Annotated in this window: 52 protein-coding genes and 2 pseudogenes (2 of these 54 running past the window's edge); 30 read left to right on the top strand and 24 right to left on the bottom strand. The window is 67.4% G+C overall.

The window, feature by feature from the left end; genetic code table 11:
* The 6 genes from MYA_RS22325 to MYA_RS22300 all read left to right on the top strand — a co-directional run.
* Positions 1 to 299: the end of a CaiB/BaiF CoA transferase family protein gene (locus MYA_RS22325; protein ID WP_011881870.1), read on the top strand. Its footprint begins 946 nt before the window's first position; 299 of the gene's 1245 nt are visible here — the last part of the coding sequence; its start codon lies off the left edge, out of view; its stop codon occupies positions 297 to 299.
* A gap of 124 nt (positions 300 to 423) precedes the next feature.
* Positions 424 to 2214, top strand: a complete 1791-nt coding sequence (locus MYA_RS22320; RefSeq protein ID WP_011881871.1) for an acyl-CoA dehydrogenase — start codon at positions 424 to 426, stop codon at positions 2212 to 2214.
* A gap of 13 nt (positions 2215 to 2227) precedes the next feature.
* Positions 2228 to 3925, top strand: a complete 1698-nt coding sequence (locus MYA_RS22315; protein ID WP_014725166.1) for an electron transfer flavoprotein-ubiquinone oxidoreductase — start codon at positions 2228 to 2230, stop codon at positions 3923 to 3925.
* A gap of 189 nt (positions 3926 to 4114) precedes the next feature.
* Positions 4115 to 4864 carry an electron transfer flavoprotein subunit beta/FixA family protein gene (locus tag MYA_RS22310; protein WP_041494177.1) on the top strand — a complete coding sequence of 250 codons (750 nt, stop codon included), beginning with the start codon at positions 4115 to 4117 and terminating at the stop codon, positions 4862 to 4864.
* Between the two features lie 16 nt (positions 4865 to 4880).
* Positions 4881 to 5816 carry an electron transfer flavoprotein subunit alpha/FixB family protein gene (locus MYA_RS22305; protein ID WP_014725165.1) on the top strand — a complete coding sequence of 312 codons (936 nt, stop codon included), beginning with the start codon at positions 4881 to 4883 and terminating at the stop codon, positions 5814 to 5816.
* A 59-nt stretch (positions 5817 to 5875) separates the two neighbouring features.
* Complete coding sequence (locus MYA_RS22300) at positions 5876 to 7018, top strand: AraC family transcriptional regulator (RefSeq protein WP_014725164.1); 1143 nt, start codon at positions 5876 to 5878, stop codon at positions 7016 to 7018.
* A 16-nt stretch (positions 7019 to 7034) separates the two neighbouring features.
* Here the strand turns inward: MYA_RS22300 and MYA_RS22295 are convergent, their stop codons facing one another.
* The 4 genes from MYA_RS22295 to MYA_RS22280 all read right to left on the bottom strand — a co-directional run bounded on the left by MYA_RS22295 (position 7035) and on the right by MYA_RS22280 (position 11185).
* On the bottom strand, positions 7035 to 7973 hold the full coding sequence (locus MYA_RS22295; protein WP_014725163.1) for a LysR family transcriptional regulator: 939 nt from the start codon (positions 7971 to 7973) through the stop codon (positions 7035 to 7037).
* 162 nt (positions 7974 to 8135) lie between these two features.
* Positions 8136 to 9035 carry a LysR family transcriptional regulator gene (locus tag MYA_RS22290; protein WP_014725162.1) on the bottom strand — a complete coding sequence of 300 codons (900 nt, stop codon included), beginning with the start codon at positions 9033 to 9035 and terminating at the stop codon, positions 8136 to 8138.
* Positions 9036 to 9172: 137 nt separating this feature from the next.
* Positions 9173 to 9967 carry an acetoacetate decarboxylase gene (locus tag MYA_RS22285; protein WP_011881878.1) on the bottom strand — a complete coding sequence of 265 codons (795 nt, stop codon included), beginning with the start codon at positions 9965 to 9967 and terminating at the stop codon, positions 9173 to 9175.
* Between the two features lie 333 nt (positions 9968 to 10300).
* Entirely contained in the window at positions 10301 to 11185 is an 885-nt protein-coding gene (locus MYA_RS22280) for a LysR substrate-binding domain-containing protein (RefSeq protein ID WP_011881879.1), read from the bottom strand.
* 243 nt (positions 11186 to 11428) lie between these two features.
* Between MYA_RS22280 and MYA_RS22275 the strand changes: the two genes are divergently transcribed.
* From MYA_RS22275 to MYA_RS22240, 8 genes are all read left to right on the top strand, one after another.
* Complete coding sequence (locus MYA_RS22275; RefSeq protein WP_011881880.1) at positions 11429 to 12373, top strand: 3-hydroxyacyl-CoA dehydrogenase NAD-binding domain-containing protein; 945 nt, start codon at positions 11429 to 11431, stop codon at positions 12371 to 12373.
* 395 nt (positions 12374 to 12768) lie between these two features.
* The gene (locus MYA_RS22270; protein WP_050991236.1) at positions 12769 to 13782 is read left to right on the top strand and encodes an MBL fold metallo-hydrolase; all 1014 of its coding nucleotides are present in this window, start codon (positions 12769 to 12771) and stop codon (positions 13780 to 13782) included.
* Between the two features lie 51 nt (positions 13783 to 13833).
* Positions 13834 to 14715: an alpha/beta fold hydrolase gene (locus MYA_RS22265; RefSeq protein ID WP_014725158.1), complete on the top strand. Its 882-nt coding sequence runs from the start codon at positions 13834 to 13836 to the stop codon at positions 14713 to 14715.
* 103 nt (positions 14716 to 14818) lie between these two features.
* Positions 14819 to 15640 carry an alpha/beta fold hydrolase gene (locus MYA_RS22260; protein WP_014725157.1) on the top strand — a complete coding sequence of 274 codons (822 nt, stop codon included), beginning with the start codon at positions 14819 to 14821 and terminating at the stop codon, positions 15638 to 15640.
* 601 nt (positions 15641 to 16241) lie between these two features.
* Positions 16242 to 17006: a Crp/Fnr family transcriptional regulator gene (locus MYA_RS22255; protein ID WP_011881884.1), complete on the top strand. Its 765-nt coding sequence runs from the start codon at positions 16242 to 16244 to the stop codon at positions 17004 to 17006.
* A gap of 166 nt (positions 17007 to 17172) precedes the next feature.
* A complete protein-coding gene (locus MYA_RS22250) occupies positions 17173 to 19572 on the top strand; it encodes a putative bifunctional diguanylate cyclase/phosphodiesterase (RefSeq protein WP_041494176.1) in 2400 nt (799 codons plus the stop codon).
* A 17-nt stretch (positions 19573 to 19589) separates the two neighbouring features.
* Positions 19590 to 20327 carry a TenA family transcriptional regulator gene (locus tag MYA_RS22245; RefSeq protein ID WP_011881886.1) on the top strand — a complete coding sequence of 246 codons (738 nt, stop codon included), beginning with the start codon at positions 19590 to 19592 and terminating at the stop codon, positions 20325 to 20327.
* 97 nt (positions 20328 to 20424) lie between these two features.
* The gene (locus MYA_RS22240; RefSeq protein WP_011881887.1) at positions 20425 to 21162 is read left to right on the top strand and encodes a winged helix-turn-helix domain-containing protein; all 738 of its coding nucleotides are present in this window, start codon (positions 20425 to 20427) and stop codon (positions 21160 to 21162) included.
* Between the two features lie 58 nt (positions 21163 to 21220).
* Here the strand turns inward: MYA_RS22240 and MYA_RS22235 are convergent, their stop codons facing one another.
* The 3 genes from MYA_RS22235 to MYA_RS22230 all read right to left on the bottom strand — a co-directional run bounded on the left by MYA_RS22235 (position 21221) and on the right by MYA_RS22230 (position 25129).
* Positions 21221 to 23170: a hypothetical protein gene (locus MYA_RS22235; RefSeq protein ID WP_041494175.1), complete on the bottom strand. Its 1950-nt coding sequence runs from the start codon at positions 23168 to 23170 to the stop codon at positions 21221 to 21223.
* 571 nt (positions 23171 to 23741) lie between these two features.
* Positions 23742 to 23903 (bottom strand): hypothetical protein, encoded by a 162-nt coding sequence (locus tag MYA_RS31980; protein ID WP_011881889.1) that lies wholly within the window; start codon positions 23901 to 23903, stop codon positions 23742 to 23744.
* A gap of 59 nt (positions 23904 to 23962) precedes the next feature.
* Entirely contained in the window at positions 23963 to 25129 is a 1167-nt protein-coding gene (locus MYA_RS22230) for a DUF4382 domain-containing protein (RefSeq protein ID WP_014725153.1), read from the bottom strand.
* A gap of 361 nt (positions 25130 to 25490) precedes the next feature.
* On the opposite strand from MYA_RS22230, the gene MYA_RS22225 reads away from it, so the two are divergent.
* A complete protein-coding gene (locus tag MYA_RS22225) occupies positions 25491 to 25703 on the top strand; it encodes a hypothetical protein (RefSeq protein WP_014725152.1) in 213 nt (70 codons plus the stop codon).
* Positions 25704 to 25713: 10 nt separating this feature from the next.
* On the opposite strand, the gene MYA_RS22220 is transcribed toward MYA_RS22225, so the two are convergent.
* The 4 genes from MYA_RS22220 to MYA_RS22205 all read right to left on the bottom strand — a co-directional run bounded on the left by MYA_RS22220 (position 25714) and on the right by MYA_RS22205 (position 29125).
* Positions 25714 to 26016, bottom strand: coding sequence for a hypothetical protein (locus MYA_RS22220; protein ID WP_011881892.1), 303 nt, complete (start codon positions 26014 to 26016; stop codon positions 25714 to 25716).
* Positions 26017 to 26102: 86 nt separating this feature from the next.
* Positions 26103 to 26522 carry an NUDIX hydrolase gene (locus tag MYA_RS22215; protein ID WP_011881893.1) on the bottom strand — a complete coding sequence of 140 codons (420 nt, stop codon included), beginning with the start codon at positions 26520 to 26522 and terminating at the stop codon, positions 26103 to 26105.
* A 97-nt stretch (positions 26523 to 26619) separates the two neighbouring features.
* Positions 26620 to 28008: a nucleobase:cation symporter-2 family protein gene (locus tag MYA_RS22210; RefSeq protein WP_014725150.1), complete on the bottom strand. Its 1389-nt coding sequence runs from the start codon at positions 28006 to 28008 to the stop codon at positions 26620 to 26622.
* Positions 28009 to 28174: 166 nt separating this feature from the next.
* Positions 28175 to 29125, bottom strand: a complete 951-nt coding sequence (locus MYA_RS22205; RefSeq protein WP_041494174.1) for a LysR family transcriptional regulator — start codon at positions 29123 to 29125, stop codon at positions 28175 to 28177.
* A 132-nt stretch (positions 29126 to 29257) separates the two neighbouring features.
* Here MYA_RS22205 and MYA_RS22200 point away from each other — a divergent pair, with 132 nt between their 5' ends.
* The 4 genes from MYA_RS22200 (at position 29258) to MYA_RS22185 (ending at position 32195) form a co-directional block, all read left to right on the top strand.
* Positions 29258 to 29974 carry an SDR family oxidoreductase gene (locus MYA_RS22200; RefSeq protein ID WP_041494173.1) on the top strand — a complete coding sequence of 239 codons (717 nt, stop codon included), beginning with the start codon at positions 29258 to 29260 and terminating at the stop codon, positions 29972 to 29974.
* 108 nt (positions 29975 to 30082) lie between these two features.
* Positions 30083 to 30418, top strand: a complete 336-nt coding sequence (locus tag MYA_RS22195; RefSeq protein WP_014725146.1) for a putative quinol monooxygenase — start codon at positions 30083 to 30085, stop codon at positions 30416 to 30418.
* Positions 30415 to 31572 carry an iron-containing alcohol dehydrogenase gene (locus MYA_RS22190; protein WP_014725145.1) on the top strand — a complete coding sequence of 386 codons (1158 nt, stop codon included), beginning with the start codon at positions 30415 to 30417 and terminating at the stop codon, positions 31570 to 31572. Before MYA_RS22195 ends, MYA_RS22190 begins: the two co-directional genes overlap by 4 nt.
* A gap of 35 nt (positions 31573 to 31607) precedes the next feature.
* Positions 31608 to 32195: a putative glycolipid-binding domain-containing protein gene (locus MYA_RS22185; protein ID WP_034193872.1), complete on the top strand. Its 588-nt coding sequence runs from the start codon at positions 31608 to 31610 to the stop codon at positions 32193 to 32195.
* A gap of 18 nt (positions 32196 to 32213) precedes the next feature.
* On the opposite strand, the gene MYA_RS22180 is transcribed toward MYA_RS22185, so the two are convergent.
* Positions 32214 to 33215 carry a sulfonate ABC transporter substrate-binding protein gene (locus tag MYA_RS22180; RefSeq protein WP_014725143.1) on the bottom strand — a complete coding sequence of 334 codons (1002 nt, stop codon included), beginning with the start codon at positions 33213 to 33215 and terminating at the stop codon, positions 32214 to 32216.
* Between the two features lie 194 nt (positions 33216 to 33409).
* Entirely contained in the window at positions 33410 to 33817 is a 408-nt protein-coding gene (locus MYA_RS22175) for a DUF427 domain-containing protein (protein WP_014725142.1), read from the bottom strand.
* A 634-nt stretch (positions 33818 to 34451) separates the two neighbouring features.
* Here MYA_RS22175 and MYA_RS30200 point away from each other — a divergent pair.
* Positions 34452 to 34631, top strand: a complete 180-nt coding sequence (locus tag MYA_RS30200) for a Flp family type IVb pilin (protein ID WP_059990935.1) — start codon at positions 34452 to 34454, stop codon at positions 34629 to 34631.
* 236 nt (positions 34632 to 34867) lie between these two features.
* On the opposite strand, the pseudogene MYA_RS22170 reads toward MYA_RS30200, so the two are convergent.
* Positions 34868 to 35755 (bottom strand): annotated as a pseudogene (locus tag MYA_RS22170) (glycosyltransferase family 87 protein); the annotation flags it as partial.
* Positions 35756 to 35792: 37 nt separating this feature from the next.
* Positions 35793 to 36789 (bottom strand): annotated as a pseudogene (locus MYA_RS22165) (glycosyltransferase family 2 protein).
* A gap of 256 nt (positions 36790 to 37045) precedes the next feature.
* On the opposite strand from MYA_RS22165, the gene MYA_RS22160 reads away from it, so the two are divergent.
* Positions 37046 to 37420: a phage protein NinX family protein gene (locus tag MYA_RS22160; protein ID WP_014725140.1), complete on the top strand. Its 375-nt coding sequence runs from the start codon at positions 37046 to 37048 to the stop codon at positions 37418 to 37420.
* Positions 37421 to 37436: 16 nt separating this feature from the next.
* Here the strand turns inward: MYA_RS22160 and MYA_RS22155 are convergent, their stop codons facing one another.
* Positions 37437 to 38426, bottom strand: coding sequence for an ABC transporter substrate-binding protein (locus MYA_RS22155; protein WP_014725139.1), 990 nt, complete (start codon positions 38424 to 38426; stop codon positions 37437 to 37439).
* A gap of 151 nt (positions 38427 to 38577) precedes the next feature.
* Complete coding sequence (locus MYA_RS22150) at positions 38578 to 39456, bottom strand: LysR family transcriptional regulator (protein ID WP_014725138.1); 879 nt, start codon at positions 39454 to 39456, stop codon at positions 38578 to 38580.
* Positions 39457 to 39556: 100 nt separating this feature from the next.
* On the opposite strand from MYA_RS22150, the gene MYA_RS22145 reads away from it, so the two are divergent.
* On the top strand, positions 39557 to 41131 hold the full coding sequence (locus MYA_RS22145) for an MFS transporter (RefSeq protein WP_041494172.1): 1575 nt from the start codon (positions 39557 to 39559) through the stop codon (positions 41129 to 41131).
* Between the two features lie 389 nt (positions 41132 to 41520).
* Here MYA_RS22145 and MYA_RS22140 read toward each other — a convergent pair whose 3' ends face one another.
* The gene (locus MYA_RS22140) at positions 41521 to 42699 is read right to left on the bottom strand and encodes a LysR family transcriptional regulator (protein ID WP_014725135.1); all 1179 of its coding nucleotides are present in this window, start codon (positions 42697 to 42699) and stop codon (positions 41521 to 41523) included.
* Here MYA_RS22140 and MYA_RS32250 point away from each other — a divergent pair.
* The 3 genes from MYA_RS32250 to MYA_RS22130 all read left to right on the top strand — a co-directional run bounded on the left by MYA_RS32250 (position 42686) and on the right by MYA_RS22130 (position 44346).
* Entirely contained in the window at positions 42686 to 43183 is a 498-nt protein-coding gene (locus tag MYA_RS32250; protein WP_226111601.1) for a hypothetical protein, read from the top strand. The genes MYA_RS22140 and MYA_RS32250 overlap by 14 nt on opposite strands.
* Positions 43184 to 43243: 60 nt before the next feature.
* Positions 43244 to 43534, top strand: a complete 291-nt coding sequence (locus MYA_RS31850; RefSeq protein WP_050781904.1) for a hypothetical protein — start codon at positions 43244 to 43246, stop codon at positions 43532 to 43534.
* Positions 43535 to 43785: 251 nt separating this feature from the next.
* Complete coding sequence (locus MYA_RS22130) at positions 43786 to 44346, top strand: DUF3005 domain-containing protein (RefSeq protein WP_014725132.1); 561 nt, start codon at positions 43786 to 43788, stop codon at positions 44344 to 44346.
* 51 nt (positions 44347 to 44397) lie between these two features.
* On the opposite strand, the gene MYA_RS22125 is transcribed toward MYA_RS22130, so the two are convergent.
* Entirely contained in the window at positions 44398 to 45162 is a 765-nt protein-coding gene (locus MYA_RS22125) for a DUF4397 domain-containing protein (protein WP_011881909.1), read from the bottom strand.
* Between the two features lie 86 nt (positions 45163 to 45248).
* On the opposite strand from MYA_RS22125, the gene MYA_RS31405 reads away from it, so the two are divergent.
* Both MYA_RS31405 and MYA_RS22120 read left to right on the top strand, forming a co-directional pair.
* Positions 45249 to 45578, top strand: a complete 330-nt coding sequence (locus MYA_RS31405; protein WP_126220799.1) for a hypothetical protein — start codon at positions 45249 to 45251, stop codon at positions 45576 to 45578.
* A 447-nt stretch (positions 45579 to 46025) separates the two neighbouring features.
* Positions 46026 to 46358 (top strand): hypothetical protein, encoded by a 333-nt coding sequence (locus MYA_RS22120; RefSeq protein WP_034193802.1) that lies wholly within the window; start codon positions 46026 to 46028, stop codon positions 46356 to 46358.
* A 106-nt stretch (positions 46359 to 46464) separates the two neighbouring features.
* On the opposite strand, the gene mmsB is transcribed toward MYA_RS22120, so the two are convergent.
* From mmsB to MYA_RS22105, 3 genes are all read right to left on the bottom strand, one after another.
* Positions 46465 to 47355 (bottom strand): 3-hydroxyisobutyrate dehydrogenase, encoded by an 891-nt coding sequence (mmsB, locus tag MYA_RS22115; protein WP_011881913.1) that lies wholly within the window; start codon positions 47353 to 47355, stop codon positions 46465 to 46467.
* Between the two features lie 14 nt (positions 47356 to 47369).
* The gene (locus tag MYA_RS22110; protein ID WP_014725129.1) at positions 47370 to 48896 is read right to left on the bottom strand and encodes a CoA-acylating methylmalonate-semialdehyde dehydrogenase; all 1527 of its coding nucleotides are present in this window, start codon (positions 48894 to 48896) and stop codon (positions 47370 to 47372) included.
* Positions 48897 to 49023: 127 nt separating this feature from the next.
* Positions 49024 to 50349, bottom strand: coding sequence for an MFS transporter (locus MYA_RS22105; protein ID WP_011881915.1), 1326 nt, complete (start codon positions 50347 to 50349; stop codon positions 49024 to 49026).
* 164 nt (positions 50350 to 50513) lie between these two features.
* Here MYA_RS22105 and MYA_RS22100 point away from each other — a divergent pair, with 164 nt between their 5' ends.
* Positions 50514 to 51473, top strand: coding sequence for a LysR family transcriptional regulator (locus MYA_RS22100; protein ID WP_014725127.1), 960 nt, complete (start codon positions 50514 to 50516; stop codon positions 51471 to 51473).
* A 335-nt stretch (positions 51474 to 51808) separates the two neighbouring features.
* Positions 51809 to 54058 carry a putative bifunctional diguanylate cyclase/phosphodiesterase gene (locus tag MYA_RS22095; RefSeq protein ID WP_041494171.1) on the top strand — a complete coding sequence of 750 codons (2250 nt, stop codon included), beginning with the start codon at positions 51809 to 51811 and terminating at the stop codon, positions 54056 to 54058.
* On the opposite strand, the gene MYA_RS22090 is transcribed toward MYA_RS22095, so the two are convergent.
* The gene (locus MYA_RS22090) at positions 54048 to 55163 is read right to left on the bottom strand and encodes a diguanylate cyclase domain-containing protein (protein ID WP_014725125.1); all 1116 of its coding nucleotides are present in this window, start codon (positions 55161 to 55163) and stop codon (positions 54048 to 54050) included. The genes MYA_RS22095 and MYA_RS22090 overlap by 11 nt on opposite strands.
* Positions 55164 to 55445: 282 nt before the next feature.
* Complete coding sequence (locus MYA_RS22085; RefSeq protein WP_006399758.1) at positions 55446 to 55670, bottom strand: hypothetical protein; 225 nt, start codon at positions 55668 to 55670, stop codon at positions 55446 to 55448.
* Positions 55671 to 56040: 370 nt separating this feature from the next.
* Between MYA_RS22085 and MYA_RS22080 the strand changes: the two genes are divergently transcribed.
* A protein-coding gene (locus MYA_RS22080) for a DUF969 domain-containing protein (protein WP_011881919.1) crosses the window boundary here: on the top strand, positions 56041 to 56286 show its 5' end (the start). It continues 444 nt past the right edge of the window; 246 of the gene's 690 nt are visible here — the first part of the coding sequence; its start codon is at positions 56041 to 56043; the stop codon falls past the right edge of the window.

Raw genomic sequence — 56286 nt, 5'->3', positions numbered from 1 at the left:
ACGAGGCGCGGGTCATTTACGGTGTCGTGCAAGTCGCCGACGAAGTCGTCAAGGACGAGCAGATGTACGCGAACGAGGTGTTCGTCCCGCTGGGCGAAGCCGGCGAGAAGACGACCTATACGGTCAATAGCCCGATGCAGATCTCTGGTGTCGACAAGGTGAAGCCGCGCCGCGCGCCGGATCTCGGCGAGCACAGCCGGGACGTGCTCGCAACGCTGGGCTACGACGCGAACGAGATCGAGCGGCTGATCAACGACAAGGTCGTCGCGCAACTGGATCAGGCCGCGCAATCGAAGTGATGCCGCATGCGGCACGGCGGTAGACGCTCGACGCACAGGCGTCCGGCGTCACTGTCGTGGTCGCTTCAAGTCGGGCCAATCGATGGCTCGGCAAGATGTAGATCTAACTGAATGGAGAAGTACGATGAGTTTTGTCGCACCGGTAAAAGATATTCTGTTCGTGGTCAACGAACTCGCCCAACTCGATCGAATCAGCGCACTCCCGGGGTGTGAGGACGCCACGGCCGAGACTGCACAGGCGGTTATCGAAGAGGCAGCGAAGTTCAGCAACGAGGTCGTCGCGCCGCTGAACGTGCTCGGCGACAAGCATGGCAATACGTGGAAGGACGGTGTGGTGAACGCGTGTCCCGGTTTCTCGGACGCCTTCAAGTTGTTCGCCGCCGGCGGCTGGCAGGGCGTCAAGCATCCGGTCGATTACGAAGGACAGGGGCTGCCCAAACTGATCGCGACGCCCTGCGCCGAAATGCTGAACGCGGCGAGCGTAGCGTTCGCGTTGTGCCCGATGCTCACCGACGGTGCGATCGAAGCGCTGCTCACGGCGGGCAGCGACGAACAGAAGGCGCGTTACGTGCCGAAGATGATCTCCGGCGAATGGACCGGCACGATGAACCTGACCGAGCCGCAGGCCGGCTCGGATCTGTCGATGGTGCGTTCGCGCGCCGAGCCGCAGCAGGACGGGTCGTACAAGGTGTTCGGCACCAAGATCTTCATCACCTGGGGCGAGCACGACATGACGGAGAACATCATTCATTTGGTGTTGGCCCGTACGCCCGGCGCACCGGAAGGGGTGAAGGGCATTTCGCTGTTCGTCGTGCCGAAGTTCCTCGTCAACGAAGACGGCTCGCTCGGCGCGCGCAACGACGTCCAGTGCGTGTCGATCGAACACAAGCTCGGCATCAAGGGCAGCCCGACCGCCGTGCTTCAGTTCGGCGATCATGGCGGCGCGACCGGCTATCTCGTCGGCGAGGAGAACCGCGGCCTCGAATACATGTTCATCATGATGAACGCCGCGCGTTTCGCCGTCGGCCTGCAAGGCGTGGGCATTTCCGAGGCCGCGTACCAGAAGGCCGTCGAATATGCGAAGGAGCGTGTCCAGAGCCGGCCGGTCGATGGCTCGGCGAAGGAGGCGGTGACGATCATCCATCACCCCGACGTGCGCCGCATGCTCGGGACGATGCGCGCGTTGACCGACGCGTCGCGTGCCATCGCATACGTGGCGGCCGCTCACAACGACATCGCGCATCAGCACGAGGATGCTGCCACCCGTGCGCATCATCAGGCGATTTACGAGTTCCTGGTTCCGATCGTCAAGGGCTGGAGCACCGAACTGTCGCTCGAAGTGACGAGCCTCGGCGTGCAGGTTCACGGCGGGATGGGTTTCATCGAGGAGACGGGCGCGGCACAGTTCTACCGCGACTCGCGCATTCTGACCATTTACGAAGGCACGACGGCGATCCAGGCGAACGATTTCGTCGGCCGCAAGACGTTCCGCGACGGCGGTGTCGTGGCGAAGTTCCTGCTGGGTGAAATCGCGAAGACGGTCGAGGAACTGTCGGCACACGACGGTGCGGCGTTCGCGTCGATGCGCAAGCATCTCGAGCAAGGCGCACGCTCGTTCGAGCATGCGATGGAATTCGTCATCGCGAACATGAAACGCGATCCCAATGCGGTCTTCATCGGCAGCGTGTTGTATCTGCAGCTGGCGGGCGTGGTTCTCGGCGGATGGCAAATGGCGCGAGCGATGCTGATCGCGGCGAAGAAGCTGCAGGAGGATCAGGCGTTCTACGGCGCGAAGATCGCCATCGGGCAGTTCTATGCAGAGTTCATTCTGCCGCGTGCGTTGTCGTATGAGGCGTCGATCGTCGGCGCCAAGGGCGGGGAGGGCGTGCTCGCCCTGACGGAGGACCAGTTCTGACTGGGTCCCGCATATGAACGAAATAGATTGCCGCTCGGCGCGCCAGGCCGCTCTCGTCGAACAGTATGGTCCGCGCGAATCGATGGAGTACGACGTCGTGATCGTCGGCGGCGGCCCGGCAGGGCTGTCGGCGGCGATCCGGCTCAAGCAGCTGGCCAAGGAGAAGGGCGCCGAGATCGGTGTGTGCGTGCTCGAGAAGGGTTCCGAGATCGGCGCGCACATTCTGTCGGGCGCCGTGATGGACCCGGGCGCGATCAGCGAGTTGATCCCCGACTGGGCGGCGCTGGGTGCGCCGCTCGACGTCGAGGTCACGGAAGATCGCTTCCTGTTCCTGAGCGAGACGGACGCCAAGGCCGTGCCGAGCTGGGCACTGCCGAGCAACTTCAGGAATCACGGCAACTACGTGATTTCGCTGGGCAACGTCACGCGCTGGCTCGGCACGCAGGCCGAAGGGCTCGGCGTCGAGATCTTCCCCGGCTTTCCGGCCGCGGAGATCCTCTACAACGACGACGGCTCGGTGAAGGGCGTCGCCACCGGCAACATGGGCGTGGGCAAGGACGGCGAGCCGACCGAGAACTTCCAGCTCGGCATGGAACTGCACGCGAAGTACACGCTGTTCGCCGAGGGTTGTCGCGGCCATCTCGGCCGCCAGCTGATCTCGAAGTTCAAGCTCGACGCGAACGCGGATCCGCAGGCGTACGGGATCGGCATCAAGGAGCTGTGGGAGATCGATCCGGCCAAGCACAAGCCGGGCCTCGTGATCCACACGGCCGGCTGGCCGCTGAAGTCGGATACCTACGGCGGTTCGTTCCTGTATCACATGGACAAGAACCAGGTCATGGTCGGTTTCGTGGTCGGCCTCGGCTACACGAACCCGTACCTGTCGCCGTTCGAGGAGTTCCAGCGCTACAAGACGCACCCGTCGATCCGTACGTTCCTCGAAGGCGGCAAGCGCGTGTCGTACGGCGCGCGTGCGATCACCGCGGGCGGGCTGCTGTCGTTGCCGAAGACGGTGTTCCCCGGCGGTGCGCTGATCGGCGACGACGCAGGCTTCCTGAACGCGTCGCGTATCAAAGGCAGCCACGCGGCGATCAAGACCGGCATGCTGGCGGCGGAAGCCGCGTTCCATGCAGTGCAGACGGGCCGCCGCGGCGACGAGCTCAGCGCGTATCCGAACGCATTCAAGCGATCCTGGCTGCATGCGGAGCTGCACCGCGCGCGCAACTTCAAGCAGTGGATGGCGAAGGGGCTGTACCTGGGCACGCTGATGGTCGGCATCGAGCAAAAGCTGTTGGGCGGCAACGTGCCGTGGACGCTGCACCACAAGCATGCGGACCACGAGATGCTGAAGCCCGCGTCGCAATGCACGCCGATCGAATATCCGAAGCCGGACGGCAAGCTGACGTTCGACAGGTTGTCGTCGGTGTTCATCTCGAACACGAACCACGAGGAGAACCAGCCGGCGCATCTGACGCTGAAGGATGCGAGCGTGCCGGTGAACGTGAACCTGCGCACCTACGCGGGGCCGGAGGGACGGTTCTGCCCGGCGGCGGTATACGAGTTCGTGAAGAACGACGACGGCAGCGACCGCCTCGTGATCAACGCGCAGAACTGCGTGCACTGCAAGACCTGCGACATCAAGGACCCGACGCAGAACATCGTGTGGGTCACGCCGGAAGGCGGTGGCGGGCCGAACTATCCGAACATGTGACGGATGCGTGGCGGGCAGTGCGCTGCGGGTCGAGCGACGTCCATTTTTAGGCGGATAGCCTGCGTCGATATCCGGTCGTCATGAGCGGTATCGGCGCGGATCCGCGACAGCCGGCGGCGCATCGGTGCGCCGGACGGCACGAGTTGCCGCTGGATGGCATGCGGCAATGTTGAAATTCAGGAGAATGGCTTGAAGATCCTTGTAGCAGTAAAGAGAGTCGTCGATGCAAACGTGAAGGTCGGCGTGAAGTCGGACAACACGGGCGTCGACATCGCGAACGTGAAGATGTCGATGAACCCGTTCGACGAAATCGCCGTTGAAGAGGCGGTGCGCCTGAAGGAAGCTGGCGTGGCGACCGAAGTGGTCGCCGTGTCGGTGGGCGTGACGCAGGCGCAGGAAACGCTGCGCACGGCGCTGGCGATCGGCGCGGACCGCGCGATCCTGGTCGAGTCGACCGACGGCGTCGAGCCGCTGGCCGTCGCGAAGATCCTGAAGGCGCTGGTCGACAAGGAGCAGCCGCAACTGGTGATCCTCGGCAAGCAGGCGATCGACGACGATTCGAACCAGACGGGCCAGATGCTGGCCGCGCTGGCAGGTCTGCCGCAGGCGACGTTCGCTTCGAAGGTCACGGTCGCCGATGGCAAGGCCACGGTCGCACGTGAAGTCGACGGCGGTGCGGAAACGCTGTCGCTGACGCTGCCGGCGGTCGTCACGACCGACCTGCGTCTGAACGAGCCGCGCTACGTGACGCTGCCGAACATCATGAAGGCGAAGAAGAAGCCGCTGGAAACGGTCAAGCCGGAAGACCTCGGCGTGGACGTGACGCCGCGTCTGAAGACGCTGAAGGTGGCCGAGCCGCCGAAGCGCGCGGCCGGCGTGAAGGTGCCGGACGTGAAGACGCTGGTCGAGAAGCTGAAGACCGAAGCCAAGGTGCTGTAAGAGGGAGCGGAAAGAAATGACGATTCTGGTGATTGCAGAACACGACAACGCGTCGATCAAGGCCGCGACGCTGAACACGGTCGCAGCGGCAGCGAAGATCGGCGGTGACATCCACGTGCTGGTCGCGGGCCACAACGCGCAGGGCGCGGCGGACGCAGCAGCGAAGATCGCGGGCGTGTCGAAGGTGCTGCTGGCCGACGCGCCGCAGCTCGAAGCCGGTTTGGCGGAAAACGTCGAAGCCACCGCGCTGAACATCGCGAAGGATTACTCGCACATCCTGGCGCCGGCGACCGCGTACGGCAAGAACGTCGCGCCGCGTATCGCCGCGAAGCTGGACGTCGCGCAGATCTCGGACATCACGGCCGTCGCTTCGGCCGACACGTTCGAGCGTCCGATCTACGCGGGCAATGCGATCGCGACGGTGCAGTCGAGCGATCCGATCAAGGTCATCACGGTGCGTGCGACGGGTTTCGATCCGGTGGCGGCCGTTGGCGGCAGCGCAGCGGTCGAGAAGATCGACGCGGCGGCGGACGCCGGCAAGTCACAGTTCGTGAGCCGTGAAGTGACGAAGCTGGACCGTCCGGAGCTCACCAGCGCGAAGATCATCGTATCGGGCGGCCGCGGTCTGGGCAGCGGCGAGAACTACACGAAGGTGCTGGAGCCGCTGGCGGACAAGCTGTCGGCAGCGCTCGGCGCCTCGCGCGCGGCGGTCGACGCCGGCTACGTGCCGAACGACTATCAGGTCGGCCAGACCGGCAAGATCGTCGCGCCGCAGCTGTACATCGCGATCGGTATCTCGGGTGCGATCCAGCACTTGGCCGGCATGAAGGATTCGAAGGTGATCGTCGCGATCAACAAGGATCCGGAAGCGCCGATCTTCAGCGTGGCCGACTACGGTCTCGTCGGCGATCTGTTCACGCTCGTGCCGGAGCTCGTAAGCGCGCTGGGCTGACGACGGCATTGCGTAGCCAGTGAGCGCAAGCTCCCCGGCTCCTCTGTCGCGGTAGCGCGATGGAGGAGCCGGCCGTCGACACGCCATCCGTCGGCTGTCGACCATGCCGCAGCACCTTGCACGCCATCGCCTTCGAACGTAGTGGCAAGAAAACATTCGATACCGTGCTAGACAGCTTTTCGACCTATCCGCTGGCCACAGTCCCGATCTCGGTCGTCAACGGCTTTCTGGCCGGGGCCGAACGTGAAGTCGTCGTGCGCCTTGCCGAACGCTCCGGCATCCCGGCCCACCTGCTGGAGAAGCCGGCCGCGCGCGTGACGCAGCAGCAGTTCGCGACGCTGTATCGCCTGCTGGCGACGGAGCTGGACGATGAAATGCCGGGCATTTTCAGTCGTCCCTTAAGAAGCGGGCTGTTGAAATATCTTTGCCTCAGTCTGATCGATGCACCCCGGCTCGATGTCGCGTTGAACCGTATCGGTCAGTTCTTTCGCCTGATACTCGACGATTTTCGCCTCGCGTCGTGGCGAGAGGGCGCGCTCGCCTGCGTCGAATTCATTCCTGATCCGGATGGTCGGCCGGTCAGCGCGCTGGGCAGCGAGCTGATGCTGAAGCTCGTCCATGGCGTCGCGTCATGGCTGATCGGGCAGAAGATCGCGCTGCGCGAAGTTTCATTCAGATTCCTTCGGCCGACGCAGTCGGGGGACTTGCTGTACCTGTTTCCCGGACCGGTGCGGTTCGGCAGGGACAAGACCTGCCTCTTCTTCGATGCCGGTTACCTCGATCGTCCGATTTCCCGACGAAAGCCGGATCTGGAGGAGTTCCTGCGCCGCGCGCCGGAAGACTGGATCTTCACTTCATTTGCCGAGCAGATGGCTTGTCATCGCGTTCGCCGGTTGATCGAGAATGCGTTGCCGAGCATGCCGACGATCGAGACGGTCGCGCGGGAATTGCACGTGTCGGTGCGTACGCTGGCACGACGCCTGGCGGACGACGGCACGAGTTTTCAAGCGATCAAGGACGACGTGCGGCGGGACGTTGCGATCTATCGGCTGACGCGCTCGGACGATTCGATCGAGGCCGTCTCCAATAGTGTCGGCTTCGACGATCCGACGGCGTTCTATCGCGCCTTCCGGCACTGGACGGGCAGCACGCCGGCGACATACCGCCAGCAGCCGTGGAAGGCCCGTCGGCAGGCCGGCTGATTGCCGGCGCCTCTCGTTAGCGATTCGCCGCGACGAGCGTGTCGAGGGGTTCGAACGCGGGCAAGGCGATGCCGTGCAGATGCTGAACGAAGGTGCTGACCTTCGCATCCAGATAGCGCTTCGACGTATAGAGCGCATACACCGTCAGCGCATTGACGCGATATTCCGGCAGGACCCGAACCAGCGTGCCGCGGCGAAGATCGTCGATCGCCGAATGCAGCGTCAGCGGGCCGATGCCGGCGCCCGCGAGCAGCGCGAAGCGCATGGCATCCGGCATGTTGACCTGAAACGGCGAGGCCTGAACCAGATGGGCATGCTCGCCGTCCGGGCCGTGCAGACGCCATTTTTCGGGAGCCGAGTTCGGCGCGTTCAAGGTGAGGCAGCTATGTGCCGCGAGGTCCGTGACCGTCGACGGCATGCCGCTTCTCTGCACGTAGTCCGGCGACGCGACAAGTACGCTGTAGTTGCCGCCGAGCGCCTTCGAGACATAGCTCGAAGTCGGCAAGTCGGCCGTTGCCATCAGCGAGACGTCGATGCCGTCCTCGATCAGGTTCGGGAATCGTTCCGACAGCGTCAGTTCGATTTTGACGTCGGGATTCGACACCTGGTACTGAACCATCGCGGACGTCAGGTAACGTAACCCGAGACTCGGCATCGCGTGTACCCGCAGCTTTCCGTACGGCTTTGCGAGCCGGTTCCGCGCTTCGGCCGACGCATGCTCGATGTCCGCAAGAATCGATTTCGCGCGCTTGAAGTAGCGTTCGCCGCTTTCCGTCATGCCGATGTGACGCGTCGTGCGGTTGAGCAAGCGGACCCCGAGCTGTCTTTCAAGAAATGCGACGGCGCGCGATATCTGGGCGGTCGAGCCATTCACTTGCCGGGCGGCGGCGGTAAAGCTGCCCGACTCCACGACGCGTACGAATATGCCAATTGCAGCGAAAAAATCCATCTTCATGTGACTCTGGAAGGAAAGCGCGCGAGATATCGGTGACCATGATCGGCGCAGCGATTCGTGGACGCTGACGCAGCGGGCCGCAATGCCGGATGCGGGCGAGGGCGTGGCCCGGCAGGTGGGTCGTCGGCCGACGTGGCGCGCCGCGATTGTCGGCTTGCGTCGCTAGTCGAGGGGAACTCCGGCATCGTCCGGCTTGATGAGGTCGAGCCACGCACGTGCGGCCCAGGATAGCGTCGTGCCCTTGCGCCATACGATCGCGACACGCCATTCCAGTCCGGGTGCATCGAGGTCGATCAGGCGTACGCCGGCATTGCCATGTCGGCGCGCGACCAGCCGCGGCAGACACGTCACGCCCAAACCCGCCGCGACGAGCGCAAGTGCGAAATTCGGCTGGGCGCTATGCGCGACTTCGTTGATCGTGAAACCTTGGGCAATGCACGCTTCGCGCAGCCTGCGCGTCAATGCGAATCCTTCATTCAGCGCAATGAACGGCACGCCATTCAGCTCATGCAGGTGGACACGGACGTGCGTTTCGAGCGCATGGCCGCGAGGTACCGCGAGCACCATCGGCTCGCGCCGGATGAACATCGCTTGCAGATCGGTTCGCACCGGCAGCATCGTTGCCGCGAGCTCGAGTTCGCCGTCTCGCACGGCTTGCTCCAGTTCGGCGCTGCCATGTTCGTGCAGATGAATCGACACGCCTGGATATCGCTCGCGGAATTCCGCCAAAGGAGCGGCAAACAACTCTGCGCTACCGACCGGTGGCAGTCCCAGACGGAGTTCGCCGCGATCGAGGTCGCGCAGCGCGTCGAGATCGAATTGCATCCGCTCGCGCTCTGCCAGGATGGCTCTCGCATGTTGCAGAACGACTTCGCCGGCAGACGTGAGCTTGACGGCGACGCCGCGTCTGCCGCGCTCGAGCAGCGTGACACCCAGTTCGTCTTCCAGCAGTCGAATCGCTTTGCTCAGTGCCGGTTGAGACAGCGGAAGGCGCTTGGCTGCCTTGCCGAAATTCCCTTGCCTGACGATCTCGTCGAAATAGCGAAATGCCTTCAAGTCCATTGCACTTCTTGGCGATGATTGGACCGACGGATTATCGCCCGAAGTGCAAATGCGCGTCGGATTGCAGCGGTGCGCGATGGTCACGATGTCGCCGGCAGTGAGGCGCACGCCCGGGAGTGTGCGCCTCGCTCGCTCATTCACGCCAGGGCGTCGGCGGCCTCCTTGTGCGCGTGGTGCGCGGACGGATGGGCGAGGTAATCGTGAACGACGTGGCCGAGGCCGAGGGTAAGGTCGGCCAGGATGTGCGTGCCGGAGAGAATCTCGAGCACGGGCAGGTCTTTCAGCGGTGCGAGCGCGTGCGAAAACAGCTCGAGGCCGACCGGGCCGGTCCAGGCGCCCTTGATCGTGACGTCCTGGCAGCGGTATTCGACCAGCTCGAGGATGCGCGGCGAACCGTCGACGTGCGGGATGATCTTCAGCAGATAGCCGGGCGCCTCGATGGTCGCCTTGGCGGCTTGAGCGTCGAGCTCCTGAAATTTGTAGCCCATCGTCGCGCTCGCCACCAGCACCTTGCCGTAGCGCAGTTCGCCGACGATCGTGTCGGTGTCGACTTCGAGCGACGGCTTCGCCATTTTCTTCGGGAAACCCCACAGCTCGCGGCCGGCGGCAGTCGGTGCGTGGTCGTCGAGGAACATCGCGTGCGTGTAGGTGCCGCGGCGGCCCTTGTACGTCACGGGAATGACCTGCCCCGATTCCGTGTAGTCGCCGAATCCGCCGCTGGAATCCGGCATGCGAATGAACTCGAACTTGACGAGCGGATTGTCCATGTCGATTTCGAGCGGTTCGGGAACCAGCTCCCGAAGTTTCTTCGCATCGGTACGGTACGTCACGATCAGGAATTCGCGATTGACGAATTTGTACGGGCCTTGCGGATAGGTCGGGCTGGTGAGGGGAATCGAAACTGCGCGTTGCTTGACGTCGCTGATGTTCACAATGGGTCCTTGGTCGGCAAAACTTTCGAGAGGCGAGGGTGGTGCGCCGGATCTGCGGGCGCTGAGCCCGCGTCGCTCGCACCGGAAACAGGCATCAGGTAACCCCGGCTGTGAACAGTCTAGATTTCGATTTTTCTTAAATAAATTGAATTCTTTTTATGAATTGCATGCCTGGAGGAAATTGAATTCCGCGTTGCTCAACCCGACATGCAAATTCGGTCATCGCATGGCGCTTCGGCTGCGTGCGATGCAACGAGTGATCGGGGATGGGGCGCCGCGCGATCTTTCGCCGGCATGATGCGGAACGTTGCGTCCGGTCGGGACAGGCTCGATTCAGTTGACCGTTGCGCCCATCTGCGCGGCGAGGCGCGACACGATCGGCGAGGCGCGATTGCCCGCATAGGCCAGCACGAGATTGAGCCGGCTGCTATCAAATGCGGTCAGGCGTCGCGTAGCCATCCCCTTGGGCAGCATGCGCGCGAAATGGCTCGGCACGAGGCTGCAGAGTCCGGTCGCGGCGACCAGCGAGAAAATGCTCAACATTCCGTCGGCCTCGAGAGGCGGCTTTGCGGGCGCGGTGCCGTCCTGATGGAGGAATGCGTCGATGGTTGCGCGTAGCGCGGGCGCGGCGGCCGCGGCCACCGCGATGATGCGTTCTTTGGACAGATCGGCCGGCGACAGGCGGCGTTTGTTCAGCAACGCGTGCCCGCGAGGCAGGATGGCGATCAGGTCTTCGGCCTGGACCGTCCGGCTCGTCCATTCCGGACCGATATCGCCCTGGCGAACGAATGCCGCATCGATGCGGCCGTTTTCCAGCGCGCGAATCAGATCGAGATGCAGCTTGCTGTGAACGTCGATCGCGATGTCCTGCAACTCGGGACCGAGGGCGGCCGAGATGCGCCCCATCAGTTCGTCTTCCGTGCCGGGAATCATGCCGAGAGCGAGTTTCCGCGGATGTTGTTTGCCTTCCCGCGTGCGCTTGAGCGCCAGGTCGAACTGGGCGACGGCGAGCCGGGCTTCCCTGAGCAGGATTTCGCCGCTATCCGTCAGTTGCACGCCTTGCCAGGACCGCACGAACAACGGGCAACCAAGCTGGTCCTCCAACGCCCGAATTTGCCGCGTCAGCGACGGCTGGGCAATGCACAGTCGCTTGGCCCCTTCCGCAAAACTCCCCGCCTCGGCGATCGCCAGAAAATATCGAAAGTGTCGGATTTCCATCGCGAAAGTATAGCGCCGAGGCATAGGGTCGGTGCCACAAAGTATTGGAGCGTCGCGGTTCTGCTCGACTAGACTTTGAGGCGCGACGCAATCGACTCGTTTCGATGCAGGCTGCCGTCCGGCTCGCTGACCCACCCCGAATGCAGCATGCTGCGCGGTCCACGGTCCACGAGAGTAGGTGAGACCACGCCGGCGGTCTGCGGCGTCGCGCCAATTTCTCTATCAGTCATTGCGAGTCGCCATATGAGCAAGAATATTCGGAAGATCGGGGTAGTCGGTACCGGGGTCATCGGAGCCAGCTGGAGTGCGTTGTTTCTGGCTCAGGGGTTCGACGTCGTGGCGACCGATCCCGCGCCGGGCGCGGAAAAATCCTTGCGCGAGTACATCGCAAAGGCGTGGCCTGCGATGGAAACGCTGGGCGCCGTCGTGCCGGGCGGCTCGCAGGCGCGCCTGACGTTTACGACCGATATGAACGACCTTGCCGATGTCGACTTCGTCCAGGAAAACGGTCCGGAGCGTCTGCCGTTCAAGCACGAACTGTATCGTCAGCTCGATGCGATGCTGCGTCCGGACGTCATTATCGCGACCAGCTCGTCGGGTTTGACCATGACGGACATCCAGGAGGGTTGCGAACGGCATCCCGAGCGCTGCATCGTCGGCCACCCGTTCAACCCGCCGCATCTGATTCCGCTGGTCGAGCTCGTCGCGGGTAAGCGGACCGCTGCCGAGGCGATCGATCGCGCGGACGCGTTCTACACCGCGCTCGGCAAGAAGACGATCCGGCTCAACAAGGAAGTGCCGGGCCACGTCGCCAACCGACTGCAGGGTGTGCTGGTTCGCGAAATCATGTCGCTCGTCAGCGAAGGCGTGGTCAGCGTGGCCGATGCGGATGCGGCTTGCTCGTGGGGGCCGGGCTTGCGCTGGGGTGTCATGGGGCCGGTGATGCTGAATCATCTCGGCGGCGGCGCAGGCGGAATCGAACATTTCTACAATCAGTTTGCCGGCCCGCTCGTCACCTGGTGGACGCCGCTCGGCGACTTCGAATTCACCCAGGAAGTGCGCGAAAAGATGATCGCGGGCTTGCGTGAGGAAGTGGGTGGCCGTGACTTCCAGACGCTCGCTTCCGAGCGGGATCAGCTGCTGTTGACGCTGCTGAAGGCGCGTCTTGCTGGACAGTCGAAGCAGTAAGCCGTACACCGCCCGGCGCCATCATTTGGCACCTGCCTGACCGAGCCGGTCGGGCAGGCGCCGGGCGGTTTCGTTGTACCGATCCCGGCGGGATCTTGGCAGTTCAGGCAGCCAGTGAACGTTTCGGCGGCTGTTTTGGATTTCAGCGGCCGATGATTGCGGTTCGCTGCCTTTCGCCACACACGCTTTCCCCACCTTTCGCGATCTCTCCCCGACGTCCCGTCGCGTGCCAGCAGCGCCTGCGCCGTTGAAGCGGCCACGGCGTCGTCCAGCGGTGTCGATCGACCCGCCCCCCGCGTCAAGCCCGACCGCACAGAACGATTCAGGAACTTTAGGGACGCCAGTGCCGCGTGGTCGCTATGCTCGTCCTATCTGAGCATGCACCGAGGACGGCAATGACGACTGATCGTGGGAACCGATCGAGAAGGATACGCAAGCACGTCGCGTCAGTATTGGCCGTCGTCGCGACAGCCTGGAGCGTCGCGGCGTTCGCCGCCGCCCCGTTTGCCGGCAAGCAGGCGCCGGGCTTCTACCGGACGATGGTGGGCCAGTTCGAAGTCACGGCGCTTTCCGACGGAACGCATGCGTTCCCGATCGACAAGGTGGTCAAGGGCGTGTCGAACGCGACCATCGACGGCGATCTGCATCGCGCATTCCTCGAGCAGCCGGTGCAGGGCTCCATCAATGCCTTCCTCGTGAACACCGGCAAGAAGCTGATCCTCATCGATGCCGGAGCCGGGAGCCTGTACGGCGATTGCTGCGGGCGGCTCGTCGACAATCTTCGCGCGTCCGGCTATCGCCCCGAGCAGGTCGACGAAGTGCTGTTGACGCATATGCACGAAGACCATATCGGCGGAATCGCGTCGAAGGGCGCGGCCGTGTTTCCCAATGCGATCGTCAAGGCGAATCGCACCGAAGCCGACTATTGGCTCGATCCGGCCAACAAGCCGGGCGCATCGCCGCTTCTCGCGCCGTTCTTCGACGCAGCGGCCGCGGTGGTCGAGCCGTACCGCGCCACGGGGCGCTTCCAGACGTTCGATGGAGCGGGCGTGATCGAATCGGGCATTCGCGCCATCTCGCTGCCCGGCCATACGCCCGGTCAAATCGCCTATCTCGTCGAAAGCGGCACGGCGCATCTGCTCGTGTGGGGCGACGTCGTGCACGTCGCCGCGATTCAGCTTCGGCATCCGCAAGCCACCGTCGCGTACGACAGCGATCCGCCGCAGGCGCGCGAATCGCGTCGCGAGATCCTGCGCGAGGTGGCCGAGCGACGCTACCTCGTCGGCGCCGCGCATGTCTCCTTTCCGGGCCTCGGGCACGTCAGAGCGGATGGCGACGGCTTCGACTGGGTGCCCGTCAACTACGACGCATCGCCGGTGCCGGATGCCGGCGCTGCACCGGGCCGCTGACGCGGCAGCGCAGCGGCGCTCCTCCATGCGCCTTTTTCGAAGGAACGACCGATGGAAACGTCGAACGATGTCGAAGTCACGCATCACACGCTCACCGCGAACGGTATCCGCCAACACTATCTCGACGCCGGCAACGGGCCGGTAGTCGTGTTGCTGCACGGCTTTCCCGAGACCAGTTTCGCGTGGCGTCATCAGATGCCGGTGCTGGCCCGCACGTATCGCGTGATCGCACCGGACCTGCGCGGCTACGGTGAAACCGACAAACCCGCATCCGGATACGACAAGCGCAACATGGCGCGCGATATCGTCGGTCTGCTGGATCGGCTCGGCATCGACAAGGTTGCGCTGGTCGGCCACGATCGAGGCGCGCGTGTGGCGACGCGCCTGGTGAAGGATCACCCGGAGCGGGTGGACCGGCTGGTCGTGATGGACAACGTGCCGACGCGCATCGTGGCGGAGAACATGCGCCCCGAAACGGCGCGGGCGTACTGGTTCTTTCTGTTCCATCTGGTCGCGGACCTGCCCGAGACGCTGATCGCGGGCAACGAGGAGCCGTGGCTTCGCCACTTCTTTTCCGACTGGTGCTACAACCCGCACACGATCGAAGGCGCGGACTTCGACACCTACGTGAAGGCGTACAAGCGGCCGGGCGCCGTGCGCGGCGCGATGTCCGACTATCGGGCGAACGCCGAGGATGTCGCGCAGGACAAGGCGGACGCCGACGTCCGCATCGCATGTCCGACGATGGCGATCTGGGGCGAGGACTTCTACGCGGTCGGCGGCATGTTCGATATGAAGGCCGTGTGGGAGTCGATGGCGATCAATCTGCGCGCCGAGCCGATCGCGCGCTGCGGCCATCTCCCGCAGGAGGAGCAACCGGAGCGCGTCAATGCGCTGTTGCTCGAGTTCCTGAGCGGTTGGACCGGCGGTTGAGTGTGCTGCGCCGCCATCGGCACGCCGCGAGCCTCACCGGGCAACTGCCCGAATCCGTGGCGGCCAGTGGCAGCCACCAACTTTCGACCACCGAGGAATCGGCATGAGCACGTTCACGACACGCGACGGCGTTTCGCTTCACTACAAGGACTGGGGCGCCGGCCGTCCCGTCGTATTCATTCACGGCTGGCCATTGAATGCGGACATGTGGGACGTCCAGATGCATCATCTCGCGTCGAACGGCTTTCGCTGCATCGCGTATGACCGGCGCGGGTTCGGCCGCTCCGATCAGCCGTGGACGGGATACGACTACGACACGCTGTCCGACGACCTCGCGACGTTGATCGAGACGCTCGATCTGCGCGACGTGATACTCGTCGGCTTTTCGATGGGCGGCGGCGAAGTGGCTCGCTACATTGGCCACCACGGCACGGGCCGCGTCGCGAAGGCCGTGCTGGTCGGTTCGGTGACGCCGCTGGTGGCGCGACGCGACGATCACCCCGACGGCGCGGATATCGCCATATTCGACGGCATTCGTGCCGGCATCCTGGCCGACCGCGCCGCATTCTTCGAGAGCTTCTGGCCGTTGTTTACCGGTTCGAACCGGCCCGACTCGACGATCTCGCGCGCGGCGCTCGACTGGACGTCGTTCATGGCGCTGCAGGGCGGGCTGAAGGGCACGCTCGATTGCGTCGCGGCCTTTTCCGAGACCGACTTCAGGCCCGACCTCGACAAGTTCGACGTTCCGACGCTCGTGATTCACGGCGACGACGACCAGACCGCACCGCTGAGCCTGACCGGCGCGGTCACGGCGCAGCGCGTGCGTCACGCGACGCTGAGCGTGTACGAACGCGGGCCGCACGCGCTGTATCTGACGCATGCGCAGCGCTTGAACGACGAACTGCTTGCCTACGCGCGCGCTTGATGCCGCGGCCGGCAACATTGCGTTGACTTGAATCGCGCACGGTGTACCGCTCCGGGCGCCGTGCCCAATCGTTCCCATTCACCGGTTTCCCGTCCCGCTGTGGGCGTGCGGAAACCGGCTTGTCTCATGGCGCAGTTCGATGGGCGCCCCGACGGGCGCCGTGCGCCGTCACATTCATTCCGAGTACATCGCGTGCGCCGGCGTGCGGCTTGCCTTCCACAGATGCGACCGGCAAACCGCTCGATAACGCACACTTCCCGCATTAACTTCGGACCATGAAACGATATTTATTTCCGAGGCAAACGCATCGCGATGCATTTTCATTAATGAATTGACGTAAATCAATACTTCGCATTCCGTTTTTGATGCCTCGGCGAATCAGATTGGCCAATCTTCATTCGAATGAGAAGGCATTAGCCGTACGAACTGTCAAATTACTTCATGTAGTGGGGCGGCGCGTCCCCATTGGCCGGGCTGCGTGATACCTTTTTGCTCAACGTCGCCGCGACATAAAGCGTTGAATAAACCGTTAAGCCCGGCACGCTGAAACACCGAAAGGTGCGGTTGCCGTGGGGCAGGAATCCAACGTACGAGGCGTGCCGTGACACATCGGGAAAACAATGTCGTCGAGTTGCCGGATGCACTCGTCGCCAATCATTTCTTGGCATCGCTCGACGGAAATAGCCGTTCGAAACTGGCGCCGCATCTGCGGCTGACGACGCTGCGGACCGGCGAGCTTTTATGTGATGCCGGCGAGAACCTGGACGCCGTCTATTTTCCGGTGACGGCCGGTGTGTCGCTGCAATTCACGGGGTCGGGCAGGGGCACGCTCGGCGTGACGGAAATCGGCCGAGAAGGCGTCGTCTGCGACGACATCGTCGGCAGTGCGATGCAGCGCCGGGTCGTCGTCTATGGCGGCGGCTTCGCGTATCGGCTGGGTACGCACCGTTTCGCCGACGCGTGCGCCGCCTCGGCCGCGATCCGCCGGCAGGTGTTCGTGCGGATGAGTCTGGTGCTGTCCCAGGCGTCGCAGGTGATGTTCTGCAGCCGCCATCACACGATCCGGCATCAACTGATGCGCTGGCTGCTGATCGGCTACGAGCGCTCGCGCAGCATCGAAATCCCGGTCACGCACGGCATGCTTGGTCAGATGCTCGGCGTGCGCCGCGAGACCGTCACCGAAACCACGCGACAGATCCACGCGCTCGACCTGATTCATCAGCGTCGCGGCGTCATCGTGCTGACGGATCTCGCGCGCCTCGAACGAGCGAGTTGCGGCTGTCATCGGGCGATCCGCGACGAAACGCGGCGCCTCCTCGCACTCGACGCCGGTGCGTTACCGGCGCTCGGCGCGCGAATGGTCTAGCCGTCGGCTGCAGGTGATGCTGCGCAGCCGATACCTGTGCGTCGCGCAGCAGCGGCATGAACGGCGGTGCGCAGTACACGGGGAAGCATGGATGCGTGAACGCGGGATTTCCGGCGACGCGCCGGGCAGGTTGGATCGAGAAGAACCAGAAAGCGGTCGTGAAGGTATGGAAAACAGTACGAAGTTTCAGAGTCAGCGCAGCTCGTTTCACGTGTGGCCGTGGAGCCCGGTGCTCGGCATCCTGCCGGTCGTCGTCGTGGTCGTGACGCTGGCCGGGTTCGTGGCCGTCAGCCTGGTCGTGATCATGTCGCTGCGCGTGTACGTCGGCGGCGAAAGCAGCTGGTCGAAGGCGCAGAAGGACGAGGTCATCCTGTTGAGCCGCTACGCCGACACCGGCGACGAAAAGCTGTTCGACGATTACCGGCTCGCGGACGCGACGCTTGTGTCGTTCAGCGTTGCGCACCGCGCGATGATCGGCGTGCCGGCCGACTACGACGTGGCCCGCTACGCGATGATCGCGGCCGGCATCAACCCGGTCGATGCGACCGCGGTCGTGTGGTTCTATCCGGTCCTGAACTCCTTCGCGCACGTGAACACCGCGCTGCAGTACTGGGCCGAGGCGGACCGGCATCTGCTCGACCTGCGCCGGCTCGCCGGTGCGCTGCGCGAGTCGGTCCACGCGGGCGACGTCGCGCGCACGAGCCGCCTGAACCGCGACCTCTGGGACATCAACTCGCGCATCGAGCCGTTGCCGAAACGCTTCTCCGACGAACTCAGCGCCGAATTCCGTTCAGCGGTGATCCAGTTGCTCCTGTCGTACGTGGTGGCGTCGCTGTTGATCATCCTGCTGTCGGTGCGCTGGGCGAGCCGCGCGCAACGCCAGCAGTCGTCGATGCAGACCGAGCTCGACCGCAGCCTCGCATTTGCCGACGCCGCGCTTCGTTCGGTCGTCGATGCGATCGTCACGATCGGTCTCACGCGCAGCATCGAGACCGTGAACCCGGCCGCCGAGCAACTGCTCGGCAGGACGGCGCAGCGGTGCGTCGGCGAGCCGATCAACGATGTGCTCGACCTGATCGACACGTCGACCGGCATGTCGATCAAGCTGCTCGCAACGCTTTGCAACGGCGGCGACCACACGTTCACGCGCGATCTCAACCTGATCCGCGTATGCGGTGCGGCGGTGCCCGTGCGCGCGTCGCTGTCGCGGATGACCAACGCCGTCGGCCGTTGCGTCGGCCACGTGCTGACCCTGCGCGACATGACGCGCGAGCACCAGCTGATCGAGCGGCTCACGTGGCAGGCGTCGCACGACGCGCTGACCGGCCTGATCAACCGCACCGGGTTCGAGCGGCGCCTCGGCGAGATGCTGGCCGACGGCGCGGGCGGCGCGCTGATGGTGCTCGACCTCGACGGCTTCAAGGAAGTGAACGACGTATGCGGCCACGCGGCCGGCGATGTGCTGCTGCGCGACGCGACGGCGGTATTCAGCGGCTGTCTCGACGAAGGCGACGTGTTTGGCCGCCTCGGCGGCGACGAGTTCGGCATCCTGCTGCCGGCCTGCCGCAACGTCGCGCCCGACGACGGCAAGGCCGAGCGCATGCGCGCGCAGCTCGAGGCCTTCACGTTCACGTGGGACGGCGAGCCGTTCAAGATCAGCGTCAGCATCGGGCTGCTGGATCTCGCGTGCCGTCCCGCGAGCATCGAGAAGGCGATGCAGATGGCCGACCTCGCGTGCTATGTCGCGAAGGACGGCGGCCGAAATCGCGTGCACGTCGCGCATCCGCGCGACCTGCATGCCGGCCGCCCGGCGTATCACACGCAATGGAGCCGCCGCGTGAAGACGGCGCTCGAAACGAATGCGTTCCAGTTGCACGCGCAACCGATCGTGCCGATCCAGTCGGGCGACGGCGCGCCGCAGCGCGTGGAGATCCTGCTGCGCGTGCCGGACGCCGACGGCAAGCTGATCGCACCGGTGTTCCTGCCGGCCGCCGAGCGCTACGGCCACATGACGATGATCGACCGCTGGGTGGTCAGCAACGTGATCCGGCGTCTCGCGCGGCTCGAACGGCGTGAGTACGTCGAATACAACGTGAACCTGTCGGCGCGCTCGATCACCGACGAGCGCTTCGTCGAGTTCGTGATGGCCGAGTTGTCGGCGTCGGGGCTCGAGCCGTCGCTGCTGTGCTTCGAGATCACCGAGACGAGCGCGGTCCGCAACCTGGAAGTCGCATCGCGCTTCATGTGTGAGCTGCGCGATCTCGGCTGCCGGTTCGCGCTCGACGATTTCGGCGCCGGCATGTCGTCGTTCTCGTATCTGCACCAGTTGCCGATCGACTACCTGAAGATCGACGGCGGGCTGGTCGCGACCATGACGTCCGACCACGTCAAGCGTGGCATCGCGTGCGCGATCAACGACATCGCGCACGTGATGCAGTACCGGACCGTCGCCGAGCACGTCGAGGACCCGGAGACGGCCGAGATGCTGCGCACGCTGGGCGTCGACTACTGCCAGGGCTATTACTTCGGCCGCCCCGTGCCCTGGCAGGAAGGGGGATTCCATTGAACCACGGAGGACAACAGATGAATGCTCCATTCGAGCTGAGCGGCGACATCATGGACCTGGCCAGCTATCCGGCGTGGCTGCGCGACGTGGTAGGCGCGACCGACGAGCTGAAGGCCCGCATCCGCGCGCATCCCGTGTTCGCGGCGATGATCGACGGGACGCTGACGGCGGCGCAACTGCGCACGTTCTTCGTGACCGGCTGGGCGGTGGTCAGCCAGTTTCCCGAGTACATGGCGATGAACCTCGTGAAGACCGCCGCGTACCGGTCGCCCGGCGACGAGAAGGCGCGGCGCTATCTGATCCGCAATATCCGCGTCGAGCAGAATCACGTCGATCACTGGGCCAACTGGGCCGCCGAGTCCGGCGTGACGCGCGACATGCTGCTCGGCGCCGACGCGCCGCTCGCCGGCTTCGCGCTGAGCCACTGGTGCTGGAAGAGCGGCAGCGCGGACGCGCTGGCGCCGAGCATCGCCGCGACGAACTACGCGATCGAAGGCGTCACGGGCGAGTGGAGCGCGCTGCTGTGCGCGTCGCCGTACGAGGAGAAGTTCGATGCGTCGGTGCGGCATCGCGCGATGCGCTGGCTGAGGCTGCATGCCGAGTACGACGACCGCCATCCGTGGGAGGCGCTCGATATCGTCGCGACGCTGCTCGGCCGCGCGCCGGACGCGCGCGACGTGCGCGAGGTCGGGACGTCGATCCGCAAGAGCTTCGAATACTTCCTGATGAGCCTCGATTGCTGTCTGCATGTTTAGGCGGTCGCGCCGTGCCGAAGCCGGTACGCGCGTCGTCGTCGGCACGTCGGCGTGATGGCGACGACGCGCACGCCGCTGTCCTGCTGGACGATTTCCGATGCTGACAAAAGTACTCGTCGCAGAGCCGGACCCGCGCATGCGCGGCATGATTCGTGCGTTGCTGCGCGGCTGTGACATCGCCATGTCGGTGCTCGACGACGTATCGATGCTGCGCGCGCGCGTCGCCGCGGTGGCGCCCGCGTTGATCGTGCTGCGCTTCGAGCCGCCGGGCACGGCAGTCTGCGCGGCGCTCGACGCGCTGCGGTGCGCGGGTTGCGACCTGCCGGTGATCGTGCTCGGCAGCAGCGCGCAGTTGGCGGACAAGCTCGTCGCGTTCGAGGCCGGCGCCGACGACTATCTCGTCTTGCCGTTCGAGCCGATGGAGTTCGTGGTGCGCGTGCGCTGCGCCATCCGCAGGCATGCGGCGCGCGCGCCGCGCCACGTCGATCGCTATGCGTTCGGCGACATCGACGTGGATTTCGTGACGCGCCGCGCGACGCGCGCGGGCGAAGATCTCGGGCTGCGCGCGAGCGAATTCGCATTGCTCGAAGTGTTCATCGCGCAGCCGATGCGTGTGCTGTCGCGCGCGGAGATCCTCGCGCGGCTCGGGCCGGCCGTCGCCGGGCGCGCGGAGCGCGGGCTCGGCGTGTTGGTTTTCAGGCTGCGCAACGTGGTCGAGGGCGCGCTCGGCGACTATCGCTATATCCGCACCGTACGCGGCCGCGGCTACATCTTCGTGCCGCTCGGCGTGCTGCCGGACGACGACCTGCAGACGCCGCCGCCAGCGCGCATTTAGGTCGTCGCCGTTGGCGACGGAGCCGACGAAGCCGACGCGGTCGGCATTCGTCGCGCCGTCATTGCGCGGGGGCGTCGGCAGGCGTGCGGTAGCACGTCGGCACGCCCTTCGCGCCGGACAGTTGATAGACGAGCTTGTGCGCATTCGTCGCCGCGCGTCCCGCGGGCGAACTCAGCACCACGTAGCGGCTGAATTGCCCCTGGCCCGTCGCTTCCTTCGTGATGATGAGCGGTGCGAGCACGGGATCGGCGCTGGCCGATTCCGGGTCGATCACGCGGCGCACGTGCGACAGGCTCGTCACGTACCAGTCGGCGTTCAGCTTCGGCGTCTTGAGAATGAACGGACGGTACGCCGGCCCCGCATAGTGGCTGTCGATGATCATCCACGGGTCCATGTCGGTCGTACCGATCTCGGACGGCTGCACCTTGGTCGTTCCGCCGTCCGCACGCGAGAAGAAGCCGCCGAAATCGCCGCCCAGACGCGAGCCGCTCGCGCCGGCCACCGCCGGATCGTAGCGTTGGCCTTCGGGGCCGTTGCGCAGGTCGCTGAAGCGCTTGCCCGTCCACGTGACCACGTGCGACACGACGAAGCCCGACATCATGCTCTGCGGCGCCGCTTGCGGATGCGCGGTTTCGGTGATGTACAGCAGATCGCCGGGGCGCAGATGATCGACGAATTGCGCGACGTTGTCCTGATTGATGTCGAGCAGCACGCCGGCCTGGTCGGTCACGGCCGCGAGCGGGTCCGAACCGATCGAGCATGCCTGCGTGCCGATGCCCGTCTGCAGGTTGCCGCTTGCGTGCGTGATGCCGGCAAAATCGTAGGCCCACGACGTGAAGTCCGAACAGTCGACGCCTTGCCACTTGATGTCGGCGTTGGCGAGCGTCGCGGTGGTCTGCGCGCCGTTGCTGCGTCGATGCGGCGCGCAGGTCATGGACTTCGACGACGTATCCGAGTTAAAGAACGACGGGCGCGAAGCCGGCGGCAGCCAGCCCGGAATATGGTGATGGCAGTAGTTCAATTCCTGGTCGACCCAGTAGTTCTCGGTTGCCAGCAACAGCTCGCGCTGGAACGTCGCGACGTCGCCGGCGCACGACGCCGTCGTGATCGCGCCGTACACGGCCGCGCGCGGGCCCCACGAGCCGCCGTCGGCGAAGCTCGACCAGTTGTCGACTGTCACGTTGTGTCCGAGCCGCGCCTGTACGTCGTTCTTGCGGCTCGTGAAGAGCGGCAACTGCTCGTTGTAGAGCGCGACGCGATCGCGGCATGCGCCGTCGCTGACCGTGATCGTCGCCGGCTTGCCGGGGACGACCGGCTTGAGCATCGCCACCGACGCGATGCCCGAACGATTGAGCGGGTTCACCGCGTAGCCGGCCGCGCCGGTCGTCACCGCGCAATTTCCGCCGGGCGGCGCAGCGAGCGTCCCATCGGCCGCGGGATTGCCGGCGCCGGTATTGCACTCGGCCAGCGTGTCGCCGTTGGCCGATTGCGCGACGATGTTCTGCGTGCTGTCCTGAACCGATGCGCCGGTGTCGGTGCGGCTCTGCGATTCGGCGCCGAGCGCCAGCGCCATTTTTGCGCCGTCGGACAGATCGGCGGCAGCGAGCGCCGTACCGGGCGCGACGAACGCCGGTGCGGTCTGCTGCACGTCGAACCCGCCGGCGAACGCGTTGACCTGCACCATCGCCGCCGCGAGGTTCGCGCTGGTCAAGCCGCCTGCGGCGCGTGCCGCCTGAACGATCGCGTTCGAATAGACCGACACGATCATGCGCGCCGGCGCAGCCGTGAAGACGGCTTCGATGTCGCCTTGCAGCGCCGTGCGCGTACCGGTCGCTTCCTCGTCATACACGCCGCCCGTGGCGCGCACGAGCACCGGATAGTGCACGGCGCCGCCGAGCACGAACGTGCCGTCGTCGCGGGTCACCGCATGGGCGATCGGCTGGTCCGACGCGGAGCCGTCGGCCGCGACCGCATAGACGCTGACCGACGCGTTGCGCAGCGGCCCCATATAAACGGCGCCGGTGGTAGATGACGATGTACCGCCTCCGCATGCAGAAAGAGAAAGTAGGAGTGCGGCGCCGAGCGCGGCATTGCGAAGATTGGGGTTCACGATCACCTGCCGTCAGGATGTGCGGGTATTTCCGGGTGCGACGTCGCGTCGAATGCACGAAGGTCGCGGAAGCGATGCACGGAATCGGCAGAGTAGGGACGATCGGCGCCGGTTGATATGAGGATAAGCATGGCATGTCGCGGCCATTTCATCGAATCGACGGCCTGCAAATCCGCATTTCGCGCTCGGAGGCCCGCTGGAAAAGGCGCATCGGATCGTTGAAATTAGGGAATGCTGCGCAGGCTGCGTACGATGTGCGACGTTCGTTCGCGGCGTTGGGGCAGGGTGTCTGCGCTTGATAAAGTCGGAACGTTGAATTGATCCGGACGCCATGTCGAAACGATGGCGCTGCGCGCTTGCCGAGCATCGGAACGCGCCCCGATTGCGCCACGTCCCGATGCCGCGCTGCCGTCGTGCCGGCCTGGCCGCGGACGAAAAAAAGCCCGCTTGGGAAGCGGGCTTCGTACCATCAGCAATTGCCTTTCTTCGCCTGGCCGGGCGGACAGAATCCGTTGCCCGGCCCGCCCTGCGGCGCGACGACGACCGGCGCGCCCGGCACGTAGGCGACACATCCGCTGAGTGCGCCCACCACGCTCGCTGCCGCGAGCAGCGCAATAACCCCTTTCTTCACATCGTTCTCCCGTTATCGAGGAAAGGGCCGTGCGGCCCTTTCGTGGTTGCTGCCGAGCGTCAGAACGTGAAATTGACGTTCGACTGGCTGGTGGTTGCGTTGACGTTCGTCGCTTGCGTCGCGCCCGACGCTGCGTCCGCCTCGATCGTGTATTGACCGGCGGCGCCCGGCGACGCGGCGAGCGCGACCGGCAACGTGCCCGAGTAGGTGCCGACGATCGGCGCGGCCGCGGGCAGGTTCAGCGCATACGCGCCGGTGTCCATGTTCGCGTTGATCGACGCGATCTCGTACGGGTTCGCGTCGACGGTCTGCAATGCGCGCACCAGCGCGTCGGCGCTCGGCGTCACCGTGCCGCTGACCGTGCTCATCGTCGATGCCGGCAGCGCGATCGGCGCGCTCTGCGCCGATACGGAAGTGGTGGTGTTCACCACGACCGGTACGGACCGCACGATGCCCGACGCGAAGCTGTTCTGCACGATCACGACGTCGTAGTTGCCCTGCGTCGAGCTCTGGATCAGCGGCGACAGCACGAACTTGCCGGTGCTGTCGGCCACCGTGCCGCGCACGACCTTGCCGCCTTGCTCCGCATAGACGGTCGCGCCGGCTTCCGCCGCGGCGACGTAGCCCGCGATCGCGCCGCTCACCACGGTCGGCGTGGCGGTGACGACAGGCTTCAGCGCATAGGTACCGTTGCCGCGCTGGACGATCGACTTGCACGCGTTGAAGTCGAGCACGAGGTCGACGAGCGTGTTCGGCTGCACCGTAAACGGCTGGATGATCTTGTAGCCGCTTTGCGTCGCGCTCGGCGTGGCGAGCGCCTGCTCGGTGCCGCCGGTCGGGACGACCGAATTCGCGAGACTGTTGCCCTGGTTTTGCGCGAGCACGAGCCGCACTTGCTGATATTGGCCGGCGGGCAGCGCGGTCTGGCCGAGATCGGCGAGGACGCCGTTGGTCAGCGACAGCAGGTCGATTTTCTGCGGCGTCGTCAGCGCGACGGTGGACCACCCTGCATCGTTATCGGCAGCATTCGCATTCGCATTGACGCGGACCTGCGACACCGTCACATAGACATGATCGAAGCCGCATGACGGCGCATCGGTCATCGCGACGTGCAGCGTGCCGGTTTGCGTGCTGCCGCCGTCGCCGCCGCCGCCGCCGCCGCACGCAGCCAGCGCGAACGGCACCATCGCTGCGCACAACGCGGCCTTCCAGAATTGATTGTTCATTGTTTTGTCCCCTTCCATCATGATTGTGGATGGACCGAAGCATAGCCGCGCGCGGCGCCCACAGTGTGGACAGGTTTGCAACGAACGGTAAATTCTGCGTCCACGCGTAAAGGGGCTGGCTTGGCGGCGCACGTTCCGCCTCAGCGTCGCCGCAGTGCGGCGCGCCGCGAACGAACGAGCGCGCTCGGCCGAACGTGATAGCAGCGGACGGCGCGGCTTAGATCGGCCGCGCGAGGCAAAAACTTGATGGGGAAAAGCACCGAACCCGCGGTATTTTTTTCCTCGTTATAGTGCGGACGTGAGCGGTGAACGCGGCGCAATGCGCGCACACCGCCTGGCAACGACTGTAGACGGGTGCTGTATGAAAAACACGAAAGAAACGACCATCGGACCGGCATGGGGTGTCGCGGCAGGCGTGCTGCTGGCCGCGGCGGGATTGAGCCTCGACCTCTTTCCGAAATCGCTGAACGGCACGGGCGCCGCCCACGACTTCCTGGCATCCGGCATCGCGATGCTCGGCATCTTTCTCGCCGTCTACTCGACGCACGAATTCCGCAGGAAGCGGATGCACTGACGCCGGCGCGTTACGAGCGGGCGCGCCCGTTCGCGCAACCGGCGTCGGCCAGCAAATCGTCGACGATGATCTCGGCAGCGGCCTGGCCCGCGCACAGCGCGGTGCGCGTCGTGTCGAACAGGCGGCCGCCGTCGTCGGCGAGCCGGATCGGCGCGAGCAGCCGCGTGGCGCGCTCGCCCGCGCGCACCTGCACGATGGCGACGAACCCGAACCGGGGCGGATCGGCCAGCGACGCGCGCGCGTGCGGCAGGTCGAGCCGGAATTCGCAGCGGACATCGATCGTGTATCCGCGGTAGGTGTACGCACTGTTCATCTGCAGCTCGCTCGAGAGGGAACGCGACGACGGACCGTGGGCGCATGATATCGGCTCGTGCGAGCCGGCGGGGCTGGGGCGTCTACCTAGGCGAGGATCTCGTGCCGGTAGACCAGTTCGACGATGCGCTTGGTCGGGATGCTGGCGCGCAGCGCCGCGACGCGATCGATCGCGAACCACTTGCACTTGTCGATCTCGTTGCTGGCGGTCGGCTTGTGTTCGGGGCCGACTTCCGCGAAGAACACGTGGTGCACCTTCGCGAGCCCGCTGAACTGCATCGAATAGACGAGGCTTTGCCCGACGATGCCGGTTTCCTCGAGCAATTCGCGATGCGCGGCTTCGAGCGGCGTTTCGCCGCGTTTGATCGTGCCGCCCGGCAGCGCCCAGCGCGACGACATGCGGGCGACCAGCAGCACCTGCTCGGCGCGATAGCACACGATGGTTGCCCGTTCCTTGATCGGGACGGTGGCGATTTCGGGCGGGGCGATGGAGGTGGCTGGCGACATGGTGCGATTCTAGCGGCTGCCGGGCGGCGGGCCAAGCAGCGGCGGCCGGCGTCGCCGAGCGCGACGATCAGATCGCGCCGTGCCGGCGTCGGTGGCGTTACTGCCGTTCCGGCAGAAACCAGTTCATCACCAGCGCGCAGATGCCGCCCGTCGCGACACCCGAGGCCAGCACGTTCTTCAGCGCATGCGGCAGGCTGTTCAGGATGTCGGGCACCTGCGACACGCCGAGGCCGAGCGCGAGCGACACCGCGATGATCAGCAGCGCGCGGCGGTCGAGGTGGACGCCGGACAGGATGTTGATGCCCGATGCGGCCACCGCGCCGAACATCACCATCGCCGCGCCGCCGAGCACCGGCTCGGGCACCGCCTGCAGCGCGCCGGCCACCACCGGGAACAGCCCGAGCACGACCAGCATCGCCGCGATCCAGATGCCGACGTAGCGGCTCGCGACGCCCGTGATCTGGATCACGCCGTTGTTCTGCGCGAACACCGAGCTCGGAAACGTGTTGAACACGCCGGCCAGCAGCGAGTTCGCCCCGTTCACGAGCACGCCGCCCTTGATCCGGCGCATCCATACCGGCCCTTCGACCGGCTCGTTCGAGATCTTGCTCGTGGCGGTGACGTCGCCGATCGCTTCGAGCGACGTGACGAGATAGATGATCAGCATCGGCACGAACAGCGACCACGAGAAGCCGATGCCGAAGTGCAGCGGCGTCGGCACCTGAAACAGCGCGGCCTGGTGCATGCCGGTGAAGTCGAGGCGCCCGAGCGCCGCCGCGACTGCATAGCCGATCGCGAGCGCGATCACCAGCGCCGTGCTGCGCACCCAGACGATCGGCACGCGGTTCAGCACGATGATGGTGCCGAGCACGACGCACGACAGCGTCAGGTTCTGCGCGCTCGCGAACGTGCCGTTGGCCATCGCGCCGTAGCCGCCGCCCATGCTGACGAGGCCGACCTTGATCAGCGTGAGCCCGATCAGCAGCACGACGATGCCGGTCACGAGCGGCGTGATCAGCCGCTTCACGAACGGCAGGATGCGCGACACGGCCATCTCGACGAACGAGCCGGCGATCACGACGCCGAAGATCGCGGCCATCACCGTTTCGACCGGCGTGCCTTGCTTGACCATCACGCTGCCGCCCGCGATCAGCGGGCCGACGAAGTTGAAGCTCGTGCCCTGCACGATCAGCAGCCCCGCGCCGAGCGGGCCGAAGCGCTTGCACTGCACGAACGTGGCGATGCCTGAGATCACCAGCGACATCGACACGATCAGCGTCGTGTCGCGGCTCGAGACGCCGAGCGCCTGGCAGATCAGCAGCCCCGGCGTGACGATCGGCACGATGATCGCCAGCAGGTGCTGCAGGGCGGCGACGAACGCGATCGTCGGCGCCGGGCGGTCGTTGGGGCCGTAGACGAGGTCGCGCGCGGAAGATGCGTCGTCGGCGCCGTGAGCGGCGGATCGGGCAGAGGAGGCGGGTTGCATGGGCGAGCGGGCCGGACAGGAGGAAAGTGCGGCATTTTAGCCGAACGGCCGCGGGCGCCGCCCCTTGGTGTGGCGCGACGGCCGGCGCCTGGCGGCCACGGAACGACGGCCGGGAAAGGAGTCGAGCAAGGAGTCGAACAAGACGCAGCGGCAGTGCCGGGTACGGTCAGCGCGGGCGGCGCGGCGCGCGGCTTTGCGGATACGCGCGCTTGCAGACGTCGATGACGACGTCGCGCAGCCGCCGATGCACCGGGTCGCCGTGCATGCGCGGGTGCCACAGCGCCGAGATCAGGATCTCGGGCAGCTTGACCGGAATCGCGAAGCTGCGCAGCCCGAGCGCGTCCGCGAGCCCCGGCGTGAATGCGTTGCCGAGGCTCGAGCGCGGCACCAGCGCGATCAGGTCGGTGCCGGCCGCGACGCGCATCGCATCCGGATAGCCGGGCACGACCACGTGGACGTTGTGCGCGGCCACCGCCGTGCGCTCGCCGTCGTCGGCCGGGCCGCCGAAGTCGCCGAGCTGCGCCGCGATCACGTGGCGGCAGGCCGCGTAGCGCGCCGGCGTGATTCGGGCCGCCGCGAACAGCGGGTGGCCGCTGCGTGCCACCGCGACGTGCGCGTCGTGAAACAGCTCGCGCGTGTGCAGCTCCGGCGCGTCGTCGCCGCGCTTGCCGATGTCGAGATCGACCGAGCCGTCGCGCAGCGGCCCGGGGTCGCGCGCGAGCCGCGGCACGAAGCGCACGCGCACGCCGGGCGCGACGTCGCCGATCGCGGCGACGACCGGGCCGGCCAGCATTTCCATGAACGACGCCGCCGCGCGCAGCGTGAAGGTGGCCGACAGCGTCGCGAGGTCGAGGTCGGCCGCCGCCGGCCGCAGCACGGCCTGCGCTTCGCGTGCGACCGCGTGCACGCGCTCGCGCAACGCCGTCGCGTGCGGCGTCGGCACGAGCCGGCGTCCGGCGCGCACGAGCAGCTGGTCGCCGGTGGCCGCGCGCAAGCGCGCGAGCGTGCGGCTCATCGCGGACGCGCTTAAGCCCAGCCGGCGCGCGGCGCCGGTCACGCTCGCTTCGCCGAGCAGCGCGTCGAGCGCGGTGACGAGGTTCAGATCGAGGTCTTCCATCCCGACAGCATAAGGCATGGCGCGGCGTGACATGGCGTCCGGTGCAATCGTGGATTGCGTTCGGTGCGTCTGGTGCATCCGATGGCGAGCGCCTACAGTAGCCGGAGACGAACGATCTCCAAGGTGAATACGATGCAACCGACTCTCTCGCACGCCGGCACACCCTCGATCCTGCTGGTCGCCGTCTCGCGCGGCCTCGGGCTCGCGATGGCCGAGCAGTTCCTGAATCACGGTTGGCATGTGACCGGCACGGTCCGCGCGGGCTCGGGCCGCTCGAAGCTGCACGACCTCGCCGAGCGCGTCGGCGCGCGGCTCGACATCGAGACGCTGGACATCTGCGAGCCCGCGCAGCTTGCCGCGCTGCGCGCGCGCCTGTCGGGGCGGCGCTTCGACATGCTGTTCGTCAACGCGGGCACGAGCAACGATCCGGCCGAGACGATCGGCGAAGTCACGACCGACGAGTTCGTGCGCGTGATGATCACGAATGCGCTCGCGCCGATGCGCACGATCGAGACGCTGCAGGATCTCGTGACGGCGGACGGCCTGATCGGCGCAATGTCGTCGGGGCAGGGCAGCGTGTCGAACAACGTCAACGGGATGCGCGAGGTGTACCGCGGCAGCAAGGCCGCGCTGAACCAGTTCATGCGCAGCTTCGCCGCGCGTCAGGCCGGTACGGCGCGCGCGATGGTGCTGATGGCGCCCGGCTGGGTCCGCACCGAACTCGGCGGCCCCGACGCGCGGCTGACGATCGACGAAAGCGTGCCGGGCCTCGTGAACGTGCTGCTCGACAAGCGCCGCCGCCCGGGGCTCGAATACCTCGATTACGAGGGCCGCACGGTGCCCTGGTAGCGCGCGACGGTCGCGCTCTGCGCGCGTCGCGCCGATTCAATACAATGCGACGTCGAGGTGCGCGCGCCGTGTCGGCGTGCCGACCAGCCGACAACTCCGGAGCGCAGCATGAACGAACCCTACCTGCAGGTCATCGCGCATTACTTCGCGAAACCCGGCAACGGCGAGCGCGTGATCGAGCTGCTCGCGCAGCTCGCGCCGCCCACGCGTGCGGAACCGGGCAACCTCGACTACGCGTACTTCCGGTCGCCGGTCGATCCCGACCACATCGTGATCCTCGAGCGCTACCGCGACGCCGGCGGCCTCGACGCACATCGGGAAACGCCGCATTTCCAGCGCATCGGCATCGGCGAGATCATTCCGCTGCTCGATCGCCGCGACGTGACGCGCTACATGGTGCTGCCGGACACCGGCACGGCGACGCTACCGGGAGCCGCTCGATGAACCCGTTTCAATTCCGTACCGTCGCGACGCAGATCGTCGAATTCGGCGCAGCACGCCGGCTTGGCGCGCTGTTGCGCGAACGCTTTCCGTCGCTCGTGCGGCTGTGCGTCATCACCGACGCGTTCCTGCATCGCAGCGGCGTGCTCGCGCCCGCGCTCGAGAGCCTCGCCGCGCACGGCTGGCAGGTGAGCGTGATCGACGACGTCGTCGCCGATCCGCCCGAGCACGTGGTGCTCGAAGCGACCGCGCGCGCGGTGGCCGCCGACGCCGAGATCGTGCTCGGCCTGGGCGGCGGCTCGTCGATGGACGTCGCGAAGCTGATCGCCGTGCTCGCGCCGGGCCGGCAGGCGCTGGCCGACATGTACGGCGTCGACAAGGTCGCGACGCCGCGGCTGCCGCTCGTGCAGATGCCGACCACGGCCGGCACCGGCTCGGAAGTGACGGCCGTATCGATCGTCACGGTCGGCGAAGCGCGCAAGATGGGCGTGGTGTCGCCGCAGCTGTTCGCGGACGTCGCGATCCTCGATGCCGAGCTCACGCTCGGGCTGCCGCGCGCCGCGACGGCAGCGACCGGCATCGACGCGATGGTGCACGCGATCGAAGCCTATACGTCGGCGCGGTTGAAGAACCCGGTGTCGGGCATGCTGGCCGTGCACGCGCTGACGTTGCTGTCGCGCAATGTGCTGAAGGCATGCGACGACGGCCACGATCGCGCGGCGCGCGAAGCGATGCTGGTCGGCGCGATGTTCGCGGGTCAGGCGTTCGCGAATGCGCCGGTGGCGGCCGTGCATGCGCTCGCTTACCCGATCGGCGGCATTTTCCACGTGCCGCATGGCTTGTCGAATGCGCTCGTGCTGCCGCACGTGTTGCGCTTCAACGCGGCGGCTGCCGCGCCGCTGTACGCGGAGCTCGCGGCGATCGTCGCGCCGTCGGCGACGGGCAGCGACGCAGCGAGGACGCAGGCGCTGATCGACGAGATCGACCGGCTGATCGTCGCGACCGGCATTCCGCGCACGCTGCGCGAAGTCGGCGTCGGCGAGGCCGACCTGCCGAGGATGGCGGCCGATGCGATGCTGCAGACGCGTCTGCTCGTCAACAATCCGCGCGAAGTGACCGAAGCCGATGCGCTCGCGATTTATCGGCAGGCATGGTGAAGGCGGCGCGGATGGTGACCGGTGAAGACGGCGGTATGAGGCAAGGGGCTGAAGCCGCCACGACCGTCCGATGCGTCGCATGGCAGGTGCTGCACACCTGGCAAGCCGCCGAATGGTGCCGGCTCGCGCCCGCGCCCGCGGGCATCGACCTGTCGGGTACGATCGCCGGCGCGCTCGACGGCACGCCGTTCCGCATCGACTATGCGATCGAATGCGGCGCCGACTGGCTCACGCGTTCGGTGCGCGTCGTGCATCGCCACGGCGCGGCGCCGCCGCAGCGGCTCGAGATCCGCTGCGAAGCGGGGCGGTGGACGATCGAGGGCGCACACGCGGCGGCGCTCGACGGTGCGACCGACATCGATCTCGGCTTCAGCCCGTCGACCAATACGTTGCCGATCCGGCGGCTCGGACTGACGGTCGGCGCGTCGGCCGTCATCCATACCGCGTGGCTGCGTTTTCCGGAGTTCGAGCTCGTGCGCGGCGAGCAACGCTATACGCGTACGGCCGAGCGCGTGTACCGCTATGAGAGCGGCGCCTATGCGGCCGACATCGCGGTCGACGACGCAGGCCTCGTCATCGATTACGACGAGTGGCGGCGCATTGGTGCGAGCGCTCGCGCGTAGCGCGGCGGCAACCGCGGCTCAGCGAGCGTCGGCGACGCTCACGCGGCCGGGAATCAGCTTCAGCGCGCTGAATGCATCGGCGATGTTCTGCTGATAGGCGAGCGTTGCGTCGCTGACCGGCTGCACGCCGTAGCCGGTGCGCTTCAATGCGACTTCGAGCGTGGCCGTGTCGAGCCCGACGAGCGGCGACAGTTGCGCGGCGACTTCGCCGACATGATCGCGGCCCCAGCGATCGACCGCGTCGACTTCGTCGAGCAACGCGCGCAGGATCTGCGGCTGCGCGCGCGCGTACCGGCGCGCGGCGAGATAGTACTGCGTGTTGCGCACGAGCCCTTCGCCGTTCGCGACCACGCGCGCGCCGAGCTGACGCTCGGCGGCCGCGAGATACGGATCCCATATCACCCATGCGTCGACGTTGCGCTGCACGAATGCGGCGCGCGCGTCGGCGGGCGTCAGGAAAATCGGCTGGATGTCGGTGTATGGAATGCCCGCATGCTCGAGCGCCTTCACGAGCAGGTAGTGGACGTTCGAACCCTTGTTGAGCGCGACCTTCTTGCCGCGCAGCTGCGCGAGCGTCCGGATCGGCGAATCGGGCAGCACGACGATCGCTTCGCCGCGCGGCGCGGGCGGCTCGTTGCCGATGTAGACGAAGTCGACGCCGGCCGCCTGCGCGAAGATCGGCGGCGTCTCGCCGACCGTGCCGACGTCGATCGCGCCCGCGTTCAATCCTTCGAGCAGTTGCGGGCCGGCCGGAAACTCGAGCCACTCCACGGTCACGCCCTGGCTCGCGAGCCGCTTCTCGAGCGTGCCGCGCGCTTTCAGCACGACGAAGTTGCCGTATTTCTGGAAGCCGATGCGCAGCCGCGTGCCGCCCGCTTGTGCGCGGGCGGGCAGGCCGGCGAGCGGCCCGAGCGCGACGCCGGCGAGCGCGGCGGCGGTGCCTTGCAGCCACCGGCGGCGGCGCGTGCTTTGCGGCGGCGTGTCGAGGGTGTCGAGGGTGTCGGGCGGAAGGTCGTTCATCGAGGCGTCCTGCGGGCTGCGGCGAGTTCATGGGCTGCGCGGGAACGTGGCCCGGTTCAGACCGGGCGGGAACTGCCCCGCGCGCGACTCAGCACGATACGGCGGCCTGTCCGCCCGGCCAACCAACGAATCCGCATATGCAAATCAGCGACGCGACGATGCGTGCACGACGGCGCGGCGGGCCGTCGTCGCGGTCAATCGCTGCCGGCCGCGCTTTCCTCGATCGCATCGACGCGATCCGGATAGAACGCGAGATGGCCGCGAATCGCTTCGACGGCCGGATTCGGATGCTCGTAGGTCCACACCGCATTCACGGCGCGCGCGCCGGCCGCCGGAATCGAGTAGTACGCGCAATCGCCCTTGTACGGGCAGTAGGTCGCATGGTCGGTGCGCTGCAGCAGCGACATGTCGGCATCGTCGCGCGGAATGTAAAGGACGGCCGGATAGCTCGCTTCGCGCAGCGCCAGTGCGCGGCGCGTATCGGCGACGACCGTGCCGCCCGCCTTGACGACGACGCGCGACGGATGCGGTTCGATCGTGATCGGATGGTCGGGGCCGGGCGACTTCACGGGGCGAGACGGGGTATCGGGGCTGATCGACATCGTGGTTCCTCCGGGAGACGGTGGGAGCGCCGCGTGGAAGCGAGCTGCGAGGATGTGCGCGGCGATGGTCGCGTCGGCCAACTGAGAGCATGCGCGCATTGCGCAAAAGCTGCAGCGGGATGCGGTTGGGGCAATGGACGTTCCCGAACTTTTTGGCGTAAATCCGTGCGCTGCACAATTACCGGCGCGAATTGCAATGCCGTTGAAAACAGGTGCGGAATTACCGCCGACGATCAGGTATCGGAAACAATATGCATCATCGTTAATATTCTTACGTCCGGCCCGGAACTGTCGGCATCGCGGCGGTTAAATAACGGTAAATAATTCGCGCCGATCCGCTTCGATAACCGTTTTTTCCATAAATCCATTCCGACACCGAATGATTGGAAATCGCCGAAAAAATTGTCCATGCCCTAGACGAAATAGCGTGATTCGCATCGTGCTGAATGCGCTCATGCAATCGACGCGCGCACGTCGCGCGTCGCAGCGATCGAAGGGATTCCGGGGGACGCCGACGGCCCGATACAGCGGCCGCAGCATGAGTCTTGAACGGGCGAATGTCGTGCGCCACCCGAAGCAGTGCAGCGCCAATATATCAACGGTCGATCAGCGGCCCGGTCATACGGAGGTTGTCATGCTGCAATACGTCAAGACCTTGTTGCGCGATGAACGGGGCGTCAGCTCGCTCGAATACGCGGTTCTGGCCGGCATCGTCGTGGTCGCGCTCGTGGCCGTCGGCACGGTGCTCAGCGGCAGCTCGGGGCTGTCGTCGATCTTCACGACGCTGATCAACAAGGTCTCGTCGCTGATTTGATCTCCTGAACCCGCGCGTCGCCGACGAATACACGGCTCCGCGGCAGTAAGGCGGACCCGGACGCGGCGCGCCGACGGACGGTTCTCCGATGCGCTATCTCGTGCAAGCGGCGGCGACGCTCGTGCTGGCGTCGCTCGCGATGCAGGACGTGCGCGCGCGGCGCCTGTCGAATTGGCTGGTGTCGGCGTTCGCGGCGCTGTACTCCATCGCGGCTGCGCTCGTGCCGCACGCCTTCGCGCGACTGCCAGCACCGCCGCGCGCACGCGGACGTCGCGCGTGCCGGCCCAGGCGACGCACGCGGCGGCGATCGCGGCGACACCGGCGTGGGCCGCATAGGCCGCGTTCAACGGCACGCCGGCGAGCCGCAGCGCCGCGAACGGCGTCGACGACACGAGCCAGAACACCACGCCGTGCTCGAGCACGATCGAGCGCGCGAGCCCCGCGCTCGCGACGAACAGGCGCAGCGATTCCGTGCCGCACACCAGCACGCTGAGCGCGACGAACGCGGCGCTGGCGAGCGCGGCCCACGCGAGGGTGCGCCACGCGCGGGCGGCGATCAGCACGAACGGGAACAGCAGCGCCATCTGCGGTTTCACCGACAGCAGCCCGATGCACAGGCCTGCCCACAACGGCCTGCGCTCGGCCCAATAGACGGCGAGCGCCGCGCACGACGCGGTGAGGAAGGCGTTCTGCCCGAGCGTCGCGGTGACGAACACGCACGGCGCGGCGACCAGCGCGAGTGCGCCCGCGCGCGACGCGCCGGCCACGGCGCCGAGGCCGGCCACCCGCCAGGCGGCGCAGCCGAGCACGCCGACGCCGAGCGCGACGAACAGCGGATAGGCGAGCGCGAACGGCAGCAGCGCGAGCTGCGTGACGAGCAGCAGATAGGTCGGCGGATACAGCCACGGCGCGAACGCGCCGTGGCGAAGCGTGTCGAACCGCGCGGCCGACAGGCGCGAGAACGCGGAGAAGTCGTACGCCTGCGCCGGCGAGCCGTGCAGCATCAGGTACGAGGCCGTCCAGAACACCGAGAAGTCGGCGCCGACGCGCGGCGGCACGCGCTCGGGGAACGCATGCGCGACCCACGCCCAGATCGTGACGAACAGCGCGGAGAACACCAGCATCACGATGCTGTACACGACCACGCGGCGCGGCCCCGTTCTACTTGAACGACGCCTTGCGCGCCGCGACGTTGCCGCCCGCGGGCATCGGCGTGCGGCGGCGCGCCGCGTGCGTGCGCTTGAGCGGGAATTGCAGCAGCGTTGACGCGGGCGCTGCGGCCGCCTCGCGCTCGGCGCGATAGCGTCGCCGCACGAGATAGACGGGGCGCTGCTTCGATTCGTGATAGACGCGGCCGAGGTATTCGCCGATCACGCCGATGCCGATCAGCTGAATCCCGCCGACGAACAGCACGACCGAAATCAGCGACGGGTAGCCGTGCACCGGGTTGCCGTACAGCAGCGTTCGCACGACGATGAACGCGCCATACAGCAGCGACAGCAGCGCGAACGTGACGCCCACGTAGGTCCATACGCGCAGAGGCACCGTGCTGAAGCTGGTGATGCCTTCGAGCGCGAAATTACAGCGACGCCAGCCGGAAAACTTCGAGCGGCCGCCGCTCCGGCAGCGCGCGCAGCGCAGCGACGACCTCGCGGTCCATCAGCCGGAAATCGCCGACGTTCTCCGGCATCTCGACCTCGGACAGCGCGTTGTGGACGCGATAGTAGAGCGCGGCCGCGGCGCGCTGCAGGTACGGATCGCACATGCGGTCGGTGCGCTTCGCGGCGACGACTTCGGCGCCGTCGCGCCAGCGTTCGATCATGGCGGGAATCAGCGCGGGCGGGTCCTGCAGGTCGGCGTCGATCAGGATCACCGCGGCGCCGGCCGCTTCGTCGAGGCCCGCGGTGAGTGCGGCTTCCTTGTCGAAGCGGCGGGTGAGATCGACGACCCGCACGCGCGAGTCGGCGGCGGCGATCGCGAGCAGCCGCTCGAGCGTGCGATCGCGGCTGCCGTCGTTGACGCAGACGATTTCGAACTGCACGCCGTCAACCGACGCGAGGATCGGCAGCGTTTCGGCAAAGCACGGGCCGATCGCTTCTTCTTCGTCATGAAACGGCACGACGAGCGAGAGCAGCGGTTTCCTGGCGTGCGTCGGCACGCTGCGGCTCCCCAGAGATCCGGCCGGTGCTGCACCGTGAGGTTCGAATCGATATCTGCCGAACGGGTCCGAGCGCGCGCATTCGGCTGCGACGCGGCGGCCCCCGCGGACCGGACGACAGGTGTTGAGTTCATTGTAGGAAGGATTCGCCGATTCGTAACATGTATCGGCGCAGGCGCAATGCGGCGCCTCGCGCTGCCCGACGGCGGAGCGATCGGCGCTACGATGGGCACTTTCGATGCCGAAGGAGGTGGCGATGCAGGTTCAGGAGCTGACCGGCGCCGCGCTCGATTTCTGGGTGGCGATGGCCCAGGCGCTCGACGCGCCGCGGGTCGATGCTGCGGGCTGTATGGTGATTCGCGAGCCGGGCGGGGCGCCGGCGCCGTATGCGCCGTCGTCCGCGTGGGCGGACGGCGGGCCGCTGGTCGAGCGCCTGCCGTTCGGCGCGTTCGAGCGCGACGGCGGCCGCGGCGCGTGGCGCGCGGTGCTGCATCGGGCCGTGCCTGCGGCCGGCGAGCGCTGCACGTTCAACCAGTCGGGGCCGACGCTGCTGGTCGCCGCGATGCGCACGCTGGTCGCGTCGAAGTTCGGCGACGACGTGCCGGATCTCGACATGTCGAGGCCGCGCTGAACGTACGAGAAGCCGGTTACGCCGCCGACAGGTTGCGCACCGCGATCGACGCGACGTCGATGCGCTTCGGCAGGATCGCATCGGCGGCCGCGCGATCGGCGACGCGCTGCAGCACGTCGATGTCCGTGCCGCTCACGTCGCGTTGCGCGAGCGGCGCCCGGCGCACGATGTCGATGGCCGCGTCGCGCGGCAGCCGCGTGACCGACGCATAGACGCTCGCGTAATCGGCCGGATGCGCGAGCGCCCACTGGCCGGCGCGCGCGAACCGCGCGAGCACGTCGGCCAGCGCCGCGCGCTTGAGCCGGTCGTCGAGCGTGTCGACCGGCGACGTAAGGAACGCCAGCCCGGAATTGATGCCGCTGCCGTCGCGCACGACGCGCGCGCCGCGCCGCACCACGTGCCCGTAATACGGATCGAAGGTCGCCCAGATGCCGATCTGCTTCGCTTCGAACGCGGCGAACGCGTCGACCGGCAGCACGAAGCGCACGTCGACGTCGCGCGCCGCGAGGCCGTGTTCGCGCAGCGCGCCGTACAGCTGGTATTGCGAAATGCTGCCGCGCGCCGACGATACGACCACGGTGCGCCCCTTCAGGTCGGCGACGCTTCGCACCGGCGAATCGGGCTGCACGACGATGCCGAGCGACGTCGCCGAGCCGGCGCGCGTCGCGACGATGCGCAGCGCCGGATCGCCGAGCGCGGCCGTCAGCACGGGCAGGTCGCCGGCCGGCGCGAGATCGAGCGCACCCGCGCGCTGTGCTTCGAACAGCGGCGCGGCGCCCTGGAAATTCGCCCAGCGAAACCGGTACGGCACGCCGTCGAGCACGCGCGCGGCTTCGGCCAGTGCGCGCAGCCCGCCGGCCTGATCGCCGAGCACCAGCGTCACGTTCGACAGGTCGGCGCCGGCCGCGCGCGCGGGGAATGCGGCGGCGCCGGCGAACGGTGCGGCGGCCAGCGCGCTCGCGCGCAGCAGCGCGCGGCGACGGGCCGGGGAGGCGGGCGAAGTCATCGGTATGCAATCCTCGGTAATCCGCGCGGCATGCACGGCTGACCGGCAGATTACGGAATCGGTTTCGCCGCGGCAAACATCGAATCGCGCAATGCTTATTCGCGCGAGAGCGGTGGCGCGCGGTGACGAGCCCGGCCGCCGCGGCGCGTGCTCAGCCTGCCGCGGTGACGGTGCGCAGGAACGCGCGGACCGCGGGCGCCTTCTCGAAGCGGCGATGCGCGAGCGCGAGCTCCGACGTGATCGGCTTGCCGGCGAGCGGCCGGTATACGACGCCGGGCAGCGCCACGCAGCCGGCCAGCGCGTCCGGGATCACCGCGACGCAGCCGTTCACCGACACGCACGCGAGCACCGCGAGCAAGCCGCCCGGCCGCGCGTCGATCACCGGAGCGAAGCGGCCGCGCCGTGCGACTTCGAGCGTGCCGCCCTCCTGTTCGGGCACCGCGAAGCGCGCATCGGCAAGGTCGGCCGCGCGCAACGTCGGCATCGACGCATAGCGCGAGTCGGCCGGCACGGCGGCGACGAACACGTCGCGTTGCAGCGTCACGGTCCGCACGCCGCCCGGCAGCGGCAACGGCGGGCGTACGTATGCGAGGTCGAGCCGGCCGGCGTCGAGCTGCTTCGCGACGTCGTCCATCGGCACCTCGCGCAGGTTGAGGTTGAGGCGCGGATGCGACGCACGGAATGCGCCGACCGTGCGCTGCAGCGTGCCCGAATAGACGGCCGACGACACATAGCCGATCTCGATCCGGCCGACTTCGCCGCGCTCGGCCAGCAGCGCCAGTTCATGGCCGCGCTGCAGATGCTCGAACGCGGCGCGCGCCTCGGCGCCGAACGCCTCGCCGGCCGCCGTCAGCGTGACCGCGCGCCGCGAGCGGTCGAACAGCCGCACGCCGAGCAGCCGCTCGGCTTCCTGGATCTGTCGCGTGAGCGCGGGCGGGGCCATGTCGAGCGCGTCGGCCGCGCGTGCGAAATGCAGGTGCTCCGCGACGGCGAGGAACGCGCGGACATGGCGGAATTCGAGCGGATTCATGATTGCAATTTTCGTCAATCAAATGGCTCCGGTGTGTCAATGACGGGCAATGTGGGGCAAGCCTAGCATACGCGTCGTTGATCCCGTTCCGGAGCGCTCGATGCCGCAGCCGTCCCCCGTTTCCCCCATGTCCTCCGTTTCCCGCTCGGGCGGCGGCGCTGGCGCGCCTGCCGCCGCGACGCTCGCGGTTGCGTCCGCGACGTGCTCGCTGATCGTGCTCGACACGAACGTCGTGGCCGTATCGCTGCCGAGCATCGCGCGCGGCTTTCATGCGAGCTTCGCCGAGATCGAGTGGGTCGTCAGCGCCTACATGACCGCGTTCGCCGCGTGCCTGTTGCCGGCCGGCGGCCTCGCCGATCGCTTCGGGCGCAAGCGCATGCTGGCAGCCGGCCTCGCGTTGTTCGCGCTCGCATCGCTCGGGTGCGGCCTCGCGCCGTCGGCGGCGTGGCTGATCGCCGCGCGCGCGGTGAAGGGCGGTGGGGCCGCGATGCTGCTGACTGCAGCACTGGCGGTCATCGCGAACCGTTTCCCGGACGGACGCGAACGCGCGCGAGCGTGGGCGATCTGGGGGATGTGCATGGGCATCGCGACGGCGCTCGCGCCGCTCATCGGCGGGGCGATCACGCAATGGATCGGCTGGCGCTGGGTGTTCCTGCTGAACCTGCCCGCGTGCGCATTGCTCGCGGCAGGCGTGCGCGCGGCGATCGCGGAGTCGCGCGATCCGCATGCGACGCGCGTGGACGCGCCGGGCAGCCTGCTGTTCGGTGCGGCGCTCGCGTGCGCGATCGCGGCGCTGATCGGCGCGCCGTCGCACGGCTGGCTGACCGGCGCGACGCTCGGCCGCCTCGGGCTCGCCGCCGCGCTGTCGACCGCGTTCGTCGCCGTCGAGCGCCGCCACGCGCGGCCGATGGTCGACCTCGCGCTGTTCGGGCAGCCGCGCTTCGTCGGCGCGGTCGTCGCGATGTTCGGCTATGCGGCGTGCGCGCAAGTGATGATGACGTTCCTGCCGCTGTATCTGCAGAACGCGTTCGGGATGTCGGCGATCGACGCGGGGCTCGGCATGCTGCCGTTCGCGCTGGCGATGATCGTCGGGCCGTCGCTCGGCGCGAAGCTGGCTGCGCGCATGTCGTCCGGCGGCGTGCTGGCGGGCGGCCTCGCGCTGATCGGCGTCGGCAATCTCGCGACTGCGCTGCTGACGGCCGGCGCCGACTACCGGCTCGTTGCGCTCGGCATCTGCGTGACGGGCTGCGGCGCGGGCATCATGAACGGCGACACGCAGAAGGCGATCATCGCGTGCGTGCCGCGGAACCGCACGGGCATGGCATCGGGCATCAGCACGACCACGCGCTTCTCGGCGATCGTGACGGCGGTGGGCGTGCTCGGGGCGGTGCTGGCCGGCAGTACGCACGCGCAGCTCGTGCGACGGCTGTCCGCGATGCCGGACGTACGCGCGTTCGTCGATGCGCGGTTCATGTCGAGCCTGCTGGCAGGCGATCTCACGCAGGCGCTCGCACGCCTGCCGCCGACGGCCGCGCGCGTGCTGCACGACGTCGCGCCGGCGGCGTTCGCGGCCGGGTTTTCGACGGCACTGACGGTGAGCGGTGTGCTCGCGCTGGTTGGCGCTGCGGTTGCATATTGGTTGCTCGTGCAACCGATGCGCGATGTGGGTATGTGATGGGGCGGTTCTGGCTGGGTGATGTGGCGGGGTGGCGTGGCGGTACGTTGCGTGCGGCGGCCGCAGTTGCGTTTCATGTTCGGTCGGGCTGCTCGTGAAGTCGTTTGATGGGGCGATGCGCAGGTGGTCAAATCGCGCGTCCGCGCGTGGCTATGTGGCATTGCGGTGCGTGCAGCGGCCCCGGCTGCGTCGCGTTGGACCAAGCTGCTCGCGAAGTCGTTCGATGCGCCGATGCACGACGCCTCCGTCATCGTACGGCGCAGCATTTGCATCGGTGATGGCGCCGCGCCGCGCGGACATCGCAGTCGCGTTCGTGGCGATGTCAGTCTTTACCGAGCGTTCGACCGCTGCCGCACGCGACGCCACGCACGCGCGTCGGCACACCGGCCTCAGCGCGCCTTCATCGCGATCCGATGGGCGCGCGTCGCGCGTGCGGCGCTCGGCTGCGGTGTCGCGTCGCACTGCGTCGGTTGCCTGCGTCGACCGCGCCGCGCGGATTCGGCCGCCGCGCCGGCGAGCGGTGCGGCGATGGACGTCGGCGCACGCGCGGCGACGGCCGTGACGGCCGGCAGCGCGGCTTCTGCGTCGAGCCATGCGCGCGTCGCTTCGACGATCAGCCCGCGCAGCCAGCGTACCGCGTCCGCGCAGGCGCCGGTTTCGTCCCAGGCGAGCCGGTACGTGATGTCGGGCGGTTGAGCCGGCAGCGCAACGGTGCCGAGCGGCAGCAGCTTCGCGTAGTGGCTCGCGAGCCGGTAGGTCGTGGTCAGGACCAGATCGGAGCGCACCAGCGCATGGGCGGCGAGTTCGAAATGCGGCAGCGTGACGACGATCCGCCGTCGCAGCCCGACGCGTTCCAGCTGACGATCGATCGCGCCGGACGCCTCCAGCCACGACGGCGTCGGACACAACTGCGGCGCTTGCGCGAATTCTTCCGCGGTCATCGCGCCGCGGCGCGCGAGCGGATGCGTCGCGCGCATCACGCAGACGATGCGGTCGTCGAACAACGCGTCGTGCCGGAGCCGCGACGGGTGCGCCGGGCGGTTGTCGATCACGACGTCCAGCGCGCCGTCGGCGAGTGCGCGCTGCGCATCGAAGCCGTCGCCGAGCGGATGGAACACGAGCTGCGCGTCGGGCGCGCGTTCGCGGAACAGCGCGACGAGCTTCGGCACGAACAGCACGTTCAGGTAGTCCGGGCAACCGATCCGATAGGTTCGCACCGACGTGCGTGCGGCGAAGCGCGGCTGCTGGTTCCGAATGAAGTCGATCACCCGCAGCGCGTTGCGCAGCGGATCGATCAGCTGCGCGCCGAACTCCGTCGGCACCATCCCGTAGCGACTGCGCACCAGCAGCGGATCGCCGAGCAGCGTGCGCAGGCGCTTGAGCGCGGCGCTCGTCGCGGGCTGCGACATGTTCAGCCGCACCGCCGCACGCGACACGGTGCGCTCGGTGAGCAGCACGAGCAGGATGCGCATCAGCCGCGCGTCGAGCAGGTCGAGCGCGCCGCCTGCGTCGCGGGTGTCGGCGATAGCGCCGTGCTTTGCCGGTGGGTTGCGCATGTCGCTATCCATGTCGCTATCCGTTCACGCGGTGCGTCGGCGTTCGAAGGTGCGCCAGCCGTCGAAGATGCACCGGCAGCCGACAGGCCGTCCGCGCGACATCGATGCGTGGCTGCGGCACGCCGCGATTCACGGCCGCTCGCGCAGTGGTAGTAGCGATCCGCCCCGCATCTGCGTTCGGCCATTCGGCGGCCGGTTCGCTGTCGGCGTCGGTTTTTCTGCGCATGCACGAGGCGGGTCCGCCGCGGCAAACCGCATGCGCATGTTCGCGCGTCGCCGCAAGCCTGGCGCGGCGTTCGATCGCTTCGACGCGGGTTTGCGGTCGCACGCGTTGTCTCCTTCCATGGCCGCGGCGTGCGCCGTGCATGCAGCGCGGGCGGACCGCCGTGGACGTCATATGTCCCATTCGTCCGCGAGTATGGGCGGCCGTCGCCGCGATGGGAAATTAAATATTCGGCAGGCCGCCATTCAAAAAACGAATGGCGCGCAGCGGTGACGGCACGCGAATTGCGAACGGGTGAGTTCCATCCATTCATCGACATCAAGCGGAGGTGTCATGCAGCGATATTCCATTCGTCACGTATCGCGGGCCGTCTTCGCCGGCATCCTGATCGCCGGCCTGGCGGCGGGGGCAGGCTGTCAGAAGAAGAGCGAAACCGACACGGGCGCCGGCGCCACTTCGGACGCGAGCGCCGTGGGCGGCATGTCGCCCGCGCCATCGACCGCACCGTCGGGCACGCCGAGCAGCGGCGCGGCGGGCGCCGACAGCGGCACGGCCGGCACCACCGGCGGCGCGGCCAGCATGCCGGGCGCGGCGTCGGGGACGACGGGCGCGAGCGGCGGCTGATCGCGCCTCGCGGGGCGGCGCCGGGCGGCACGTGCAGCACCGCCCGCGCTGCGCCGCCGCAATGGCGGAGCCAGGCGGCACGCGCGCTCTCGGGCGCGCGGCCGCGCTACGCGTGTGTGAAAGATTTGCAAGGACCGTTGTAGCGATTCCCGGCGCCGATGGCGCTCGTCACGCGGCCGATCGCAGCCGCCGGCTGACGACGGCGGCGGCCCGTCCGGACCGCGCTGCAAGGTCCCGAACAAGGAGGTGCGATGCAGAACGCGGAATCGAACCCAACCCCGCAACAGCAGCGGGAACAGATCAAGCAGAGCCCGGTGAAGGCGCCCGCGGCCGGTGGCGACATGCCGGATGCGGCGACCCAGGCTGCCGAAGTGGCCAAACGGCCGCAAACGCCCGAATCGGTCGCGGGCAAAACGCCGACCGGCCTGCCGGACATCGACGTCGACGCGCATGCGGTCGACAGCGGCGACCCGGTGCGCCGCGCGGCCAGCCGGATCGTGACGATCGACAACGCGAACATGGCGGCCACCGACAACACGGTCGACGTCGACGGCAAGGGCATGGAGGCGCGCACCGGCGCCGATGAATGGCACGACAACGTGATCTATTCGAACGCGTCGCTCGACAACGCGGTGAACACGCCGGCCGACGGCCTCGGCGGCTTCGAAAGCCGTCCGGGCGGCAACATGCCGCTGATCGCCGCGCGGCCCGGCTGGCAGGTCACGTACGTCGGCGACGTCGACGTCGTGACCGAGCATGGCGCCGGCGCACGCGTCGAGCATGTGATTCGTTTCGAGCGCACCAGCAACTGACGGCGCGCCCGTCACGCGGCGGATCGCCGAACGGCGATCCGCCGCCATCATTTACTGCGGGCCGAGTTCCTGCGCCGACGTGTCCGCATCGTTGCCCTGGGCGACGAGCACGTGGATGTCGTTCGGCGTTACGTCACCGATACCGCCCGACGGGATCGTCACGAGCAGCCAGTCGGCGTTGTTGTTGATCGTCACCGGCGGAGTCGTCAGGATCGGCGATTTGCTGCCGGCAGTCGTGACGATCACCTGATAGCTGCCTCCGTTCAGATAGATCGAGTCCTGGCCCGTGGCAGGCGCCGCGTTCTGGTACGCCGCGCCGGAGAGCGTCGGGCTCTGCGTGTTGATGTCCGTCCCCGGCGGCACGACGTAGACGTCGACGTTCTGCGCGTTCGGCGACGCATTGAAGGCGCGTACGCGCGCCTTGTCCGACAGCAGGCCCTTGTCATACGGATCGTCGATCACCGAGATCGGCGACGACGTGCTGGGCAGCGCGACGGTCGTGTAGTGGTGGCCGTTGGCCGCGCTGAACGATTGCGACGCGACGGTGGCGTTGGTGCCCGAAATGTCGTAACTGGCGTTCTGCGTGCCCGAGTCGATGTCGTGATAACGGGTCACGCCCTTGTACGCGACGCCGGACGCATCGACTTTCGCGTTCAGGTAGTAGTCGAGGTTCGGGCCGGCCGGCACCGCGTTGATGAAGCGTGCCTGCGGCTTCGAGATGCCGAGCACGGTGCCGACGTCGTTGCCGTCTCCACCGCATGCCGTGAGCATGGTGATGACCGAGCACAGCGCCACTATCGTTCGAATGGATTTCATGTCGTCCTCTCGTTCAGGAGTTACCTGCTGGCGATGCGGTGTCGCCGCGCGGAGCATCGCGCGGGACGCAGCGCCTGGATTGAAGAATGATTGCTGTCCGCCAGAGCGGCGGCGCACGGATGTCGCAACGCGCGTGCCCGCACGGCGAGATGCGCGCGATCGCGCCGACGGTGGGAGCGTTGCGCACGACGCGCGATGCGCGTGATGCGCGAGCGCGCGATTCGCGGCACACGTTTGTAAAAAGGAGCGATTGGGCGCGCCACGAGATGAGGCTCGCATCGCTGCCGGATCCGCACATGCAGGAAAAGCGTTTAAAACGCAACGCGATTCATGAGAGCAATGCGCGTGGACGTAGGCGATGGTTACGTCTTGTTGGTTGCGCGCGCATCGATCTGATTGGAGCACGTCATCGATGATGAGCGGACCGTTGGACACGACAGTTCGATGTGCATCCGCCGACGCACGCGCGACATGCGAACGGCCTTCGCGACGCGCGATATGCTGGACATGCTCGGGGCGCTGCATCGCCGATCGGATACCCGCGCATCGGAGCATCGTGCTTCATGCATGAACCTGTGCACGTCGTGCCGAGCGATCGGCAGTGCATCGAGCAGCGCGCACAGTTTCAGGTCGCCATGCGCCGCGCGCCGACGACTTCGCAAGCAACCGTCGACTCGCACAAACACCACGCGCCACGCCAACGACACAGCGTGTCCCCGGCGGTACCACTCGCCAGGAGCCCAGCGATCGTTTAACCAGCCGAAACAATCTGTTCACTGAAAAGGGCATGATCTTCGGCGATCATGCAGGCATACTGTCGCCCATGTTGTCCGATGCCGTCGAATCGACGCGCGCTTGCCCTCATGTCCATCCCAGTACTGTTTCCATCCCTGCGATGGTTGACCATCGCGGCGGCTGCATGCTTGCTCGCCGCGTGCTCGACCGCCTCCGACGTGACCACGACGTCGAACCCGAACGTCTTCACCGTGACGACGCGCACGCTCGGCGTGTCGACGACGTGGGCCGACGCCCATGAAAAAGCCGTCAGCGAAGCGACCAGCTACTGCACGCAGCGCGGTATGCGCGCGAGCCTGAAGCAGGAATCGCTGACCGGCGGCCGCCGCGTCGACGCGCGCTCGGAGCTGGCCTTCGAGTGCCATCCGACCTTCGAGACGGCGTCGAACCCGCGCAGCTGAGCATCGCGTCACCCGCACGACTGCGGCGATCCGCCGTGCAATCCGCGCTACCGGCCCGCGCCGCCGTCTACCGGCGGCGCGGGCCGTGCCGCGCGCATCTGGCGCGTCACGCCGGCTGCGCGTCGTACAGCTTCACGCAAGCGGAGAAATCGAGCGCGCCGAGCCCGTGCTGGCTCATCGACTGATACAGCTGCTGCGCGAGCGCGCCCATCCACACCGGCTGGCGCGCATGGCGCGCGGCTTCGGTCGCGAGGCCGAGGTCCTTGAGCATCAGGTTCGCGGCAAAGCCGCCCGCATAGCCGCGCGCGGCGGGCGCCGCATCGTTCACGCCGGGGTAGGGGTTGCAGGTTTCCGAACTCCAGCAGCGGCCGGTCGACGTGTTGATGATGCCGGCCAGCACGACCGGATCGATGCCGAGCGCCGCGCCGAGCGCCATCGCTTCCGACACGCCCATCATCGAGATTCCGAGCAGCAGGTTGTTGCAGATCTTCGCGATCTGGCCGGTGCCCGTGCCGCCGCAATGCACGACGTTCTTGCCCATGTCGAGCAGCAACGGGCGAATACGCGCGAACAGCGCCGCCTCCGCGCCGACCATGAAGGTCAGCGTGCCGGCCTGCGCGCCGCCCGTGCCGCCCGATACCGGCGCATCGGCGAACGCGAAGTTGCGCTGCGCGGCCGCGTCGGCGATGGCGCGCACGGTGTCCGGGTCGATCGTGCTGCAGTCGACGAAGGTCGCGCCGGCGCGAGCGCCGGCCAGCACGCCGTCATCGCCGAGATAGACGGCGCGCACATGCTGCGCGGCCGGCAGCATCGTGACGACCAGCGACGCGCGCGCGGCCGCGTCGCGCGGCGACCCGGCCACCGTCGCGCCGGCGCGCACTGCCGCGTCGAGCGCGTGCGCGTCCAGGTCGAACACCGTCAGCGCATGGCCGGCGGCGAGCAGGTTGGCGGCCATCGGGCCGCCCATGTTGCCGAGCCCGATGAATGCGATATCCATGGTCATGCTCCCGTTCAGCGCAATGCGATCGTGGTGTTCACGCCGCCGGCCGTCGCGTCGTCGTCGAACCAGCGCGCGGTGACCGTCTTGGTCTGCGTGTAGAACTGCACGACCTGCTTGCCGTACGGGCCGAGATCGCCGAGCTTCGAGCCGCGCGAGCCGGTGAAGCTGAAGTAGGGCACCGGCACCGGGATCGGGATGTTGATGCCGACCTGGCCGACGTCGATCTCGCTCTGGAACTTGCGCGCGGCCGCGCCGCTTTGCGTGAAGAGGCCCACGCCGTTGCCCATCGGGTTCGCGTTGACGAGCGCGATGGCTTCGTCGAGCGTGTCGACTTCCATCACGACCACCACCGGGCCGAAGATTTCTTCGCGGTAGATCGTCATGTCGGTCGTTACGCCCGAGAACAACGTCGGGCCGACGAAGTTGCCCTGCTCGTAGCCGCGCACCGTCACGTCGCGGCCGTCGAGCTCGAGCTTCGCGCCTTCCTTGACGCCCGCGTCGATCAGCGACAGGATGCGCGCCTTCGCGCTGCGCGACACCACCGGTCCGACGTCGGTGCCTGCCTCCGAGCCCGCGTTGACCTTCAGCGTCTTCGCCTTTTCCACCAGCTCGGGCAGCCAGTCGCGCGCGCTGCCGACCAGCACGACCACCGACGTCGCCATGCAGCGCTGGCCGGCCGCGCCGAAGCCCGCGCCGACCAGCGCGTTGATCGTTTGCTCGCGATGCGCATCGGGCAGCACGACCGCGTGGTTCTTCGCGCCCATCATCGACTGCACACGTTTGCCGTGCTGGCTGCCGAGGTTGTACACGTGCGTGCCGACGCGCGTCGAGCCGACGAACGAAATCGCCTTGATGTCGGGATGCGTGCAGAGCCGGTCGACCACGTCCTTGCCGCCGTGCACGACGTTGAGCACGCCCTTCGGCACGCCGGCCTCGATCGCCAGCTCGACCAGTTCCATCGTCGACAGCGGGTCCTGTTCGGACGGCTTCAGCACGAACGTGTTGCCGCACACGATCGCCATCGGGAACATCCACAGCGGGATCATCGCCGGGAAGTTGAACGGCGTGATGCCGGCGCAGACGCCGATCGGCTGACGCAGCGTATAGGTATCGACGCCGCCGGCGACGTTCTCCGCGAACTCGCCTTGCTGCAGCGTGCCGATCGAGCAGGCATGCTCGACCACTTCGAGGCCGCGGAAGATGTCGCCTTGCGCGTCGGGCAGCGTCTTGCCCTGCTCGGCGGTCAGCGTGTGCGCGATCCGCTCGAGATTGCGGCGCACGAGCTCCTGGAACTTCAGCATGATGCGCAGGCGCGTGCCGATCGACGTCGTCTTCCACGTCTGAAACGCGCGCTGCGCGGCGGCGATCGCGGCATCGACCTCGTCGGGCGTCGCGTACGGCACGCGGCCGATCGTTTGCTGCGTGGCGGGGTTCACGATGTCGCCCCATTCGGCGCTGCGCGATTCGACGAAGGCGCCGTCGATCAGCAGCTTGGCGGTGGGCAGCGCGAGGGTGGTCTGGGGAACTGCTGCGTTCATGTCACTCTCCGGAGAAACGGTGTGGGTGCGGGAAAAATGGTCGCCCCGCGTCCGCCGCGCATGCAGCGGCGGCGAACGTGAGGTCGAACGGAAAAAGGGATTGCGGTGCAGCGTGGTGCGGCGCGGCTTACGCCCGGGCCGGACGCATGAGCGCGGTGCACAGCAGCGCGAACGCGCCGAAGCCGACGAGATACGCGATCACGTAGTGCGGCTGGCCGCCGCCGGCCTTGAGCAGCGACGTCGCGATCATCGGGGCGAAGCCGCCGCCGATCACGCCGGCCAGCTGCACCGACAGCGAAATGCCGCTGTAGCGGATTTCCGCGGGAAACTGCTGCGCGAACAGCAGCGACTCGGGCGCATACAGAATCGGGAACACGACGCCGAGGCCGAGCACGATCGCCCACCACGCAGACGAGGTCTGCTGCGTGCCGAGCAGCATGAAGAACGGCGCGGCGAACGCGCACATCAGCACGAGGCCGAGCGCGAACATCCGGCGCTGGCCGATGCGGTCGCCGAGATGGCCGCACAACGGCATCGTGACGAGCGACAGCGCGGCGCCTGCCGTGATCGCGTGCAGCATCTCGGCCTTCGGCAGGTGCAGCTGCTGCGTCGCATAGGCGAGCGAGAACGTGACGACCATGTAGAACCACGTGTTTTCGGCCGCACGCGCGCCGACGATCGTCAGCACCTCGCGCGGATGGCGGCGCAGCGCGGCCGTCACCGGCGACTTCTCGGCCTTGCCCTGACGCCGCACGTTCTCGAAGTCGGGCGACTCCGGCACCTTCGCACGGATGAACCAGCCGAGGCCGACCAGCGCGATGCTCGCGAGGAACGGCACGCGCCAGCCCCACGACAGCATGTCGGCTTCGGGCAGCGCGGCCACCGCGGCCATCGCGACCGACGACAGGATCAGTCCGAGCCCGACGCCGGTCTGCGGCAGGCTGCCGAACAGCCCCTTGCGGCCCTTCGGTGCGTGCTCGACGGCCATCAGCACCGCGCCACCCCATTCGCCGCCGACGGCCATCCCTTGCAGGAAGCGCATGGCGATCAGCAGCGCGGCGGCCCAGTAGCCGATGTGCTCGTACGACGGGATCAGCCCGATGATCATGCTCGGCACGCCCATCAGCAGCAGCGTGATCATCAGCATCGACTTGCGGCCGATGCGATCGCCGAAGTGGCCGAACACGATGCCGCCCATCGGCCGGCCGATGAAGCCGACCGCGAACGTGCCGAATGCGGCGAGCGTGCCGACGACCGGATCGAGCGACGGGAAGAAGATGCGGTTGAACACGAGCGCGGCGGCGGTGCCGTACAGGAAGAAGTCGTACCACTCGATCGTGGTGCCGGCCATGCTGGCCCAACCGGCCAGCAGATAGTGCTTCGCGGTGCGGGCGGGAGCCGGCGCCGCCGCCGCGACGGCCGCGTGCTCATCGAGGGTGGATCGGGTCTGCATGGTGTCTCCTGATTTTGTCGCCCGCGGCTCATGGTCCGCAGGTCACGGTCGAGTATAGTTATGCGCAGATCCATGATGTACCGACAAGAAATCCGGTTGGTTATGCATTTCTGCATATCGACGGCCGGCCCGGAGACACCCGCCTTTTCCTGCCTTTCGCACCGATGCGACCATCCACCGAGCCGGCTTCCGGCAGCCTGAACTGGGACGACCTGCGCTTTTTCCTCGAGGTCGCGCGCACGCAGCGCGCGAGCGGGGCGGCCAAGCGGCTGGGCGTCGACTACACGACCGTGGCGCGCCGCATTCGCGCGCTCGAAACCGCGATGGGCACGCTGCTGTTCGACAAGTCGCGCTCGGGCGGCTTCACGCTGACGGCCGAGGGGCAGCGGCTCGTCGCGTATGCGGACGCGATGGAGACGACCGTGCAATCCGCCTGCGATCAGCTCGCCAATACCGGCCACGCGCTGTCGGGCCATGTGCGGATCGGCTCGACCGAAGGCTTCGGCTGCTTTTTCCTCGCGCCGCAGCTTGCGCAGTTCCGCGTCGCGCATCCGCACGTGACGGTCGATCTGCTGCCCGTCCCGCACTTCGTCAATCTGCCCAAGCGCGAAGCCGATCTGGCGATCACGCTCGAGCGGCCGGAGCGCGGCCCTTACGTCGTCACGAAGCTATGTGACTATCAGCTGCGGCTCTATGCGACGCGCGACTATCTCGCGAACCATCCGCCGATCGCGAGCACCGACGACCTCGCGCGGCATGCGTTCATCAGCTACGTCGACGATCTCGCGTTCAGCAGCGAATTGCTGTACCTCGAGCGCGCAGTGCCGGGCGCGACGGCCGGGCTGCGCACCACGAGCGTGATCGCACAGGTGTTCGCGGCGCTGCAGGGCGGCGCGCTCGCGATCCTGCCGTGCTTCATGGCCGCCACGCAGCCGGCGCTCGTGCCGGTGTTGCCGCACGACGTGGTGGTGACGCGCTGTTTCTGGCTGACCTGTCGCGAAGATCTGCGCAAGCTGCGGCGCGTAACCGCCTTGTGGGATTACCTGCGCGCGGCCGCCGAGCTCAATCGCGCGTTGCTGATGGGGGAGTCGGCGCAGTTGCGCTTCGTCGGCGTTCCGCCGTGACGCGGTGCCGGGCGGCCGGCGCGGCGCAGGCCCGCGCGCGACGGCCGCAGCGGCGGGAAACGGTTCCACAGGCAGGCGCCACGGGCCTGAGTGCGCGTGAATCGTCGGATAAATCGGGGCGCCGTTGGGGCCGCGCGGATTGACTGAGCGTAAGCCCCGATGCGAGCGAGAGTACTGTTTTGTATGGATTGGTGTTAAATGTAATGGCGTGCGCGCTCGGGGCGGGCACGAAAGGGGACGCACCGCGGGGCCTGTCGACGCGGGGCGATAAAGGGTGCACATAAAACCAACGAATCGGGCGCAATAGCCCGGTCGAACTGACGGCAGCATTCATATTGAATATCGAACCGCAAAGTTCTCGCTACAGCGCCGGGCTCGCAGCGGAAGTACTCGCGTCCGAGCAGAGTGTGCTGCGGCTGATCACGCGCAACACGCCGCTGCCCGAGTTGCTCCTCGAGGTATGCCGGCGTGCCGAGGCGTTGCTCGGCGACGGGGCGGCCTGCTCGATCCTGCTGCTCGATGCGGATGGCATCCACATGCACGTCGGCGCGGCGCCGTCGCTGCCTGAACAGTACAGCGCCGCGATCGAAGGCCTGCCGATCGGGCCGGCCGTCGGTTCGTGCGGCACGGCGATGCACGAACGCCGGATGGTCGCCGTCGAGGACATCGAAACCGATCCGCTCTGGGCCGACTATCGTGCGCTCGCGCTGTCGTTCGGCCTGCGCGCGTGCTGGTCGGTGCCGTTTCTCGACGACGCGGGCACCGTGCTCGGCGCGTTCGCCGTCTACCATCACGAGCCGCGGCGTCCGACCGACACCGAAACCGACCTGCTGCGCGATATCGGCAATAGCGTCGGCCTCGCGGTGCACCAGGATTCGATCGCTCGGCAACTGGTGCGCAGCGAGGAACATCATCGGCTAGTGGTGAACAGCCTGAACGAAGGCATCCTGGTCGTGTCGCACGACGGCGTGGTGACTGCGTGTAATCCGAGCGCGCACCGGATGATGCGCGTGAAGGGCGATCTGGTCGGGCGCCGGCTGTCGACGGTGATTCTCTACAAGGTGCACGAGGACGGCACGTCGATCGCGCCGGACGACTGGCCGAGCCGGCGCGCGCTCGTCACGGGCGCCTCGCAGCTCGACTATGCGGCGGGCTTCGGGCTCGCGGACGGCGACATCATCTGGGTGCGCGGCAACGCGGTGCCGATCGTCAAGCCGGGCGCGACGCAGCCGGAATCGGTGCTGTTGTCGTTCCACGACATCGGGCCCGTGCGCGAGGCGCAGCAGCAACTGCGCTATCTGGCGACGCGCGATGCGCTGACCGGCCTGTACAACCGGCGCTGGCTGTCCGAGCGGATGCGCGAGCTGTTCGGCAAGCGCGACCCGGTTGCCGGGCCCGTGCGCGTCGCGGTGCTGTTCATCGATCTGGACGGCTTCAAGAAGGTCAACGATACGGCCGGCCACGACGCCGGCGACGCGCTGCTGCGCAGCGTCGCGGCGCGGCTCGTCGTATGCGGCAGCGGCCGCCATGCGCTCACGCGCGTCGGCGGCGACGAGTTCGTGATCCTCGTCGAGGACTGCGACGATCCCGACGCGCTGGCCGCGCTCGCGCGCGAGGTGATCGACGCGATCGCGAAGCCGTTCGAGATCGCGAACAACGAGTACTGGCTCGGCGTGTCGATCGGCATCAGCGTCGCGCCGCGCGACGGCGACGACGCGGCCACGCTGATGCGCAACGCCGATTCCGCGATGTACGACGCGAAGCAGCGCGGTCGCAACCACTTCACGTTCTTCACCGCGCAGCTGAACCTGCGGCTGCAGCGCCGCTTCGCGATCGAGCAGTCGCTGCGCCGCGCGATCTCGTCGGATGCGCTGCGGCTCGCGTACCAGCCGGTCGTCGACGCGCGCAGCGGCCGCACGGTCGGCGCGGAGGCGCTGTTGCGCTGGACCAGTCCGGAGCTCGGCCCGCTGTCGCCGGCGGAGTTCATCCCGGTCGCGGAAGACACGGGCCTGATCGTCGCGATCGGCCAATGGGTGCTCGAAACGGCCTGCCGGCAGGCCGCCGAATGGCGCCGCACGATCGCGCCCGACATGATGCTGTCCGTCAACCTGTCGCCGCGGCAGTTCCACGAGGGCCTCGTCGAATCGGTCTACCGCTGTCTCGCGCTGACGAAGCTCGATCCGCGCGCGCTCCAGCTCGAAATCACCGAGGGCGTGCTGATGAACGACACGGAAACCGTGCTGCCGATGCTCGAAGCGCTCGCGGACCTGAACGTGCGGATCTCCGTCGACGACTTCGGCACCGGCTATTCGTCGCTCGCTTACCTGAAGCGCTTCCCGCTGCACAACCTGAAGGTCGACCGTTCGTTCGTGTCGGGCGTGCCCGATCACCGCGACTCGGTGGCGATCACGCAGGCCGTCGTCGCGATGGCGCACTCGCTCGGCATGAAGGTGACCGCGGAAGGCGTCGAGACGCAAGCGCAGTCGCGGTTCCTGCAGCAGATCGGTTGCGACATGCAACAGGGCTACCTGTTCGACCGGCCGCTCGAAGCGGCCGACTACGCCCGCCGCCTCGTCACCGCGTAGGCGAGCGGTCGGGATCGCTGCCGGGCGCCGACGGCGCCCGCGGCGCCGGCGTGGGTTGCGCATCCACGTCGACGCGATTCTTGCCGCCGTGCTTCGCGCGATACAGCGCGCGATCGGCCGCTTCGATCAGGAAGGTGGCCGGCACGCCCGGCGCGGGCACGATGCTCGCGCCGCCGATGCTGATCGTCACGTAGCGTCCCGTCGACGAATGCGTGTGCTCCAGCCGCAACGCCTCCACCGCGAGGCGGATCTTCTCGCCGAGCAGCCGCGCGGCGCCCGGCGTCGTGGCCGGCATCACGACCGCGAACTCCTCGCCGCCGAAACGCGCGGCGAAATCGCCCGACTGCGCGAGACAGCGCTCGATCGTCGTGGCTACCTGCCTGAGCACGCCGTCGCCCGACACGTGCCCGTACGTGTCGTTGTACAGCTTGAAGTTGTCGACGTCGATCATCAGCAGCGACAGCTCGCTGCGCTCGCGCGCGCCGCGGCGCCATTCGGCGGCCAGATATTCGTCGAGGTAGCGGCGGTTCGACAGCCCGGTGAGGCCGTCCGAGTGCGTGAGGCGCCGCAGTTCCAGATTGGCCTCGAGCAGTTGCTGCTGCGACTGCCGCAACGCGCGATAGGCCTCGTCGCGCTGCAGCAGGTTCATGTACGAGCGCGAGTGATAGCGGATCCGCGCGACCAGCTCGATGCGGTCCGGCAGTTTGACGAGGTAGTCGTTCGCGCCGCACGCGAACGCCGTGCTCTTGATCGCCGGGTCTTCCTGGGTCGACAGCACGATGATCGGCACGTCGCGCGTCGCCGGGTTCGCGCGGTACGCGCTCACGAGGCTCAGCCCGTCCGCGCCGGGCATCACGAGATCCTGCAGGATCACCGTCGGGCGCGTGTCGATCGCGACGGCCAGTGCGTCGTCCGAGCGCGGGCAGTAGTGGAAGTCGATCCCTTCCTCGTCGACGAGTGCGCGCCGGATCGCCTCGGCGACGATCGTCTGGTCGTCGACCAGCAGAACCATCGCCGGGGTGTCGGCGGTCGGCGTGCGCGGCCCGCGCGCAGTGTCGAGCGCCGCATGCGAGCCGCCGGGCGGGCGGGTGAAGTCACTGGTCATGATCGATGCCGGATTGCGCGATGGCTGAGGGAGTGTGGCGGCGTTTCATCGGGATCGGATCCGCGCGAACGCGGCCGGTCGGCCGGCGCTCGCGCCTGCATGCCGGCGCGGCGCGCCAACGGTTGCGCGCGAGACCGCCGAACGCTGCGGCAGGCGGGCCGCGCAGCGCGCCATTATCGCGCCGGATGCGGGAACGTGCCGGATGCCCGCGCAGGCACGACGCGATGTCGCACGCGGGTCGGGGTTGCCGGCCGACGCGCCGCCTCGGCGGCGCGGCTCGGGTCAATGGCTGCGCGCGTACCCCTGGATCAGCGCGCGCATCATCCCTTCGACGGTCGCGTCGCGCAGATCGGCCTCCTGCTCGGATGCCTCGACGAGCGCGGCGTACGCGGTGGCGAGCGTCACGCGGTCGACCTCGTGGCGCTGCTCCATCAACGTCACCATCCCGTCCTTCGCCAGATGAGCGGAGAACGCGCGGCTGCCGATGGTCTGAAATACGTCGATCATGGCGGCTCTCCCATACGTTGCGATGCTTTCCAGTTTAGGGCATGTTCCCTTGCCCGGCGGGCGCAAAGGCTCGTTCGCAAGCCCGTTATCAGCGTGAACATGCCCTGGTCGCCGCACCGGTGCCGCGCCACGCGGCCCGGCGTGCGCCCGTGCCGGCGCGGCGCGCCGCGCACCGACGCCATGCGACCGCCGCAGCCTGCCGACGGCGCGCCGCCGCCGCGTGCCGGCACGCTTCAACGTTTACCCGAAGCCGCAAATCATCGACTTTTTATCGATAAATTCTCGTGTTAGATTTTGCCGCCTGAACCCGTTCGAAACCGGGCCTGCGGCGTGCCGGGACGGCGCCGCGCATCCAACGGAAGGAGCGGCAATGCTGGTGCTGATTGGGGTGCCGATCGTGGTGATCGGTTTCGCGCTGCGCTTCAACGCGCTGCTGGTCGTCACGATCGCCGGGCTCGCGACGGGGCTGGCGGGCGGGATGGACATCGTCGGCATCGTGAGCGCGTTCGGCAAGGCGTTCGCCGAGAACCGCTACATGGGCCTCATCTGGCTGACGCTGCCGGTGATCGCGCTGCTCGAGCGCAACGGACTGAAGGAGCAGGCGAAGCGGATGATC

Origin of the sequence: Burkholderia sp. KJ006, assembly GCF_000262695.1 — a bacterium.
Classification (GTDB): domain Bacteria; phylum Pseudomonadota; class Gammaproteobacteria; order Burkholderiales; family Burkholderiaceae; genus Burkholderia; species Burkholderia vietnamiensis.
The sequence above is the reverse complement of the archived record's forward strand: the minus strand, read 5'-3'. Positions and strand labels throughout refer to the sequence as shown.

Bases quoted from the DNA above. Each gene is read 5' to 3' on its own strand.
- MYA_RS22320 (WP_011881871.1), top strand. From the start codon at position 424: ATGAGTTTTGTCGCACCGGTAAAAGATATTCTGTTCGTGGTCAACGAA.
- MYA_RS22315 (WP_014725166.1), top strand. From the start codon at position 2,228: ATGAACGAAATAGATTGCCGCTCGGCGCGCCAGGCCGCTCTCGTCGAA.
- MYA_RS22305 (WP_014725165.1), top strand. From the start codon at position 4,881: ATGACGATTCTGGTGATTGCAGAACACGACAACGCGTCGATCAAGGCC.
- MYA_RS22300 (WP_014725164.1), top strand. From the start codon at position 5,876: ATGGAGGAGCCGGCCGTCGACACGCCATCCGTCGGCTGTCGACCATGC.
- MYA_RS22295 (WP_014725163.1), bottom strand. From the start codon at position 7,973: ATGAAGATGGATTTTTTCGCTGCAATTGGCATATTCGTACGCGTCGTG.
- MYA_RS22290 (WP_014725162.1), bottom strand. From the start codon at position 9,035: ATGGACTTGAAGGCATTTCGCTATTTCGACGAGATCGTCAGGCAAGGG.
- MYA_RS22280 (WP_011881879.1), bottom strand. From the start codon at position 11,185: ATGGAAATCCGACACTTTCGATATTTTCTGGCGATCGCCGAGGCGGGG.
- MYA_RS22275 (WP_011881880.1), top strand. From the start codon at position 11,429: ATGAGCAAGAATATTCGGAAGATCGGGGTAGTCGGTACCGGGGTCATC.
- MYA_RS22270 (WP_050991236.1), top strand. From the start codon at position 12,769: ATGACGACTGATCGTGGGAACCGATCGAGAAGGATACGCAAGCACGTC.
- MYA_RS22265 (WP_014725158.1), top strand. From the start codon at position 13,834: ATGGAAACGTCGAACGATGTCGAAGTCACGCATCACACGCTCACCGCG.
- MYA_RS22260 (WP_014725157.1), top strand. From the start codon at position 14,819: ATGAGCACGTTCACGACACGCGACGGCGTTTCGCTTCACTACAAGGAC.
- MYA_RS22250 (WP_041494176.1), top strand. From the start codon at position 17,173: ATGGAAAACAGTACGAAGTTTCAGAGTCAGCGCAGCTCGTTTCACGTG.
- MYA_RS22245 (WP_011881886.1), top strand. From the start codon at position 19,590: ATGAATGCTCCATTCGAGCTGAGCGGCGACATCATGGACCTGGCCAGC.
- MYA_RS22240 (WP_011881887.1), top strand. From the start codon at position 20,425: ATGCTGACAAAAGTACTCGTCGCAGAGCCGGACCCGCGCATGCGCGGC.
- MYA_RS22235 (WP_041494175.1), bottom strand. From the start codon at position 23,170: ATGGGGCCGCTGCGCAACGCGTCGGTCAGCGTCTATGCGGTCGCGGCC.
- MYA_RS22230 (WP_014725153.1), bottom strand. From the start codon at position 25,129: ATGAACAATCAATTCTGGAAGGCCGCGTTGTGCGCAGCGATGGTGCCG.
- MYA_RS22225 (WP_014725152.1), top strand. From the start codon at position 25,491: ATGAAAAACACGAAAGAAACGACCATCGGACCGGCATGGGGTGTCGCG.
- MYA_RS22220 (WP_011881892.1), bottom strand. From the start codon at position 26,016: ATGAACAGTGCGTACACCTACCGCGGATACACGATCGATGTCCGCTGC.
- MYA_RS22215 (WP_011881893.1), bottom strand. From the start codon at position 26,522: ATGTCGCCAGCCACCTCCATCGCCCCGCCCGAAATCGCCACCGTCCCG.
- MYA_RS22210 (WP_014725150.1), bottom strand. From the start codon at position 28,008: ATGCAACCCGCCTCCTCTGCCCGATCCGCCGCTCACGGCGCCGACGAC.
- MYA_RS22205 (WP_041494174.1), bottom strand. From the start codon at position 29,125: ATGGAAGACCTCGATCTGAACCTCGTCACCGCGCTCGACGCGCTGCTC.
- MYA_RS22200 (WP_041494173.1), top strand. From the start codon at position 29,258: ATGCAACCGACTCTCTCGCACGCCGGCACACCCTCGATCCTGCTGGTC.
- MYA_RS22195 (WP_014725146.1), top strand. From the start codon at position 30,083: ATGAACGAACCCTACCTGCAGGTCATCGCGCATTACTTCGCGAAACCC.
- MYA_RS22190 (WP_014725145.1), top strand. From the start codon at position 30,415: ATGAACCCGTTTCAATTCCGTACCGTCGCGACGCAGATCGTCGAATTC.
- MYA_RS22185 (WP_034193872.1), top strand. From the start codon at position 31,608: ATGAGGCAAGGGGCTGAAGCCGCCACGACCGTCCGATGCGTCGCATGG.
- MYA_RS22180 (WP_014725143.1), bottom strand. From the start codon at position 33,215: ATGAACGACCTTCCGCCCGACACCCTCGACACCCTCGACACGCCGCCG.
- MYA_RS22175 (WP_014725142.1), bottom strand. From the start codon at position 33,817: ATGTCGATCAGCCCCGATACCCCGTCTCGCCCCGTGAAGTCGCCCGGC.
- MYA_RS30200 (WP_059990935.1), top strand. From the start codon at position 34,452: ATGCTGCAATACGTCAAGACCTTGTTGCGCGATGAACGGGGCGTCAGC.
- MYA_RS22160 (WP_014725140.1), top strand. From the start codon at position 37,046: ATGCAGGTTCAGGAGCTGACCGGCGCCGCGCTCGATTTCTGGGTGGCG.
- MYA_RS22155 (WP_014725139.1), bottom strand. From the start codon at position 38,426: ATGACTTCGCCCGCCTCCCCGGCCCGTCGCCGCGCGCTGCTGCGCGCG.
- MYA_RS22150 (WP_014725138.1), bottom strand. From the start codon at position 39,456: ATGAATCCGCTCGAATTCCGCCATGTCCGCGCGTTCCTCGCCGTCGCG.
- MYA_RS22145 (WP_041494172.1), top strand. From the start codon at position 39,557: ATGCCGCAGCCGTCCCCCGTTTCCCCCATGTCCTCCGTTTCCCGCTCG.
- MYA_RS32250 (WP_226111601.1), top strand. From the start codon at position 42,686: ATGTCGCTATCCATGTCGCTATCCGTTCACGCGGTGCGTCGGCGTTCG.
- MYA_RS22140 (WP_014725135.1), bottom strand. From the start codon at position 42,699: ATGGATAGCGACATGCGCAACCCACCGGCAAAGCACGGCGCTATCGCC.
- MYA_RS31850 (WP_050781904.1), top strand. From the start codon at position 43,244: ATGCAGCGATATTCCATTCGTCACGTATCGCGGGCCGTCTTCGCCGGC.
- MYA_RS22130 (WP_014725132.1), top strand. From the start codon at position 43,786: ATGCAGAACGCGGAATCGAACCCAACCCCGCAACAGCAGCGGGAACAG.
- MYA_RS22125 (WP_011881909.1), bottom strand. From the start codon at position 45,162: ATGAAATCCATTCGAACGATAGTGGCGCTGTGCTCGGTCATCACCATG.
- MYA_RS31405 (WP_126220799.1), top strand. From the start codon at position 45,249: ATGATTGCTGTCCGCCAGAGCGGCGGCGCACGGATGTCGCAACGCGCG.
- MYA_RS22120 (WP_034193802.1), top strand. From the start codon at position 46,026: ATGTCCATCCCAGTACTGTTTCCATCCCTGCGATGGTTGACCATCGCG.
- mmsB (WP_011881913.1), bottom strand. From the start codon at position 47,355: ATGGATATCGCATTCATCGGGCTCGGCAACATGGGCGGCCCGATGGCC.
- MYA_RS22110 (WP_014725129.1), bottom strand. From the start codon at position 48,896: ATGAACGCAGCAGTTCCCCAGACCACCCTCGCGCTGCCCACCGCCAAG.
- MYA_RS22105 (WP_011881915.1), bottom strand. From the start codon at position 50,349: ATGCAGACCCGATCCACCCTCGATGAGCACGCGGCCGTCGCGGCGGCG.
- MYA_RS22100 (WP_014725127.1), top strand. From the start codon at position 50,514: ATGCGACCATCCACCGAGCCGGCTTCCGGCAGCCTGAACTGGGACGAC.
- MYA_RS22090 (WP_014725125.1), bottom strand. From the start codon at position 55,163: ATGACCAGTGACTTCACCCGCCCGCCCGGCGGCTCGCATGCGGCGCTC.
- MYA_RS22085 (WP_006399758.1), bottom strand. From the start codon at position 55,670: ATGATCGACGTATTTCAGACCATCGGCAGCCGCGCGTTCTCCGCTCAT.